The 56,402-nt window shown below is 69.6% G+C and carries 48 protein-coding genes and 5 pseudogenes; 32 read left to right on the top strand and 21 right to left on the bottom strand.

Features of this window, described 5'->3' with window-relative positions; all coding sequences use genetic code 11:
* Positions 1-302 precede the first annotated feature (302 nt).
* Positions 303-512 (bottom strand): annotated as a pseudogene (locus tag ACWEKM_RS00265) (helix-turn-helix domain-containing protein); the annotation flags it as partial.
* A gap of 673 nt (positions 513-1,185) precedes the next feature.
* Here ACWEKM_RS00265 and ACWEKM_RS00260 point away from each other — a divergent pair.
* Positions 1,186-2,127, top strand: coding sequence for a phosphotransferase (locus ACWEKM_RS00260; protein WP_451618872.1), 942 nt, complete (start codon positions 1,186-1,188; stop codon positions 2,125-2,127).
* Between the two features lie 219 nt (positions 2,128-2,346).
* Positions 2,347-2,538 (top strand): hypothetical protein, encoded by a 192-nt coding sequence (locus tag ACWEKM_RS00255; protein ID WP_451618871.1) that lies wholly within the window; start codon positions 2,347-2,349, stop codon positions 2,536-2,538.
* A gap of 66 nt (positions 2,539-2,604) precedes the next feature.
* Here ACWEKM_RS00255 and ACWEKM_RS00250 read toward each other — a convergent pair whose 3' ends face one another.
* Together ACWEKM_RS00250 and ACWEKM_RS00245 are read right to left on the bottom strand one after the other, a co-directional pair.
* On the bottom strand, positions 2,605-3,075 hold the full coding sequence (locus tag ACWEKM_RS00250) for an RICIN domain-containing protein (RefSeq protein ID WP_451618870.1): 471 nt from the start codon (positions 3,073-3,075) through the stop codon (positions 2,605-2,607).
* A 303-nt stretch (positions 3,076-3,378) separates the two neighbouring features.
* Positions 3,379-3,981 (bottom strand): TetR family transcriptional regulator, encoded by a 603-nt coding sequence (locus tag ACWEKM_RS00245; protein ID WP_451618869.1) that lies wholly within the window; start codon positions 3,979-3,981, stop codon positions 3,379-3,381.
* A gap of 99 nt (positions 3,982-4,080) precedes the next feature.
* Here ACWEKM_RS00245 and ACWEKM_RS00240 point away from each other — a divergent pair, with 99 nt between their 5' ends.
* The 5 genes from ACWEKM_RS00240 (at position 4,081) to ACWEKM_RS00220 (ending at position 11,980) form a co-directional block, all read left to right on the top strand.
* Positions 4,081-5,067 (top strand): aldo/keto reductase, encoded by a 987-nt coding sequence (locus ACWEKM_RS00240; protein ID WP_451618868.1) that lies wholly within the window; start codon positions 4,081-4,083, stop codon positions 5,065-5,067.
* A 331-nt stretch (positions 5,068-5,398) separates the two neighbouring features.
* Positions 5,399-6,112 (top strand): DUF4232 domain-containing protein, encoded by a 714-nt coding sequence (locus ACWEKM_RS00235; RefSeq protein WP_451618867.1) that lies wholly within the window; start codon positions 5,399-5,401, stop codon positions 6,110-6,112.
* A gap of 756 nt (positions 6,113-6,868) precedes the next feature.
* Positions 6,869-8,398: a carotenoid oxygenase family protein gene (locus tag ACWEKM_RS00230; protein ID WP_451619011.1), complete on the top strand. Its 1,530-nt coding sequence runs from the start codon at positions 6,869-6,871 to the stop codon at positions 8,396-8,398.
* 748 nt (positions 8,399-9,146) lie between these two features.
* Complete coding sequence (locus tag ACWEKM_RS00225; RefSeq protein ID WP_451618866.1) at positions 9,147-10,379, top strand: flavin monoamine oxidase family protein; 1,233 nt, start codon at positions 9,147-9,149, stop codon at positions 10,377-10,379.
* Positions 10,380-10,477: 98 nt separating this feature from the next.
* Positions 10,478-11,980, top strand: coding sequence for a peptide MFS transporter (locus ACWEKM_RS00220; RefSeq protein WP_451618865.1), 1,503 nt, complete (start codon positions 10,478-10,480; stop codon positions 11,978-11,980).
* A gap of 56 nt (positions 11,981-12,036) precedes the next feature.
* Here the strand turns inward: ACWEKM_RS00220 and ACWEKM_RS00215 are convergent, their stop codons facing one another.
* Positions 12,037-13,464 carry a PucR family transcriptional regulator gene (locus tag ACWEKM_RS00215; protein ID WP_451618864.1) on the bottom strand — a complete coding sequence of 476 codons (1,428 nt, stop codon included), beginning with the start codon at positions 13,462-13,464 and terminating at the stop codon, positions 12,037-12,039.
* 153 nt (positions 13,465-13,617) lie between these two features.
* Here ACWEKM_RS00215 and ACWEKM_RS00210 point away from each other — a divergent pair, with 153 nt between their 5' ends.
* The gene (locus ACWEKM_RS00210; protein WP_451618863.1) at positions 13,618-14,976 is read left to right on the top strand and encodes an NAD(P)/FAD-dependent oxidoreductase; all 1,359 of its coding nucleotides are present in this window, start codon (positions 13,618-13,620) and stop codon (positions 14,974-14,976) included.
* Between the two features lie 23 nt (positions 14,977-14,999).
* Complete coding sequence (locus tag ACWEKM_RS00205) at positions 15,000-15,350, top strand: cupin domain-containing protein (RefSeq protein WP_451618862.1); 351 nt, start codon at positions 15,000-15,002, stop codon at positions 15,348-15,350.
* 115 nt (positions 15,351-15,465) lie between these two features.
* Here ACWEKM_RS00205 and ACWEKM_RS00200 read toward each other — a convergent pair whose 3' ends face one another.
* From ACWEKM_RS00200 to ACWEKM_RS00190, 3 genes are all read right to left on the bottom strand, one after another.
* Complete coding sequence (locus ACWEKM_RS00200; protein ID WP_451618861.1) at positions 15,466-15,822, bottom strand: hypothetical protein; 357 nt, start codon at positions 15,820-15,822, stop codon at positions 15,466-15,468.
* A gap of 39 nt (positions 15,823-15,861) precedes the next feature.
* Complete coding sequence (locus ACWEKM_RS00195) at positions 15,862-16,266, bottom strand: hypothetical protein (protein ID WP_451618860.1); 405 nt, start codon at positions 16,264-16,266, stop codon at positions 15,862-15,864.
* Between the two features lie 155 nt (positions 16,267-16,421).
* The gene (locus ACWEKM_RS00190) at positions 16,422-17,000 is read right to left on the bottom strand and encodes a TetR/AcrR family transcriptional regulator (protein WP_451618859.1); all 579 of its coding nucleotides are present in this window, start codon (positions 16,998-17,000) and stop codon (positions 16,422-16,424) included.
* A 91-nt stretch (positions 17,001-17,091) separates the two neighbouring features.
* On the opposite strand from ACWEKM_RS00190, the gene ACWEKM_RS00185 reads away from it, so the two are divergent.
* Entirely contained in the window at positions 17,092-17,538 is a 447-nt protein-coding gene (locus ACWEKM_RS00185) for an anthrone oxygenase family protein (protein WP_451618858.1), read from the top strand.
* Positions 17,539-17,744: 206 nt separating this feature from the next.
* Here the strand turns inward: ACWEKM_RS00185 and ACWEKM_RS00180 are convergent.
* The 4 genes and pseudogenes from ACWEKM_RS00180 to ACWEKM_RS00165 form a co-directional block, all read right to left on the bottom strand.
* Positions 17,745-17,918 (bottom strand): annotated as a pseudogene (locus tag ACWEKM_RS00180) (IS110 family transposase); the annotation flags it as partial.
* 222 nt (positions 17,919-18,140) lie between these two features.
* Positions 18,141-18,998, bottom strand: a complete 858-nt coding sequence (locus tag ACWEKM_RS00175) for a calcium-binding protein (RefSeq protein WP_451618857.1) — start codon at positions 18,996-18,998, stop codon at positions 18,141-18,143.
* Positions 18,999-19,317: 319 nt separating this feature from the next.
* Positions 19,318-19,882, bottom strand: a pseudogene (locus ACWEKM_RS00170) (IS110 family transposase); the annotation flags it as partial.
* Between the two features lie 264 nt (positions 19,883-20,146).
* Complete coding sequence (locus ACWEKM_RS00165) at positions 20,147-20,785, bottom strand: MerR family transcriptional regulator (RefSeq protein ID WP_451618856.1); 639 nt, start codon at positions 20,783-20,785, stop codon at positions 20,147-20,149.
* Between the two features lie 139 nt (positions 20,786-20,924).
* Here ACWEKM_RS00165 and ACWEKM_RS00160 point away from each other — a divergent pair, with 139 nt between their 5' ends.
* A complete protein-coding gene (locus ACWEKM_RS00160; RefSeq protein ID WP_451618855.1) occupies positions 20,925-21,329 on the top strand; it encodes a DUF3291 domain-containing protein in 405 nt (134 codons plus the stop codon).
* 445 nt (positions 21,330-21,774) lie between these two features.
* Here the strand turns inward: ACWEKM_RS00160 and ACWEKM_RS00155 are convergent, their stop codons facing one another.
* A complete protein-coding gene (locus ACWEKM_RS00155; protein ID WP_451618854.1) occupies positions 21,775-22,467 on the bottom strand; it encodes a TetR/AcrR family transcriptional regulator in 693 nt (230 codons plus the stop codon).
* A 53-nt stretch (positions 22,468-22,520) separates the two neighbouring features.
* Here ACWEKM_RS00155 and ACWEKM_RS00150 point away from each other — a divergent pair, with 53 nt between their 5' ends.
* The 3 genes from ACWEKM_RS00150 to ACWEKM_RS00140 all read left to right on the top strand — a co-directional run bounded on the left by ACWEKM_RS00150 (position 22,521) and on the right by ACWEKM_RS00140 (position 27,477).
* The gene (locus ACWEKM_RS00150) at positions 22,521-23,639 is read left to right on the top strand and encodes an FAD-dependent oxidoreductase (protein WP_451618853.1); all 1,119 of its coding nucleotides are present in this window, start codon (positions 22,521-22,523) and stop codon (positions 23,637-23,639) included.
* Between the two features lie 106 nt (positions 23,640-23,745).
* Positions 23,746-24,147 (top strand): hypothetical protein, encoded by a 402-nt coding sequence (locus ACWEKM_RS00145; RefSeq protein WP_451618852.1) that lies wholly within the window; start codon positions 23,746-23,748, stop codon positions 24,145-24,147.
* Positions 24,148-24,210: 63 nt separating this feature from the next.
* Positions 24,211-27,477, top strand: coding sequence for an SGNH/GDSL hydrolase family protein (locus ACWEKM_RS00140; RefSeq protein ID WP_451618851.1), 3,267 nt, complete (start codon positions 24,211-24,213; stop codon positions 27,475-27,477).
* Positions 27,478-27,531: 54 nt separating this feature from the next.
* Here the strand turns inward: ACWEKM_RS00140 and ACWEKM_RS00135 are convergent, their stop codons facing one another.
* On the bottom strand, positions 27,532-28,431 hold the full coding sequence (locus tag ACWEKM_RS00135) for a hypothetical protein (protein ID WP_451618850.1): 900 nt from the start codon (positions 28,429-28,431) through the stop codon (positions 27,532-27,534).
* Between the two features lie 320 nt (positions 28,432-28,751).
* Between ACWEKM_RS00135 and ACWEKM_RS00130 the strand changes: the two are divergent.
* Positions 28,752-29,318, top strand: a pseudogene (locus ACWEKM_RS00130) (aminoglycoside phosphotransferase family protein); the annotation flags it as partial.
* Positions 29,319-29,771: 453 nt separating this feature from the next.
* On the opposite strand, the gene ACWEKM_RS00125 reads toward ACWEKM_RS00130, so the two are convergent.
* A complete protein-coding gene (locus ACWEKM_RS00125) occupies positions 29,772-31,151 on the bottom strand; it encodes an MFS transporter (RefSeq protein WP_451618849.1) in 1,380 nt (459 codons plus the stop codon).
* A gap of 1,216 nt (positions 31,152-32,367) precedes the next feature.
* Here ACWEKM_RS00125 and ACWEKM_RS00120 point away from each other — a divergent pair.
* Positions 32,368-33,141, top strand: coding sequence for a cyclase family protein (locus ACWEKM_RS00120; RefSeq protein ID WP_451618848.1), 774 nt, complete (start codon positions 32,368-32,370; stop codon positions 33,139-33,141).
* A gap of 16 nt (positions 33,142-33,157) precedes the next feature.
* Positions 33,158-33,994: an alpha/beta fold hydrolase gene (locus ACWEKM_RS00115; RefSeq protein ID WP_451618847.1), complete on the top strand. Its 837-nt coding sequence runs from the start codon at positions 33,158-33,160 to the stop codon at positions 33,992-33,994.
* A gap of 402 nt (positions 33,995-34,396) precedes the next feature.
* On the opposite strand, the gene ACWEKM_RS00110 is transcribed toward ACWEKM_RS00115, so the two are convergent.
* Positions 34,397-34,963 (bottom strand): ATP-binding protein, encoded by a 567-nt coding sequence (locus ACWEKM_RS00110; protein ID WP_451618846.1) that lies wholly within the window; start codon positions 34,961-34,963, stop codon positions 34,397-34,399.
* Between the two features lie 322 nt (positions 34,964-35,285).
* On the opposite strand from ACWEKM_RS00110, the gene ACWEKM_RS00105 reads away from it, so the two are divergent.
* The 6 genes from ACWEKM_RS00105 (at position 35,286) to ACWEKM_RS00080 (ending at position 44,202) form a co-directional block, all read left to right on the top strand.
* Positions 35,286-36,218 carry a LysR family transcriptional regulator gene (locus ACWEKM_RS00105; protein WP_451618845.1) on the top strand — a complete coding sequence of 311 codons (933 nt, stop codon included), beginning with the start codon at positions 35,286-35,288 and terminating at the stop codon, positions 36,216-36,218.
* Between the two features lie 157 nt (positions 36,219-36,375).
* A complete protein-coding gene (locus ACWEKM_RS00100; protein ID WP_451618844.1) occupies positions 36,376-37,878 on the top strand; it encodes a UbiD family decarboxylase in 1,503 nt (500 codons plus the stop codon).
* Positions 37,879-37,882: 4 nt separating this feature from the next.
* Complete coding sequence (locus ACWEKM_RS00095; protein ID WP_451618843.1) at positions 37,883-39,661, top strand: phytoene desaturase family protein; 1,779 nt, start codon at positions 37,883-37,885, stop codon at positions 39,659-39,661.
* Positions 39,661-40,440 (top strand): UbiX family flavin prenyltransferase, encoded by a 780-nt coding sequence (locus ACWEKM_RS00090; RefSeq protein WP_451618842.1) that lies wholly within the window; start codon positions 39,661-39,663, stop codon positions 40,438-40,440. The genes ACWEKM_RS00095 and ACWEKM_RS00090 overlap by 1 nt, the downstream gene beginning before the upstream one ends.
* Positions 40,433-42,595 carry a thiamine pyrophosphate-dependent enzyme gene (locus ACWEKM_RS00085; protein ID WP_451618841.1) on the top strand — a complete coding sequence of 721 codons (2,163 nt, stop codon included), beginning with the start codon at positions 40,433-40,435 and terminating at the stop codon, positions 42,593-42,595. Before ACWEKM_RS00090 ends, ACWEKM_RS00085 begins: the two co-directional genes overlap by 8 nt.
* The gene (locus ACWEKM_RS00080) at positions 42,595-44,202 is read left to right on the top strand and encodes an indolepyruvate oxidoreductase subunit beta family protein (RefSeq protein ID WP_451618840.1); all 1,608 of its coding nucleotides are present in this window, start codon (positions 42,595-42,597) and stop codon (positions 44,200-44,202) included. The genes ACWEKM_RS00085 and ACWEKM_RS00080 overlap by 1 nt, the downstream gene beginning before the upstream one ends.
* Before the next feature lie 499 nt (positions 44,203-44,701).
* On the opposite strand, the gene ACWEKM_RS00075 is transcribed toward ACWEKM_RS00080, so the two are convergent.
* Positions 44,702-45,136 (bottom strand): RidA family protein, encoded by a 435-nt coding sequence (locus ACWEKM_RS00075; RefSeq protein ID WP_451619010.1) that lies wholly within the window; start codon positions 45,134-45,136, stop codon positions 44,702-44,704.
* Positions 45,137-45,265: 129 nt separating this feature from the next.
* On the opposite strand from ACWEKM_RS00075, the gene ACWEKM_RS00070 reads away from it, so the two are divergent.
* The 6 genes from ACWEKM_RS00070 (at position 45,266) to ACWEKM_RS00045 (ending at position 51,690) form a co-directional block, all read left to right on the top strand.
* Complete coding sequence (locus ACWEKM_RS00070) at positions 45,266-46,081, top strand: fumarylacetoacetate hydrolase family protein (RefSeq protein WP_451618839.1); 816 nt, start codon at positions 45,266-45,268, stop codon at positions 46,079-46,081.
* A 34-nt stretch (positions 46,082-46,115) separates the two neighbouring features.
* A complete protein-coding gene (locus ACWEKM_RS00065) occupies positions 46,116-46,619 on the top strand; it encodes a cupin domain-containing protein (RefSeq protein WP_451618838.1) in 504 nt (167 codons plus the stop codon).
* The gene (locus tag ACWEKM_RS00060; RefSeq protein WP_451618837.1) at positions 46,619-47,554 is read left to right on the top strand and encodes an acyl-CoA thioesterase; all 936 of its coding nucleotides are present in this window, start codon (positions 46,619-46,621) and stop codon (positions 47,552-47,554) included. Before ACWEKM_RS00065 ends, ACWEKM_RS00060 begins: the two co-directional genes overlap by 1 nt.
* Positions 47,555-47,816: 262 nt before the next feature.
* A complete protein-coding gene (locus tag ACWEKM_RS00055; protein WP_451618836.1) occupies positions 47,817-50,207 on the top strand; it encodes a bifunctional salicylyl-CoA 5-hydroxylase/oxidoreductase in 2,391 nt (796 codons plus the stop codon).
* A gap of 113 nt (positions 50,208-50,320) precedes the next feature.
* Positions 50,321-50,803 carry an acyl-CoA thioesterase gene (locus ACWEKM_RS00050; protein ID WP_451618835.1) on the top strand — a complete coding sequence of 161 codons (483 nt, stop codon included), beginning with the start codon at positions 50,321-50,323 and terminating at the stop codon, positions 50,801-50,803.
* Entirely contained in the window at positions 50,800-51,690 is an 891-nt protein-coding gene (locus ACWEKM_RS00045; protein WP_451618834.1) for a PaaX family transcriptional regulator, read from the top strand. Before ACWEKM_RS00050 ends, ACWEKM_RS00045 begins: the two co-directional genes overlap by 4 nt.
* A 229-nt stretch (positions 51,691-51,919) precedes the next feature.
* Here ACWEKM_RS00045 and ACWEKM_RS00040 read toward each other — a convergent pair.
* The 5 genes and pseudogenes from ACWEKM_RS00040 to ACWEKM_RS00020 all read right to left on the bottom strand — a co-directional run.
* Positions 51,920-52,027: pseudogene (locus ACWEKM_RS00040) on the bottom strand (two-component system response regulator); the annotation flags it as partial.
* 218 nt (positions 52,028-52,245) lie between these two features.
* Complete coding sequence (locus ACWEKM_RS00035) at positions 52,246-52,518, bottom strand: hypothetical protein (protein ID WP_451618833.1); 273 nt, start codon at positions 52,516-52,518, stop codon at positions 52,246-52,248.
* Positions 52,482-52,976 (bottom strand): hypothetical protein, encoded by a 495-nt coding sequence (locus tag ACWEKM_RS00030; RefSeq protein ID WP_451618832.1) that lies wholly within the window; start codon positions 52,974-52,976, stop codon positions 52,482-52,484. The genes ACWEKM_RS00035 and ACWEKM_RS00030 overlap by 37 nt, the downstream gene beginning before the upstream one ends.
* Positions 52,973-53,971 (bottom strand): metallophosphoesterase family protein, encoded by a 999-nt coding sequence (locus ACWEKM_RS00025; RefSeq protein ID WP_451618831.1) that lies wholly within the window; start codon positions 53,969-53,971, stop codon positions 52,973-52,975. The genes ACWEKM_RS00030 and ACWEKM_RS00025 overlap by 4 nt, the downstream gene beginning before the upstream one ends.
* Positions 53,968-54,213 carry a plastocyanin/azurin family copper-binding protein gene (locus tag ACWEKM_RS00020; RefSeq protein ID WP_451618830.1) on the bottom strand — a complete coding sequence of 82 codons (246 nt, stop codon included), beginning with the start codon at positions 54,211-54,213 and terminating at the stop codon, positions 53,968-53,970. Before ACWEKM_RS00020 ends, ACWEKM_RS00025 begins: the two co-directional genes overlap by 4 nt.
* Here ACWEKM_RS00020 and ACWEKM_RS00015 point away from each other — a divergent pair.
* The 3 genes from ACWEKM_RS00015 (at position 54,203) to ACWEKM_RS00005 (ending at position 56,294) form a co-directional block, all read left to right on the top strand.
* A complete protein-coding gene (locus ACWEKM_RS00015; RefSeq protein ID WP_451618829.1) occupies positions 54,203-54,355 on the top strand; it encodes a hypothetical protein in 153 nt (50 codons plus the stop codon). The two genes, ACWEKM_RS00020 and ACWEKM_RS00015, sit on opposite strands and share 11 nt — an antisense overlap.
* A gap of 522 nt (positions 54,356-54,877) precedes the next feature.
* A complete protein-coding gene (locus ACWEKM_RS00010; RefSeq protein WP_451618828.1) occupies positions 54,878-55,480 on the top strand; it encodes a sigma-70 family RNA polymerase sigma factor in 603 nt (200 codons plus the stop codon).
* A gap of 25 nt (positions 55,481-55,505) precedes the next feature.
* Positions 55,506-56,294 carry an anti-sigma factor family protein gene (locus tag ACWEKM_RS00005; RefSeq protein WP_451618827.1) on the top strand — a complete coding sequence of 263 codons (789 nt, stop codon included), beginning with the start codon at positions 55,506-55,508 and terminating at the stop codon, positions 56,292-56,294.
* Positions 56,295-56,402: the final 108 nt, after the last annotated feature.

The raw sequence follows: 56,402 nt of genomic DNA, 5'->3' as shown, positions 1-56,402 counted from the left end.
AGGGACGGCAGAGGCGATGGGTGACATCGCGGAGGCGGCGGGGAAGGTGCAGGCGGCTTTTCGCCGCAGCCAGGCACCCCGTTCAGTGCGGTGACGGTGTCGGGTCCAGGGCGTAGGTTGGCCGGCGGGGCCGCATGAGTTGTCTGGGTTGTGATGACCAGTCAGGCCCGTGCGGCCATGCCTGGACGAGGACCCCGGGCCGCCCACGCGTCCGGTACCTGTTGACGCCGTATGTCACCCTCCTGACAGGGCGTGCGGTCCGTGCCTGACCGGGTGCTGTACTTCCCACTTGGACGGCGCTATCAGCGCTCCGGCCGCTCCGGCCTGTGTGCGGCGCGGTAGTGGCCGGGGGGCCGGCCGACGACGCGCCTGAAGGCACGGGCGAAGGCGAACTCCGAGTCGTAGCCGACCTCGCGCGCGATACGGCGCAGTGGTGCCGACCCTTCGCGCAGCAGGCGAGCGGCGACCGTCATCCGCCACGCGGTGACGTAGGCCAGGTGTCGCGGCTGTCCCGGCCGGTGACGGTCGCGTGGCTCCTGTCTCGGTGGCGGACGTGGCCGCGGTCGCGGCGGTGGCACTGACCGAGGACAGCCACGCCGGCAAGGTGTAGGCAGCGCAGCCGACCGACGACGTGCTCCACGTCACCGGACGGGCGCCGGTCACCTTTGCCGAATACGCGAGTGGCGCAGCGGAAGCCTGGCGCTGAAGGACGAGCCACAACCGGACGCCGTGGCCTCGACAGGGCACGAACAGTCGGCTGGACGGCTGACCGGTCGCTGTCGCTGTCGTCGGCGTCGAGAGTGCGGGTGTGGGACCTCGCCACAGGCGGTCAGATAGCTCCCTTTCCACCGTTCCCCTTGCCTGTCTGCGGTAGCGGTGGCACCGAACGGAGGGCTGTTGGCGTGGCTTCAAGGGGGGAACTCGCCTTTCTGCCCCCCGCTGACCCCACACTCCGCTCTGAACCTTCCGAAGAGGTGCCGTCGTACGCGCACCGACGCCCGCAAGGTCCCCTTCCTGCCACGTGCTCTCTACGACATCCAGTCCGAGTCGCGGATCGAGTAGCGGACCCAGGGCCGACATCCTCGCAGCGGCAGCCGGTCGCAGCGCGGGTGGCGTTCCCGGTGGAAGTGGCCGACGGTGAAATAGCATGCCGGTGGCCTACCGCGCTGCCTAGGATCGGGCATTGTGCTTTCTCCTCCCTCTTTCATCAGCGATGACGCGGTCGTACGAGCGGTCGCCGCCCACTGGCTGCCTCGGGCTGCCGAAGTCGATTACCTGCCCTGGGGGTTCGGCGCGTACCACTGGCGAGTGTGCGGCGCCGACACGACTCTGTTTGTGACGTTGGACCAATTGGCGCCCTGGCACACCGCGACTTCGCTGGAGGCTGCCTATGCGGGGGCCGCCGCGTTGGCGGCCGGCGGCTTGGATGTGGTGTGTGCGCCGGTGCCTGCCCGGTCCGGGGGCTTTACCGTCGATGTCGGGCCCGGCGTGCTCAGCGTGACGCCGTGGCTGGACGGGCGGTCTCCGACCGCGGCGGAGGCCCGAGAGCCCCAGCACGTCCATGAGGTCGTCGCCGCGCTGGCCGCTCTGCATCGGGCAGCGCGGCCGGACAGCTTGCAGCACTGGACTCCACGGGTGGGCCCGGAGTTCGCCGATGAGGTACGCGTTCGCACTGCCCGGCCCTGGGCATCCGGACCCCTGGCAGAGAAGGCGCGGGCCGCACTCGCCGCCCGCTGCGACGCGATCAGGCGCTGGACCGTTCGTTACCTGGAGCTGGCGGACATCGCATGGACCCGCCGGGACACCTGGGTGCCGACTCACGGTGAGCCGCACTTCGCCAACCAGGTCATAGGTGTCTGTGGACTGAAGCTGGTCGACTGGGAGTCGCTTGCTCTCGCGCCGCGCGAGCGGGACTACGCCGATCTGCTCGGCACGGCCACCGGCGCCGATCTGAACCCCGACCCGGCGATGGTCGAGCTGTTCGTGCTCGACTGGCGGCTTTCCGAGATCGCTGCTTACGCGCGCTGGTTCGCCGCGCCGCACACGGGCACCGACGACGATCACACCGCATTGGCAGGGTTGTACGAGGAGTTGTCGGACATCACCGGACGCCCCTCGGCCGAGTAGCCGGGCGGCCTCTGCCGGGGTGCGGGCCGATCGTGGCACTCCGTTCACGGCGACAACACCCGCGCACCGGGAGGGGAAACGGCACGGTGAGCCCCTGACGGCCTTGACGACCAAGGGGGTTGTCGCCGAGTTCGGGCCGTCGAACGTGGGCAAGCCCTCGACCCAGCGATTGAGGTTGACCACCACCCCGTCGGGGCCTTGCAGTTGTATGTGCCCCCGGTGTCCTGGTCAGCGTTCCTCCTCGCGCACGAGCGCCCGGAGAGCCGCCAGCAGCGCGGTCAAGGCGCCGGTGAGGTGCACGTCGGCCGCGACCAGGCCGTCGGCTTCCTCGACTGCGACGTAGCGCCGGATGTCGTCCTGACCGGTGAGGAGGAACCCGCACAGTGCCGGGCTCGGCGGTGTCTCGACTGACGGCCGGGCCGGGCACGGGACGCTTCACCACCGCCCCGGCCCGGGTGTTCCGGGTTGCCTCAAGTTCTAATGCCAGCCGTCCCATGCCTGGTAGCTGCCCGGCACAGTGTGGAGAGAGCCGTCAGAGTACGCTTTGAGCGCCTGTCCGAGGGCCGAAGTGAACTGCCCTGTCGTGGCCTCGAAATTCCAGCGCTGGCCGAGCGTCCACGTGCAGGTGCTCGTCCAGACCGCATTGAAGTTGGTTGCCTTGTCGGTGGCCAGGCAGAGTCCGGTGGCCCTGTTCTTGAGCTGGGGGTAGTCCGCGCCACTGCTGTCGCCGACCCAGTCCCACTGCTGGTTCTGGCTGCCGGTGCAGGCGGAGGCCCAGGCGACCCCGCTTGTCCCTCCGGTCAGACATGTTCCTGTCTCGATGCTTTTGAACTGCCAGTATGTGGCCGCGGCCTGAGCCGGGGGCGCCGCCAAGACCGAAACAGCGGCGGCTGCAATCCCGAGAGACATCGCGGAGATGCCACGCTTACGCAACAAGGAGGATCTCATGCACCAGAGGGTATTTCCGGCATCATGTCATGTCCATCATTAGTCTCAGATATGGCCAAAAAGGGCGGATCATGTGGCGCACCACGAGGGCGGCCTCCCGGTCACCGCTGCAGTGCGCCCGTTCACCGGGTGCCTGTCCCTGTGCTGCATGCCATGTCCCCAGGTTGCTGCCGGGTTCGGCGGACGGTGTATCCGGCAGCAGGCTGGATCTCCCCTGCCGGATGGCTGGAGCCGCCTCCAGGTGGCCGGATCACTCATCCGGGCAACCGTGATGGCCCGTTGGGCACTCCTGAAGGCCGTGTCTCAGTAATGTGTTCCCGCACCGGCAGGGAAGAGCCGCTGGACGGCCGCGACGACGGCGGTGCGGCGGGCCGCCAGGGAGGGGTCGCGGACGTGGTCGGCGACCGCCTGGACGAGATCAAGCTGTCCGGCCCAGGACATGGCGATCTGATTGACGAAGACGAGGATGTCGATGGGGTCCCAGGCCGGATCCAGATGCCCGGCCTCCTGGGCCTCGCGCAGCTGCCCGACCTTACGGCGTACGGATTCCAGGGTCGGGTCACCGGCGTCGGCGTCGCTCCGGGCGAGTTCCAGCCGGCCCCAGCTGATGAGGCGGAAGTGTTCGGGGTGGGCAGCGAAGTAGTCGTGCACCCGTCCGGCATATTCGGGCAGGTCGGTGGGGTCCATACGGGTCGCCTCGGCCACCGCGGCCAGTTCCTGCTCGGCGACGAACCGGTACAGGGCCTCCTTGCTGCGGAAGTACGCGTAGAGACGTTCCTTGCTGGTCTTCGCGGCCTTGGCGATGCGCTCGATGCGTGCGCCGGCAATCCCGTACCGGGAGAACTCGTCCTTGGCCGCGGTGACGATGCGATCGCGGGTGGAGTCCGCGCTGGTCGAGGAGATCACACCTCCAGGCTATCTGACCAAACGGTTCGGTTTGGAAGAGCGGAAAGCCCGGCGTACGCTCAGAACCGAACCGTTTGGTTTGACCGTGAGGAGTGCGTCATGCAACAGCGGACACTGGGGAGCCAGGGCCTGACCGTCTCGGCGATCGGCTATGGCTCGATGGGCCTGACGATGGCCTATGGCCCCGGCGACGAGCAGAAGGGCGTCGCCGCCATCCGGCGCGCCCACGACCTGGGCGTCACCTTCTTCGACACCGCCGAGCTCTATGGCTACGGCACCGGTTCCAATGAGATCCTGCTCGGCAAGGCGGTCAGGGACTTCCGCGACGAGGTGGTCCTGGCCACCAAGTTCGGCTTCGACCTGGCCTCCCGAACACAGCAGGGTTACGGCCTCAACAGCCGCCCGGACAACATCCGGAAGGTCACCGACAACAGCCTGCGCTACCTGGGCGTCGACCACATCGACGTCCTTTACCAGCACCGCGTCGACCCGGACGTGCCCATCGAGGACGTTGCGGGCACCGTCAAGGAGCTGATCGACGGAGGCAAGGTCAGGTACTTCGGCCTGAGCGAGGCCGGCCCCCAGACCATCCGCAAGGCCCACGCCGTCCAGCCGGTCTCCGTCCTCCAGACCGAGTACAGCCTCTTCGAGCGGGACATCGAGCAGCTCTTCCCGACCCTGGATGAACTCGGCGTCGGCTTCGTCGCCTACTCGCCACTCGGCCGCGGCTTCATCACCGGCACCGCCAAGCCCGCCGGCCAGTACGACGCCACCGACATGCGCAACCGCGACCCCCGCTGGCAGCCCGGCAACTTCGAGAAGAATGTCGAGGTAGTCAACCGGCTCAGCGAACTGGCTGCCACCAAGGGCATCACCGTCTCCCAGCTCGCCCTGGCCTGGCTGCTCACCCAGGGCGAGCACATCGTGCCCATCCCCGGCACCCGCAGCCCGAAGCGCATCGAGGAGAACGTCGGCGCCGCCGCCGTCACTCTGACCGACGCAGATCTCGCCGCGATCGACGCGATCCTCCCCGACGGCGGCTTCGGAGCCCGCTACGCCGAAAGCCACCTGCCCACCTGGATCTGAGCCCCAATCCGGAGTCACGCCCGCACGGGCACCGCCGGGGCCTTGCCCGAGGGCCCCGGCGCCGCGACCGCGAGCCGACCGTCCCCGCAGGGCCGCCCTGATCTCCGGGTCGGCGGACGTCGGCCGGGCGGCCCCGGAACGGTGGCGGGAACCGTCGTCCCGGCCAGTCGGCGGAGTGCGGTGTGCCCGACTGGGGTGTAACAGGACTGTATTAGGCGGCGGTTGGGCGGAACGCTCGCCGGGCCGGGCGAATCTTGGTGCTCAGAAACACTCGCTCGTACCGACTCGTGCCGAGCAGTCGGCACCCCCAACCGATGCTGAGGAAGAAATGATGCGCGTTCACAAGCTCACCCTCGCCGCCCTGGCCGTTGCCGCGGGTCTCTCGCTCACGGCCTGCCAGAACGACGATGACGGCACGGGACAGAGCGATCCGTCGCCCGTGTCCACTGCGTCCTCCTCGGGCGGTGGTTCGGGCTCGGGTGGTTCGGTTCAGGGGGGTGGTTCGGGCTCGGGCGGTTCGGACCAGGGCGGTGGTTCGGGCTCGGGCGGTTCGGACCAGGGCGGCGGGAAGGACTCCGGCGGGCAGGGCACGGCCGCCGGGACCGGCTCCGACGAGAACGGCAAGGCCGGCAAGTGCCGCACCGACGAGCTGGAGATCACGGCGGCGGACCGCACCATCGACGGCGACGGCGATGGCACCGTCGCGGTGACGCTGAAGAACGCTGGTGGCCGGGACTGCACGGTCTCCGGGTTCGCGGGTGTAGACCTGAAGACCAGCGAGGGGGCGCTGTCCGCGAAGCGCAGTGGAGAGCCGGCCGACCCGGACATCCTCAAGGACGGGGAGTCGGTGTACTTCGGCATCAACTACCCGATCAACAAGTCGGGCGGCTCCGGGGTCCGCGTCACGGGGCTGGTGGTGACCCCGCCGGGCGAGACGAAGTCGGTCACCCTCGACTGGCCGGGCGCCGACACGCTGCCCGTCACGGACGGTACTGGCTCCCCGGTGAAGGTCGGCCCGATCGGGGGCATCGGCCAAGGTGGCTGACCCGCACGTCCCAGGGCGCCACGCCCGCCGACAGACGACCAGGCCAGCGCGGGACGCGGCCTACGACACATCATCAACGCCCAACCCGACGTGCGCGCCGTCGACGAGGCCGCCGACGGAATAGAAGCGGTTCGCCTGGCCCGGTCACTGCGCCCCCACGTGGCCCTCGTCGACATCCTCGCGTACGGGGGATCGGTGGGCCTCGTGGCGACGGATGCGGGGACACCCTTGAGTTCCACCCGCAGCACGTCGGGCTCAAGGTCGTGGAGCGCGATCCGCTGCGCGATCTGGCAGCCGGGGGTGGCGGCCACGCACAGTCGGCGGCGCGGCAGGCACACCACGCCTCGCCGCGTGGTCCGCCGCCCGCGCGGACGTGGGCCAGGTGCAGGTCGATGTGTTCGACCGCGGCCTTGCGGCCCGCGGCGGCGCCGCCGGGAAAGCGCTGATCGGGGCAGGCCGGGCGGGGGCAGGAGAGCCGAACTGCGCCTGTGCTTACGGTAGTCAGCGAGGACGACACCACGCCAAGCGGCAGCTCGCTGCTGGATGAGACGTCCGGGGGCGCGGGGCGGATGCTGGGCGTGAAAGAGCTCCTCCGACGGCTTGACACGACAGTGCCGCCTCGGGGGTGGTGCCAGCATCACCACCCGATTCGGGGCCTGGGCCGACTGCTTCACGGGCGACCGAGGAGGAGGGTTGCTCCCGTCACCAAGGGTCCGGCCGACGGAGCCGGCGTCGATCACGGAGCGGGGAAGCATGATGGCCAGTCACACGCGGCGGCGACTTCTCAAGGGCGCGGCGGTTACGGCAGCGGGCAGCGTGGTCGGGACCGGTCTCGGGCCTGGCTTCTTCACGGCTGGCGCGCAGGCGAGTGGTGTGGCCGGGCAGAGCGGCGTGACCGGGGCGACCCCGTTCCTGGACGGGGCGTTCGCGCCGGTCACCGAGGAGTTGACCGCCTTTGATCTCAAGGTCACCGGCCGCATTCCGCGTGACCTGGACGGCCGCTACCTGCGCAACGGCCCGAACGCTCTGGGCCTTGAGGACATCCGCGCCCACCACTGGATGCTCGGCGACGGAATGGTGCACGGGGTCCGGCTGCGCGGCGGGCGCGCGGAGTGGTACCGCAACCGCTGGGTGCGGTCCTCGCAGGTGACGGCGAAGCTGGGGGAGACTTACCCGGGCCAGGCACCGCCGGACGACTTCGCGTGCAACACGCACGTGATCCCGTACAAGGGCCGCATCCTGGCGATGCAGGAAAGCGGTCCGCTGCCGTACGAGCTGGACGGCGAGCTCAACACCGTGCGCCCGTACGACTTCCGCTCCACTCTCCAGGGCGCGTTCACCGCGCACACCAAGTACGACGCGGCGGCCGACGAACTGCACGCGATCGCGTACTACCCCGCCTGGAACCATGTGCGGCACATCATGATCGACCGGACCGGCCGGGTGGCGCGGACCACGCGGATTCCCGTTTCGGACGCGCCGATGATGCACGACTTCGCGCTCACCGAGAAGTACGTGGTGATCGTGGACGTGCCGATCACCTTCGACGGTGCCGCCGCGGAGGCGGGCGCGATCGTGCCGTATGTGTGGAACGACGAACATCCCATGCGCATCGGGCTGTTGCCGCGCACTGGCGGCACCACGCGCTGGTTCGAGATCGCCCCGGTGTACTACTCGCACACGCTCAACGCCTACGACCAGGGTGACACGGTCGTGGTGGACTACACCGGGTTCCCCGCGCCGTTCTATGCCGCCGGCCGCGGTATGGGCGGGCCCTCCGCGACCGGTTCTCCGACGCTCGACCGCTGGACGATCGATCTGCGCGCGGGCCGGGTCCGAAGCAGTCGGCTCGACGACCGTCCGCAGGAATTCCCTCGCATCAATGAATCCCTGGTCTCGCGCCGGCACCGCTATGCCTACACCGCGAGCGCGGCCGAGATGTGGCGCGCTTACGAGACCGTCGACGGCGTGCCGCCGGACGAGAAGTTCACCAACTGCCTGATGAAGCACGACATGTTGCGAGGCAACAGGCGGCTCCACCGATTCCCCGAGGGCGCGGCGACCAGCGAGCCGGTGTTCGTCCCGCGGCGCGCGGCGCGGGACGAGGACGACGGTTACGTTCTGTCGTACGTGAACGACCCCGACCGCGGCGCGACCGACCTGGTGATCCTCTCGGCCCAGGACTTCGGCGGCCACCCGCTGGCCCTGATTCACCTGCCCGGCCGCGTACCGCTGGGATTCCACGGCAGCTGGATCGCGGACGCTTGGACTCCGGCAGCCCTTTGACGCTTTCCCTGTTCAGGGGCGTTCTCGGCGAGTGAAGTGGGCCCCATGCCCGAGATCGACGGCGGTGAAGGCCCGTTGCAGGGACCGGAGCACACCGAGGCGAGCCGCCGTAACTTCATGCGTAGGGTGTTCTTCGCGTCCGGGGCGAGCGCCCTGGTGACGATGGGCAGCGCCGGGACCTGGACGGCGCTCGCCGACGACAGCACGGGTACCGCCGACGCGGCGACCAGCCCCTCTCCCAGCGCCGCGCCGAGCGGGGGCCCGGGCGGCGGCACCGGTGGTCCGGGCACCAGAAGTGCGAGCCGTCGGCATCGAGGCCGACGGCAGCGTAGTGCCCAGTGCCTGCACCGAACTCAGCCCCCAGCAGCAGATCGTCCAGCTCGCCGCCCGTGGCCTGACGAGTCGTGAGATCGGTGCGGCGGGCCGCGACCGGGCTGTGCAGGGCTGCCGCGGCGGCGTCACCGCCGCCGTCGGCCGGTTCTTCATCGGCGCCGCGTCCGCAGCCCAGGTCCCCTCATACGAAGTGATGACAGCAGTGCGAACGATTGGATGTTCGTCAGATTGCTCGTGGTGTGGGTCACCGGGGAACGTAATCGTCTGTTAAGGACGCCGACATCCCGTTCCCGAACGGCCGGACTGCGGCCCCCTGCGTCGGTGGCACGGCGCGCAGGCATTCACGAAGACACCCGTCGACAGGCCCCCGTGCGCGGGGACAGGCACGTCGACCGAACGCTTGGAGGCATGAGAAATGACATCCGGACGTCATGTCATCGTGGTCGGAGCCGGGTTCGCCGGCCTATCGGCGGCGACAGAGCTGGAAGCGAGCGGAACCCGGGTCACGGTTCTCGAGACGACGGACCGTGTCGGCGGACGTGTGTGGTCCGTTCGGTTGCCGAACGGGGTCGTCGTCGAGAGGGGAGCCGAGTTCGTTGCCGAGGCGCACGACGCCGTGGCCCGGACAGCGATGAGCCTGGGGCTCCAACTCGTGCCTCAAGGGTGCGACTTCGATCGCAGGCCGTCACCGGTGCACGACGTGCCCGCTGACGACCGGCTCTGTCAGGCGGTCGGCGTCGTACGTGACTCGATCCTGCGACGCTTGCGGATGGGTGGCTCCGACCACTCGGTTGCGGAAGCATTTGCCGAGGCAGGGGAGACACCCGGCAGCTTGGCCGTCCGGCGGCGGCTCGCGACGTCGACGACAGTGCCCCTCGACCAGGTCAGCGCGCGGTGGTACGCCGAAGCCGGGTCGGCGAAGCGTTACGGCACCGCACTGCGCGTGCAGGGCGGAAACGAACGTATCGCTCGCGGCCTGGCCGCAAAGCTCCACCAGCCGGTGGTCACCGAGGTCAAGGTAACCGGCATCGAGCGCGCCGCGAACGGCGGCTTGGAAGTCGTGTGCGACGGACGCCCATCTCTGCACGCCGACGGGGTCGTCCTGGCGGTGCCCGTCCCCGCGCTCCGGGACCTGCACCTGCCACCCGCGATGTCTGCCCGCTTGGCGGGACCTCTGAGCCGCATCGGTTTTGGGCAGGCGGCCAAGATCAGCGTGCCGCTCGTAGAGCCCGGCGAGGCGTCCGGGATGGAAGGGCCGAGCGGCGACTGGTGGAGCTGGACGCGCCAGGGAGATGATCTCGCGCCCGAACCGGCTCTGACCGCATTCGCGGGCGGCGCCGCGGCGCTCCGGGCTCTCGATGTCGGCAGTGGCCCCACGACGTGGATCGACGCGATCTCCGCAACGCGCGACGAGAGGATGCTGCCCGACGGCGCGATCTGCACACAGTGGGGCGCGGCGTCGTCGACGCGTGGCGCGTACTCGGCGCGCCTCGTCGGCTGGGCGGCGGCGGACCTCGATGTCATTCAGGACGGCTACGACGGCGTCGTCCTGGCCGGGGAGCACACCGAGCAGGTCGGAGCGAGCATGAACGCCGCGCTGCGTTCCGGACGACGGGCGGCGTCGCTACTGACCCGAGAACTCTCCTGACCGAATCTCCGTTTCGAACCAGAATCTCCGTTTCGAACCAGATCGTCGTGCACTCGGGGCGCGCTGTCCTCGAGCAGGAAGAAAGGTAGGGCTGGACGATGAATTCATCGCGAACTGCCGCCGAGTCGCGGGACGTCGAGGCGCGGGATGCCGAGGTGGTTGGTGGCAAGCGCCCGTTGGTCAGGACACAGTCTCCCGGGCTGTGGAGTCTGGCCGCCACCGAGCTGTGGGAGCGGTTCAGCTTCTACGGCCTCCAGGGCATCTTGACGTTCTACCTGCTCTACTCCGTGGTCGATGGTGGTCTGGGTTTCTCCCCGGGGGTGGCGGCGAGCGTCGTGGGGGTCTACGGCGGATCGGTCTACCTGGCGCAGATCCTGGGGGCCTGGCTCGGTGACCGGGTCCTGAGTCCCCGCAACATGGTGCTCTGCGGGGCCGTCGTCATCACGGCCGGGCATGTGGTGTTGGCGGTCCTGCAAGGGGCGTTCGGCCTGGTGGCCGGACTGAGCCTGATCGTGCTGGGCACCGGCGCGCTCAAGACCAACATCACGACGATCGTCGGAATGCTGGCGAGCACGGACACGACTCGACGCGACGTGGGCTTCTCCTACTTCTACATGGCGATCTGCATCGGAGCTGTCCTCGGTCCCCTGCTGACCGGGTTTACACAGACCATCGCCGGCTTCCATCTGGCCTTCGGCCTCGCAGCGATCGGCATGGTCCTGGCCCTGGCGCAGTACGTGGCGGCGATGCGCAAACTGCCCGCGGAAGCCGCCCTCGTGCGCAACCCGATCAATCGCGCTGCCCTCGGAGTGCCGTTGCTGCTCGTCGCCGGCGTGATCACGCTGCTCGTGGTGACGATAGGGACCGGTCTGGTGGAGGCCGACGATCTTTCTCTCGCTACGACGATCGTCGTGGTCGCCGTCGCGGTCGTCTACTTTGTGGTCTTCCTGACGTCGGCGAAGGTCACGCCGGCCGAGCGGGTGCGGGTCCGGGGCTACCTGCCGATCTTCGTCGCCAGTGCGCTCTACTTCGGGTTCCTGTTCCAGAAGTTTTCGACGATTCCCATTGTGATCACGGAACGGGTCGATCTGAACGTGCTGGGCTGGTCGGTTCCGCCCACGTGGATCACGACGGCCAGTCCGCTGGCGGCCGTACTCGTCACCCCCGTCCTGGCGCGTCTGTGGTTGCGGCTCGGTGACCGCCAGCCCGGACCGGCGAGGAAGGTCGCGCTGGGTCTCGCTCAGGTCGGGGTCGCCTACAGCCTGCTGCTCGTGATCACGAGCACGACAGGCAAGACCGTATCGCCGGTGTTCATGGTGGTCGTGATGGTGATCGCCGGATCCTCGGAGATGCTGGTCGGTCCGATCGGTCTTGCCTTGGTGACCAGGGCCGCACCGAGCCGATTCCCCACGCAGTTTGTCGCGCTGAACTTCCTCACCCTCGCGTCGGGTTCGGCGCTCGGTGGTCTGCTGGGCACGTACTTCGTCGACGTGCCGGAGACCGTGTACTTCTCCTCGGTGAGCGCCGCGGCCCTGCTTCTCGGCCTGGTCACCTGGCTGCTCGCCCGCCGCGTCGAGCCGCTGGTCGAGACCCGGGATTGACGACACCTACCCCGGCGGGGCCGACGCACACCGCATCGGCCCCGCTGCGTGCTGGTCTAGAAGCCTGACAGCGTGCGCGAGGACTCGACGGCGGACCACAGGGCGGCGACCCCCGCCGACGAGGTGGCTTTGAGCCCGGTCAGCCGTTCGATCCGGGTCAGCCGGTACACCAGCGTCTGCCGGTGCACCCCGAGCTCCGTGGCCGTGCGCTTCCACGACCGGTCGTTGTCGAGGAACGTCTCCAAGGTGGTCTGCAGCTCGGATCCGTGGGCGTCATCGTGGGCAATGACCGGACCGAGGGTGCGTTCAACCAGCTGACGCATCTCGGCAACGGACCGGGGGAGGACGCCGCTGGAGTGTGTGAGGTCGTCGTAGCGGACCAGAGGCACGCCCATGGCCGTTGCGTGCGACACCGCAACGCGCGCCTGCAAGTAGGCGTCGTCGAGACGTCCACCCGGGTGGAACGCGGCACTGACGCCGAGGCGAGGTGCTGTCGCTGCGAGTTGGTGGGCGTAGTGCTCGATCTCCGGCCATCCCGAAGGGGCGAGAACGACCAGCTCGCCGTCGATCTCGGTGAGCAACGGCGACACGTCGTCGCCGGTATCGGTGACGACGAGCGGCTGCTGCCCGATGTGGCGATCGGACCTGATGACGACCACGGCCAGCGGCTGCCCGCCCATCCCGCGCGCCACCAGCTCCCGCAGCAGCTGCGCGGTCGACACGCTGCCGTCGAGGCTGCCGGCCAGGACTGCCGCACCACGGCGGCTGACTTCGTCCCACCGCTGGTGCTCGTGCTCGAGCTCGATGCCGACCAGACTGGCGAGATGATGCACGAGTGATCCGTCAAGAGCGTGCTGGCGCCGTGGGCGCACGTGCAGCTCTGCGGGGACTCGACCCGGCACGGCAACCGAGATCGGCTCCCGGTCGACGTCGGGTGAGCCGGCCTGGGCGATGGTCTGTCCGGTGACGCTGTCGCGGACCTCGACCGACCACCCCAGTGACTGGCAGACCACGTCCAGCCTCCGTGCCAGCCCGGTGCGCGTCCGCAGCGCTTCGCTGTAGACGTCGAACAGTCTGCGGGCCGTATTGATGTGCTGCTTCTCGGACTGGACGGTGCTCTCGATGACGATGCGCGACAGGTCCCCGAACTGGATCTGGAAGTCGGCCACGATGAGCGGGACGCTCCGCTCGTCGGCGGCCTCGATCAGGGACTTGGTCAGCCTCGGCGCCCCGGGCCGCAGGGCGACGACGAGCGCGCTGATGCCGACATCGATCAACTTGCAGAACCACTCGCGCTGTTGATCGGCGGTGTCCGGGAGGCCGTCACCGGTGGTCAGCACGAGATCGCCGGGGCGGACCCAGGTCCACGGGTCGGGCAGATCGCAGACATGCGCCCATGTCACCAGCCGATCGCTGCCGCGCTGTCCGGCTACCAGCTCAAGGTCGGCGGACCTCGTCTCGAGAAGGCCGTTGACTGTGATCACGAAGCTCCCACGTCGACAAACGTACTACAACAACGGCTCGCGTCATACATTGGCTCACTCGCTGGCCGACCTCGCGCAATCCACACTGAGTCACGGCAACGGCTGAGCTGGAGGGGCGTGATGCAGGGAATGGGCAGGCGCACACACGGGCATGTGAAACCGACACCCGTCTGGGACAGCGGGCTGCCGAGCCGCCGCCCCGCTCTGCCGGGTGACCGTGACGCGGACGTGGTGATCATCGGAGCCGGTTACTCCGGACTGTGGACGGCCTACTACCTGCTCACAGCGGATCCGTCGCTGCGAGTCGTCGTGCTCGAGAAGGAGTTCGTCGGTTTCGGGGCTTCCGGGCGCAACGGCGGCTGGGCCTCGGCGATATTCCCGGTTTCGCTGGACCGCATCGCGCAGACGTCGTCACACGCCGACGCGGTACGCCTGCAGCGCGAGATGAACGCGACCGTGCGTGAGATCGGGCGGGTCGTGCGCGCCGAGGGGCTGGATTGCGACTTCGCCCACGAAGGTTTCCTCTCGCTCGCTCGCAGCCAGGCCCAACTCGCCAGGGTCGGGGCGCAGCAGAAGGCGGCCGCCCGGTTCGGGCTGCCCGACCAGTGGCATGTCGTCGGCGCCGACGAGACGGCCAAACTCGTCGGAGCACAGTGCGTACTCGGCGGGACCTTCACCGAGCACTGCGCCGTCGTGCATCCCGGAAAGCTGGTCCGCGGGCTCGCTGAGGTCGTGGAGCGACTGGGCGGGACCATTCATGAGGGCTCGCCGGTCGAGTACATCGGCCGCGGCTTTGTGGACACGCCGCACGGGCGGGTGCGCGCAGGCGTCACTGTCCGGGCGACAGAGGGATACACGCCGACGCTGCGCGGTCACCGGCGCACTCTGGTGCCGCTGTACTCGCTCGTGCTGGCGACCGAGCCATTGCCCCGCGAACGCCTTGTCGACCTGGGGCTCGAACACCGGATCGCGTTCAACGACATGCGCAATCTCCGCATCTACGCGCAGGTCACGGCCGACGGGCGCCTGGTCTTCGGCGGGCGTGGCGCGCCGTATCACTTCGGCTCGACGGTGTCCGCCAGCTTCGACCAGGACGAACGCATCCACCAGCGCATCCGCGACACGCTGCTCGGGTTCTTCCCCGACCTGTCGGATGTCCCGGTGACACATACGTGGGGTGGACCGCTCGGGGTCGCCCGGGACTGGCATCCGTCGGTCGGCCTCGACCGGCGCAGCGGCGTGGCCTGGACAGGTTCCTACGTCGGCGACGGTGTCACAACCAGCAACTTGGCAAGCCGGATCCTGCGCAACCTCATCCTGCGACGGGACGAGCCGATCAACGAGCTGCCCATCGTCGATCACATGTCGCCACGCTGGGAAGTGGAGCCGTTCCGCTGGCTGGGTGTGAACGCGGGACTTCTGGCCGCCGGGCTCGCTGATGTCGAGGAGCGGCTGACCCGCCGACCCTCCCGTATCTCCCAGATTCTCGAGCGCCTGACCGGCGCCCACTAACCATCCATGACTGGAGTCTCGGCATGTCATCACTGATCCACACACCGGCGGCACAGGTCGCGGGCCCGCTACCGGCCGCGGGTATACGCACCGGCGCAGACCGCGGTACCCCGGAGCTGAGTGTGCTGCGGGCCGCGGCCGATCTCAACAATGGGAACATCGGTGTCTGGGAATGCCGTCCCGGCGGCTGGCCGGTGCGGAACCGGCCCGACACCGAGGTCTGCTACGTCCTGTCAGGGGTGGCGACCCTCACCGACGACGAGACCGGAACGAAGGTGACTCTCTCTGCCGGCGACCTCCTTGTGCTTCCCCCTGGCTGGTCCGGACGGTGGGACGTCACCGAAACCCTCCGTAAGGTCTACGTAGTCTTCTAGTGCCTGTGAATCTGTTTGTGGAATCCAGAGGCGTCGGGCCGTACCGAGCAGGGCGCCCGGTACGGCCGCTTCAACGGCATCCGTACCTCCCCCCACTACTGCCGGAAGCCTGTCGTCAGCAGTTGATGTACTTCATCGACAGGTCCGAAATGTACGTTCCTGCGGGTGCCGAGAGGTTGACGGGCGAGGTGTCACCCTTCGGCCCTGCCCATTCGCTGTCCACATGCCTTCCGTTGCTGAGGTGCCCGCGGACGAACGGACACCTGCCGTCAGCCTTGGTGTCCTTGACCGTTCCCGTCACGCGTGTGTAGTTGTCACACCATTTGCCGCTGGCCACGCCCTCCCCTGACGATCGGGACCAGTTTTCGGTGCAGCTACTGGGCAGTTGGGGTGCGGCGGACGAGGCGGGAGCGATGGAGAGGGCACCGAGGAGGCCAAGTGACGCAGCTCCCAAAGCGATTGCTTTGCGCATGTTGAACACCTTTCGTCGATGGTCCGGCGCTCTGGTATATCAGTGACTTTCCCAAGCTCTCCAACGGCACGACTCGATTGGCGGAATAGCGGTTACGCCCCTGTCCAAAGACGACGACGCTCCCTCATACAACAGCCGTGGGGGAGCGTCCTCGTTGACACGCCGGTCAGCCGGGGCGGGCAGGAGCGCGGTGAGCGGAGAGCGCCGGCCCTTCTTCATCGTGCGCAGCTGCTCCCAGTCGACCTCCGGGTGGGCGGGGATGACCGCGTCGACGGACGCCGTGGTGCGGAGCGCGACGTCGACGACCCCGACCCGGCTCGTGTCGAAGCGGACCTCGATCGACTGCGGGGAGCGGACCCAGCCGAGCCGCACCATGTGGTCGCAGTCGGCTTCACCGACTCTCGGGGTGTCTGGATCGCCGGTGTACGCGTCGTCGGTGGACATGGGCAGGTGTACGGGTGGAGAAGGGTGGCGCGGGGCTTCGGCGATCCGCGGCTCGGCCGGGTGGGTGCGAGAGACCGGAAGCGATGCCATGGGACGGCAGCCGGGCGGGAAGACCCCGGCTGCCTGCCTGCCTGCCTGCCCGCCCGGACGGTATGTCAGGCCATGGCGAGCCGGTCCACCAGCAGCTCCACCCTCCGCTCGGCGTCCCCCGGCGGCAGCCGTCCCGCCCGGGTCAGGGTCGCCAGCCCGTGCAGGGCCGCCCAGAACACCTCGGTGAACAGCCCGGGGTGGACGCCGTCCCCGGCGGCCTCGCCGAGGTTCTCCAGCAGGGCGACGAAGGCGTCCTTCAGCGGCTCAGGGGTGTCCTCGTTCGCGAACGCCAGGCCGCCGTCGAGCTGGAACACGGCGTCGTAGACCGCCGGGTTGCGCTCGGCGAAGTCGAGGTAGGTGCGGGCGAGGGCGGTGACCCGGGCGCGCGGGCCGTCCGCGGCGGAGGCCGCGGTCCGCAGTGCCGCGGCCATCTCGGCGGCACCATCGAGGGCGACGGCGCCGATGATCTCGCGCTTGCCGCGGAAATGGCTGTAGAGGACGGGCTGGCTGTACTCGATGCGCTCGGCGAGCCGACGGGTGGTGACCGCGTCCCAGCCCTCCTGCTCGGCGAGTTCGCGGGCCGTCGCCACGATGAGGCGCTCGCGGCCCGCCCGTTCGCGCTCCTTGCGTTCCTGTACCGACATGAGCCGATCCTAGCACCGCTAGACAATCGAGCGGCAGCAGAGCTAGCGTTGCCTCATAACCTAGCGGCGCTAGATCCCAGGAGGGGTCATCATGCTCAACGCACTCGAGGTCTTCACCACCGTGGCCGTCGGCGTGATGGTGGGGGTGGAGTTCTCCGTCGCCTTCTTCGTCAACCCGATTCTCAACGGCCTCCCCGGCGACAACGGCCTGCGCGGCCGCACCCACGGGGCCCGGCTGCTCGGCGCTGTGATGCCGTTCTGGTACATCGGCTCGCTCGCCCTGACCGCGGTCTGGGCCATCGCCGGGTGGCACCAGCACGGCGCCGGCCTCGTCGTTATCGCCGCCGCGCTGCTGATCCTCAGCGTGGTCATGTCGGTCCTGCTCCTCGTCCCGATCAACAACCGGGTCAAGACATGGACCGCCGACGGCCTGCCCGCCGACTGGAAGCAGCAGATGAACCGCTGGGACCGCTTCCACTACGTCCGCGTCGCCGTCATCATCGCCGCCTTCGCCCTGATGGTCGTCGCCCTCGCCTGAGCCCGCGGACCGAGACCGCGCAGGCGGCGCCGTCGTGCGGTCGCTGCTCGACACCCACCGATCCAGGGAAGCGCCCTACTTGGAGTCGGCAGCACTACTCTCCGAAGCTGGAGGAGATCCGGAGCCGGCGCCGGTGACCGGTCAGCCATACGCGGTCCGGCTGTCGCGCCCGTACGCGGTCCGGCTGTCGCCGGCGGCCGCGAAGGAGCGTCCTTGGCGTCGGTCTTGCCGTCGCCCCGGTAGCCTTCGGACGCCCGGTCGACGGCTCTGCCGGGGATGTAGAGCAGGTGCTGCCCGTGGTCGACCAGCACCGCGATGACCAGGGCGGCGCCACCGTCGGCCAGATCGATGCCCCACGCTGTCACCTCGCCCAGGGCGAGCGCGTCCGGCGCCGCGTGACTGTCCCCTCTCGCCGCAGACGGAAGCTGTTGCCGAGAAGCGGAGCGAACGGGCGCACAGGTCGACACCCGGAAGGCCGTGACGGCGTGCACAAGGCGCGAATCGGCCCGACGATGGCGGACAGCCCGACGATGGTGAACCACAGGAGCGATTCACCATCGCAATCCATGTCTGAACGCCCTCCCAGGGTGGTGCTTGTCGGATCAGGGGCGTACATCGACGTAGTCGCCGGCGGCCTTGGCCGGGCCGGTGGTGGTGGTGCCGGTGAAGTTCCAACGCCAGTAGCCGTCCCTGACGGCCTTGACCGTGGTGCGTACGGTGCCGGTGTTGCGGGTCTTCACCGTGGCCACCGTGGTGTAGGTGTTGCTGCCCTTTGGACGGAACTGCAGTTTGACGGCTTGGCCCGCGTATCCCGCATACCGGTAGGTGTCCCAGTTGGCCCGCACGAGCTTGCCGGTGACGGTGATACGAGAGCCCTTGGCCACCGGTTCCGGCGAGGCGTTGACCGTGAGCCGCGCGGCACGCTTGAGGCCGAATGACCCCACGCCGGGGGCAAAGACCGAATTGCCGTCGTTGGCGTCGACCAAGGCGTCGACCGACCATGTCCCCGCGTTGGCGTTGGCCAGGTCCACCGGATCGTCGCTGCCCGGTGCCGGGCGGGCGTTGGCGGTGAACACCGTCGTGCATGCCGTCGCGGTCTCGCAGAACGCGTCGGTGGTGTAGAAACCGCCGTGCGGCCCCTTCAGATCCACATCGGCGAAAGACAGGCCGGAGTCGTCCGATCCGGTGACCGTGACCGGGAACACCACGTTGTGCGTGATACCCACGATGACGTCATGTCCGGAGTTGACGGTGGCACCGCTGACCACCGGGTTGCTGGGCGCGGCACCGGCCGAGGTGCCGACCCCCGCCAGTAGCACGGCGACGGCCCCCACCACGACACTGCGGGATGTCGCACGCCCGACGGGCTTGCGCCGTAGGGCACGTGCGGTGGCGATGCGCGGGGCGATGTCGCGCCCGCCGCCTTGTCTGACGCCAGGTGGTGCGGTGAAGCGGCTCATGAATCCTCCCAGGGATGGCATACCTTTCCGTCAACCAGCCCACGGGTGAGGGCAGTTGACGGCGATTGCGGCAGACGGATGTGTGTCATCCCCCTACGACTGCCCAACCGGCCCGATGGTTGTCCCCGGGGGGTGCGGAGGATGACGTCGCCGGTGGGCAGTTCCCCTGTTCGTGCGGCGCATAGGTCGTCGGCCTCGCTGACTGCCTCCAGTGCCCGCCGTCGTTCCCTCACAGACCTCGCCGAAAGCAGCAAGCTGCGCCCGCCCCAGCCGCCCCGCCCCACTGGTGGACGAGGGTGGCGGTGGCCTGTGAGTGTTTGACGCCGATGCGGCGCAGAGCGGCCGGGGTCCGGCAGCCGGTCAGCAACACCAGCGGCTCGCGGTTGCCCATGTCGAGCGCACGCTCCAAAGTCGGGAAGATGCCGAGGAGTCGGTCACGCAACCGGTTGACCGTGCGGGTCCGGTCAGCGACCGGATCGGCCCGGCGGGCGGTGAGGATCTTCAGCCCTGCGACAGCTTCCGCATCGGGCCGCACCGGCTCCAGGCCGCGACGCAACATGGGCCTGGTCGGCGATGATCACCGCGCCGCGGGCATCGGTCTTTCCCTGGCCGCGGTAGCCGACTGTTGCCCGGTTGACCGCCGGTCCGGGCAGATAGGAGACGGGCCGGTCATGGTCGGCCAAGAGCCCCAACAGCAAGTCGGCACCACCATGTGTGATGTCCAAGGCCCAGGTCGCCTCATGGCCGAGGCCCAGGACGGCCGCTGTCAGGGCAAGCAGCTCCGACTCGTCGTTGGCCACCCGGTGGGACGGCAGATGCCTGCCCTCCGCGTCGACCACCACGCAGCGGTGGCGGGTCTTGCCGATGTCGACCCCGGCCCATATACGGCCCCTATACGGCCCATTGCTCCTCCGGCGCTCGTACTCGTCATGTCCGCAGACGACCTCGTCGGCAGGTCCTTTCACAGCGATCTGTTCGCAAATCCCGATCAGCGGCCGAGTCGTCGCAGCGCGCGAGGCGGCCAGTCATACGAAGCCACGGTCGGGCAGACCACCGAAAGCCACACCTCGCACCCCTCGGATGCCCCAACCCTGCGAATGGCTGGACCAAACCGATGACCAAGGCAAGGACCACTGATCACATGGGACTTACTCGTCCAGCTGGTCGGACGGGCCTCTGTGGCGGTGGGCCGACTCGTTCTCCTGGGCCATCCGGCGCAGCGCGAGCAGCGCCGGTTCCAGGAGAACGGTGAGCAGGAGCGCCCGTTCCGCCTGCTCCAACGGGTCCTCGATGTCCTCCAGTTGGTCGAGATCGAGCGCCGCCGTCTGTTCGGCGAGGCGGGCGTAGGGCAGGAGGCGCTGCCAGTCGACGGGGGCACCGAGGGTGCGCAGCGAGGCAAGGGTCTCGGCGAGGGCGGTGCGGGCGGGCGCCGCCTCGTGGACCTGCCAGCCGAGCTTCCCGACCAGCGCGTCGACCTCGGCGGCCTCGGGCTCCTCGGCGGCGGGCTCCCCCGAGACGCGGATGGCGCCCAGAGTGAGGCCGAGCAGGACGTGCAGGTCGTCCGTGCGGTCGGTGAGGACGTCGAGCAGTTCCCGCGTGGTGCTGACCGACAAGCCCCGTACGCCGATGAGCGCCCTGATCAGCCGCAGCCTGCTCAAGTGCTGTTCGTCGTACTCGGCCTGGGTCGCGGAGGTCTGGCGGCCCGGCGGGAGCAGGCCCTCGCGGAGGTAGTACTTGATCGTTGTGACGGAGACGCCGCTGCGGCGGCTCAACTCGGACATGCGCATCAATTCGGCCCCGCTCTTGCTTCCAACGATTGGATACCTCTACTATCCAATATGGATAGTAGAGGTATCCAATAATGCCCGCCTGATCGGGCCGCCCTGTGCCATCCGCTCCCGCCCACTCGAAGAAAGCCGCCCCGCCATGCCCACCCTGCGCTGGACCTCCGTCAACCCGCCCGCCCCAGACGCCGAAGCCTTCGTCATGGCGTCCCGTCTTGAGGCGCGCAGCCTCTCCGACGTGCCCCGGTTCCTCGCCAAGTCGCTCGCGGCGTGGAAACAGGTCAAGTGCGCGCCGGGCGCGTACTCCGCCTCGCTGATCGCCGAGCCGTTCAAGGGAGTCTTCTGGACCTTCTCGGCCTGGCGGGACGAGGACGCGCTGTACAAGTACGCCCGCACGGAGCCGCACAAGTCGGTGATGACAGGGCTGCGCCCCTTGATGAAGCACTCGGTCTTCACCTTCTGGCAGACCCCGGCGGCCGGGCTCACCCTCGACTGGACGGACGCGAAGCGCCGGCTGGCCGAGGCCGCGCAGGACACCCACGCCTAGCGGTGGTTTGTTGAACCAGGGAGCAGGGGTTGAGTGGCCGGCCTCTGAGGACCGTGTCGATGAGGGCTTGGCCTCGCGTGGTGGGCCGGGGCGGGGTGGCCGGATACCGGGTGGGCTTCTGCGGCAGGGTGTCCGGGTTCCCGGCCGGTGGTGGCCACCACCGGCCGGGTCGCGCCGTCCGGTTCCCACCCGCACATTTCTGCCCATCAGCCGCCGCGTAAGGATGCGCCTGATCATCATCGGGATCGATCCCCACGGGTCCGCGCACACCGCAGTCGCTGTCGATGCAGCAGACCAGTTGGCCGCCGCGGGCACAGCTGGGCCGACTACCCCGCCGCTTGCGAGGCCACCGAATAGCCCGAGCACTGCAAAATGCGGCGGCGCAAGCACGTACGGCCCGTGGACACCGGCCGCGACCTCGTTCACATTCGGCAGGAGCTGAGCGTCACGCCGGCGGCTGGGTGAGTTTGGCGGCCACGGCGTCGAGGACCCAGTCCAGGCCGGTCGCGAAGGATGTCTCGGCGTCCACGTCCGTGCCGTCGTACACGGCCTTGGCCAGCGCCGGGAAGCGGCCCGTGGCCAACATTCTCATCACATGCGGGCCGGAGGCGCGCTGCCAGTCGAGCTTGGACAGGCCCGTGGCGCGCTCGGCCCGCAGGTTCGCGATCTCGCGCCTGATCGCGCCGGTGAAGTAGGCGCTGACGGTCTCCACGGCGCGCATGACGGTGTCGAGGTCGGCGAGGCCGTCGAGGGCGGCCAGCGTGGCCTCGGTCACGGCGAGGCCGTTCGGGCCCAGGGTCGGGCGGCCGCCGAGAAGGTCGGCCAGCCATTCGTGACGGAGAGCGGCCTGCCTGGTGCGGTGGGCGAGGATGCGCAGCACCTCCCGCCAGTCACCGGGCTGCTCCTCGGGGAGAATCTCTGCATGGACCTCGTCCACGATGAGGTCGAACAGCTCCTCCTTGGTGGAGATGTATCCGTACAGCCGCATCGGGCCGACGTCCAGCCGACCGGCGACCTTGCGCAACGACACCGCCTCCAGCCCGCCCTCGTCGGCCAGCGCGATGGCGGCGGCGACGATCCGCTCCCGGTCGAGCGGCACGGGGCGAGTCGGCGGCTCCGGCCGGTCCCACACAGTCATGGTCACACCGTTCTGTTGCGATACATCGTCATGGGGAAATACAGTGTATCGACATGAGACACCGTATCGCCGTGGTCGGGAGCGGCCCTGCCGGCCTCACCTTCGCCCGCGTCCTGCACCGCCACGGCTACCCCGTCGCCGTCCTCGAACGCGATCCCGCCCCCGACGCCCGCCCCCCGGGCGGCACGCTGGACCTGCATGAAGGGCTGGGCCAGCTCGCGCTCGACAAGGCGGGGCTGCTGGCGGAGTTCCAGGCGCTGTCCCGTCCCGAGGCGCAGGCCATGCGCATCCTGGACACGGCCGGGACCGTCCTGCGTGACTGGCGACCCCGCCCGGATGACCGAGCCAATCCCGAGATCGACCGCGGGCAACTCCGTGACCTGCTGCTCGGCCCTCTCGACGTCCGGTGGGGGCGGAGCGTGACGCAGGTGGTGCCGGGGACGCGGGATGGTGTACTGGTCCATTTCGCGGACGGGCGACAGGAAACGTTCGACCTCGTAGTCGGCGCGGACGGCGCCTGGTCCCGGACCCGTCCGGCAGTCTCGTCGGTGACGCCGCACTACACCGGCGTCACCATGGTCGAGACCTCCCTGGACGACGTCGACACCCGCCATCCTGACCTCGCCCGGTTGATCGGCGACGGTTCCGTCGCTGTGTACGGCGTGAACCGAGCTCTCGTCGCCCAGCGCAACAGTGGCGGCCACGTCAAGGTGTATGCCCAGTTTCGCGCGCCGCTGGACTGGCACACGGACCTGGACCTGGCCGACGTCGAGACCGTGCGGTCGAGTCTGCTGGCTCTGTTCGACGGCTGGGCCGCTCCCATCCTCGACCTCCTCCGCGAGGGCACCGCTTTCGCCCACCGCCCCCTCTACGTCCTGCCCGTGTCCCACACCTGGACCCACGTCTTCGGGGTGACGCTACTGGGCGACGCCGCCCATCTGATGCCCCCCTTGGGGGCGGGCGCGAACCTCGCGATGCTGGAAGGCGCCGAACTCGCCGAGTCCATCGCCACCGGCCTGGGAGATCTGGACGAGGCCGTCCGCGCCTTCGAGGAACAGATGTGGGTACGGGCCGACAGGTGGGCGAAGATCACGACGGCCGGTCTGGAACGCCTTGTGAGCCCGGACCCCGCCGAAGCCCTCGCTGTCTTCGACCAGGTCCAGCCATCCTGACCGCCGAGCGCGAGAACACCAGCACCAACAGTACGGTGAGGCAGCGCTTGATGCCGGAGTCGGGGCGGAGCTTGTCCGGGGTGCCCGGGAATTCATGGAGCGCACCATGCCCGACTTCTCCCACTGCTCCCGTATCCGCGAGCACTTCGACGCCGCCGTCCAGTACTTCAGCAGCGACGACCAACTGCTGACCCTGCGCCTGGTGATGCTCACCACCGACGAGATCGCTGGACGGGCGCTCGTCCACGGACCTGAACTTGCCCGCGTCGCAACGGACGTGGGCATCGGAGTGAGCGTGGACGTCGGCTTCGGCACATCCTCCTCCGAGGCGGTCCTGCGCTGGTCCTGGCAACTGCTGGGACCAGGCGGGATGTTGAGCGACCGTGCCTTGGTCGATGTGATCGGGAAGCGCTCCTTCGTCGTCTCCGAACCCGTCGGCCTCTTGCTGGAAGACAGAGGTGCTGTCGGGGCGTCAGATCACCCAACTCTGCTGAATATCCAGGGTTAATGAAACGTTCACGCTGTACTCGGCCGGGCTGGAGAGGATCACCTCCCCGATTCGGAGGTGCGCGTGAACACGCGAAGATCGACCGGCCGTGTGGCCTTGGTCCTGTCCCTCGTGGTGGCTGTGTTCGTCGGCCTGATATCCCCGGCGGCAGCGGCAGACGACCGAGGGCTCAGCGAGGACTTGGTCCTCACGCTCAACGCCTCGGACCTCGGTGTGGAGCCTGCCGACCTGCGGGACATCGTTCCCGAGATGCAGGCAGATATCAGTGAGCACCGCGGGCTGGGCAACGCGCTCAAGCAGGCGCTCGCGGACAGCCATGTGAACACCACCGTCAATACCTCGGAGTGGCCGAACTTCCAGGGCACGGTGGACGTGACCTCCGACGGTGCCGGCCTGGCCATCACCATCCCGACGGGGGAGATCACCACCGCCGGCTTCTGGACGGGGGTCGCCGCCTCGCTGATCGGCTACGCCGCGGGGTACGGGCTCAGGGTGCTCTGCATCGCGGGCTTGACGGCCACCGGGGTGGGCGCCGCCACCATTCCGCTGGTCTGCACCCCTCTCCAAGGCGCCGTTACCGGCATCGTGACGGCGATCGTGAACCACGGGTTCGCCGGAGACCTGGGCTCCCCCGAGTCGATCAGGGACATCATCATCGGTGGGCTGATCGGAATGTCCATCGGCGCCCTGTGGGAGAAGTATTTCTCCCCGTGGGCGAAGACCCATATCGCCAGGGCCTTCAAGGACGTCGGTACCTGGATCAGGTCCAAGGTGCCCTGGGTCGACTCCTGGCTCGGAAGGGCGGCCGCCGACGGAGCGGATCATCTCGGCCAAGAGCTTGAGGAACTGGAGAACCTTCTCAACGAAGCGATGAGGGACTGGGGTGGGCTGCGTACCCCGGTGCGGCTGATGCCCCTCGGGGACTCGATCACCTACGGCATAGGTGATCCGGACGGGAACGGCTATCGCGACCACCTGGCCACCTCACTCAACCGGCGCTCGGTCACTGTGGACTTCGTCGGCTCGCAGACAAGCGGCACCATGGCCGACCGGGAGAACAACGGCTACCCGGGATGGACCATCGACGAGATCGCCGGACCTGCGGGCAGAGACGTTCCGGCGATGCGTCCGGACGTGGTCACGCTCATGGCGGGCACCAACGACATGATCCACAACGTCGACCCGGGCAACGCGATCAACCGGCTGCAGCGCTTGATCGATGGCGTGCTGGCGGCGAACCCGGACGGGTTCGTGGTCGTCGCGACGCTGACCCCGTGCACCGATGCGGCGGTTCAGGCTCGTATGGACTCCTACAACGCACAGGTCCGGGAGCAAGTCGGAGCGCGGGTGGCACGCGGCGACCGCATCGTTCTGGTGGAGATGTCCGGGGTGTCGACGCAGGGGTGGCCGGACTTCGTGCACCCCAACGATGCGGCGTATCAGCAGATGGCAGCGGTCTTCTCCAACGGCGTCGCGGACGGCATCAAGCGAGGGCTGCTGCCCGGCGTCACGGTGACCGGCAGCGCCGAGGAGACCGGAAACACGGTCTCGCCGGGCTCGGGCGGTACCGCAGGCACGGTCTCGGGCGGGCTCGCCACGATCAACACGGCGGACTACACGCTCAACGATGTCGCCAGGTGGCTCGGCACGGGGGTCCACGCGCTGGGCGGCCTCGCCCCGGCGGCGAACATTCGGCTGATGGACTTCGACGGGGACGGCGATGACGACTACGGGATCCTCGGCCCCGCCGGTGAGTTGAACGTGTGGCGCAACGACGGTGGCGACACCAACGGAGGGAAGGGCTGGGTCAACCTGGGCAAGGTCGCGCTGGGCAACCTCACGGATCCGGCGAACGTCCGCTTCCTTGACTTCGACGGGGACGGCGATGACGACTACGGGATCCTCGGCCCCGCCGGTGAGTTGAACGTCTGGCGCAACGACGGCGGCGACGTCGCCGGCGGGCACGGGTGGACCAACCTTGGCAAGGTCGCAAAGGGCGGCCTCTCCACACGCGACAACATTCGGTTCATGGACGCTGACGGCGATGGCGACGACGACTACGTCATCCTCGGCCCGAACGGAGAGATGGACCTGTGGCGCAACGACGGCGGCGACGTCGACGGCGGGAACGGGTGGAGAGACATGGGCCGTGACGCGAAGGGTGCCGGCCCTCGGGGGGCCATCAGGTTCATGGATCTCGACGGCGACGGTGACGACGACTACATCGTCCTCGGGACCCAGGGCGCTCTGCTCGCATGGCGCAACAACGGCGGCGACCGTGCCGGGGGCGGTGGCTGGGCGAGCCTCGGCCTCATCGCTGCCGGGACGGGCGACGGTTCCCAGGTCCAGTTCATGGACGCCGACCTTGACGGTGACGACGACTACGTGACCCTCGATGCGGACGGTCAGATGCGGCTGTGGGCCAACCGCGTCATCGACAGCGGGCCCGGGGTGGAGAGCGGAGGAACGGGTCAGAACCAAGGACTGGGCGGCACCGGGCTGGCGCTCATCGACACGAGCCAGTACACGTTGAACGACATATGCCGATGGTTCGGCACCGGCGTCCACGCTCAGGGTGCGGCGTCCGCCGCGTCGGTCCGGCTGATGGACTACGACGGTGACGGCGCCGAGGACTATGCGATCCTCGGGTCCGCCGGCCAGCTGGACATCTGGCGCAACGATGGCGGAGACAGCAACGGAGGCAACGGCTGGAAGAGCCTCGGACGGGTCGCGCCCGGCACCGGTGACGGTTCCAAGGTCCGGTTCATGGACTTCGACGGGGACGGTGACGACGACTACATCGTCCTCGGCTCCGCCGGCCAGATGGACGTCTGGCTCAACAACCGCGATACCACCTGGACCGCGCTCGGCAGGGTCGCGGCCGGCACGGGTGACGGTTCCAAGGTCACCTTCCTGGACTTCGACAAGGACGGAAAGGACGACTACGGGGTCCTCGGCCCGGCCGGCGAGCTGGACGTCTGGCTCAACGACGGCGGCGACATCTCCGGTGGGAACGGCTGGAAGGGTCTCGGACGGGTCGCGGCCGGCGCCGGCGACGGTTCCCAGGTCCGGTTCATGGACATCGACGGGGACGGGGACGACGACTACATCATTCTCGGTACCCAGGGAGCGATGCTGGCCTGGCGCAACGACGGCGGCGACACCAACGGCGGTAACGGGTGGAAGAGCCTGGGCCTCGTCGCGGCCGGCACGGGCGACGGCAACAAGGTCCGGTTCATGGACGCCGACAAGGACGGTGACGACGACTACGTGACCCTCGAGCCGACAAACGGTCAGATGCGGCTCTGGGTCAACCGCATCGACCACTGAACCGCGGGCGCGACGGCCCGGCCGACACCAACCGCCGGGAACTACAGCGGTCGATCACAGGGAACGGTCCGGGGCGACACCCATCGCCCCGGGCCGCTTGTCCGGCAATCGCACGACGGCGGTACCGGCCTGTGACTCGCCGAACGCCCAGCCCGCAACAAGTGAGCAGTCGGCCGCTTCCAGGACATCGGTCGGCCACGGCCAGCGGCCGGTGCCGCAGTAGCAGCCGCCCTCGCTGCGCGCGGCGGCCTCCGTGAGGCAGAGCATGCGGAGATGGTCGCGGAGCGCGGGGTGTGTGACCGCGCTCAGCCTTTCTTCCCAGGGCTCGGCGGCAAAGCAGGCGTACCTGATGTCGTGAATCGACACCAGGTGTTCGGGGCCGCGCTCGGTGAACGTGGCGGCCTGCATCGCATTGGTGAGAGTGCCATCGGTGGCGACGCGCAGCAGCACGGTCAGCCAGCTGTTCAGTTTCTTGGACTCCTTGTTGGTCAGGTCGACCCCATGGCGGCCCAGGAGCGGTCCCAACTCCACACCGTGCACCAGCACTTCACCGGCCTCATCGACCGAGGAGACGGTCCGCAGGTCGGCGGCGAAGGTGTCGTCGAACGGCCGGGGGCCTTTGTGCCCGCCGTCGCCCCACGGTCCCGTTCCGGCCAGGAGGTCGGCGTCGAAGCGGAACAGCGACTCGCTCAGGTCGAACCGCCATGCCCAAGGGGAGAAGGGGTACTCCCCGTCCGGATCTGGCAGCTGCCTCGGCTCGCGAGCCGTCAGTGCGTCAGGGGTGGCCCAGGGATTCGGGAACAGGAACTCGTCGAAAGAGTCCGAGGCGTAGTACACCCCGTATCGGACAGCGGGGTCGAGGGCCGGCTGTCCGCCGAGCAGTATCTCGAAGGCACGGGTCAGCGCGGCATCCCACCCGCCGGGGTCAGTCGCCGGGGCCGTCTTGGACGTCACGATGAGCGCTCCTTGATGTCGTGTCGCGTGGATCGACGCAAGCTATCAGCCGCGTTCGGCACTCCCCGGCGCCGATGTCGAAGTCCGCCGCAAAGACGGACATGTTGCTTCCACACTCGTTGACCGGGGCTGGATGGAGCCGACGCGGTAGCGTCGGACCTGGCCGGGCGCCTGCGTTCGGACCGTGTCATACTCCGCGACCCGGTCCGACCCGTTCCGCCTCGAAGGGCGGGCGGCCCCGCCGGCACAGCCGGCACCGCCGTCCACTGTCTTCCGGTACGTTGCAGGGGGAAATTCGACTTCCGTTGAAGGAACCCGAGATGAGCACGCCGAAAGCGGTCGAGGTCCCAGAATCCCTGGCGGCGTCATATGCCAGGACCTTCGGCGAGGAAGGCAGGGCCTGGATCGCCGCGCTGCCCGCGCTGGCTGCGGACATACTGGACCACTGGGAGCTGAAGCGGGACGGCGAGCCCGGAGCGGGGGAAGCCTCGCTTGTGCTGCCGGTGCTGCACAAGGACGGCACGCGCGCCGCCCTCAAGTTCCAGATGCCCAGGGAGGAAACAACCGCCGCACTCATCGGGTTGCGCACGTGGAACGGCGAGGGGATGGTGCGGCTGCTCGACCACGATTCCGAGAGCAGCGCCATGCTCCTGGAGCGGCTGGACGGTTCCCGGACGCTGACCTCAATCGAGGACGATGACGTCGCGATGGGCATCCTCGCCGAGCTTCAGGCCCGGTTGGTCTCGGTTCCCGCGCCGCCGGAACTGCGCAGCCTCGGTGACATCGCCACCGAGATGCTGGAGCAGGTTCCGCCGGCGGTCACGGCTCTGGCCGACCCGGCCGACCAGCAACTCCTGCGCGGCTGGGCGTCGGCGGTGACGGAGCTGGATCGACGACGGCGAGACCACGCTCGCTCCGTCCTCCATCGCCACTGCGAAGTCGCTGCTGAACCGTTGATGCCCCCCCTTTCTCTCTGACCGCTCCACGGTCCGTCCACCGCCCCGGTGGACGGGCCGTGGATCGTGACCGCCCGGACGTGCCACAGCACGACCCCAACTCGCCGTCACGGACCTGCAGTCGGGGAATTGCCGCAGTTCAGAGCCGGTGAACGAGCTCCTGCGGTTGGTAAGGCCGACGAAATCCACGACATCAACATGGCAACGTCCACCGGCAAGGACATGTCCGACCACCTGAACTTCCACCGAGCACATCCCCGCCACGTTCGTCCATGCGGGCATCAACGTCGAACGGGAGGGCTTGTTGAGCGGGGTGAGAGGCCGCCAGATCGCCGCCCGCTGCGTGGCGCGCGTCACCGTCCACAACCTCCCTGGACAGAACACCTAGTGCCCGCCCGTTGTCGGCGCCGCATAGCGACCGTGCGGGCGTGCTTGTCCGTCCTCGGCGCGGCCCGCGGCGAGGCCCTGCCTGCGCACCAGGGTGATCAGGACGGCTGCGAGGAGCGCGGGCAGCGCGAAGGAGAGGAAGTCGGCGTGGAGTCCCCAGCCGGTGGTCAGGATCGCGCCACCGTAGACGGGTCCGACGATTCCGCCGACCCGGCCGATGCCCAGGGCCCAGCCGAGGCCGGTCGCGGACAGCTGTTTCGGGTAGAAACTGCCGATATAAGCCGTGAGCAAGGTCTGGGTGCCGATGGTGCATGCTCCCGCGATCGTGACCAGGCCGAGGAGTGCGGGGGTGGGAAGGCGGATCATCAGGAGCGCGATCGCGGCGGCGGCCGTGGTGAACATGCCGGTGATGACAGTGCGGGAGCCGATGCGGTCGGCGAGCACGCCGAGCAGGGGGGTGCAGAGGATCGGACCCGCGTTGAGCGCGAGGAGGAAGGCAAGTGAGGACCCCAGCGGGTAGCCCGCCTCGCGCATGATCTGGGCGAGCCAGGTGTTCAACCCGTAGACCAGCAGCAGCCCGAGGGCGGTGACCAACCAGAACAGGACCGTGCTCATCGCGTAGCCGCGCTCGAACAGGGCCCGTACGCCTGCACGCTCCCGCTCGTCCTGGACCGGCTCCGGCAGCGGCATCCCGTACCGGGCGGCCAGCGCCTCGGCCTCGGCGCGGCGTCCCCGCCCCAGGAGGAAGGTGACCGACTCCGGCAGTGCGGCCCAGACGACGACCAGCAGGACCGCGCCGAGCAAGGCACCGATCCAGAACATGACCCGCCATCCGGCCGTCTGCAGGAACCAGATCGCGTTCAGCGACGCCAGGACCCCGCCGATGGAGTAGCCGGAGAACATCACCGCGTTGGCCGTGCTGCGCCGTTCGGGCCGGGCGTACTCAAGTGTCAGCGCGATCGCGGTGGGCATGACGCCGCCGAGGCCGACCCCGGCGACCAACCGTGTGAGGGCGAAGAGTTCCACCGACGGTGCCAGCGCGGACAGCGCGGTCGCCACGGAGAACCACGCGATGCACCCGAGCATCAGACGGCGTCGGCCGACCCGCTCGGTGAACACCCCGGCGAGCAGGGCGCCGATCATCATGCCGACCAGTGCCGCCGACCCGATCTGTCCGGCCTGGCCCGTGGTCAGGGCCCACGAGCCGCTGAGCAGCGCCGGCACCGTGGTGCCGTACACGATCAGGTCGTAACCGTCGACGATGATGGCGAACCAACAGCAGGCGATCACCCAGCCGCGGGAGCGGATCCGCGCGGGCGGGCCCGCGGGCACAGGAGTCGTCGTCTGTGGCGCTGATGTGCCGGGAGTTTCATCCATGAACCGCTCCTCGGGGGCGTGCGGGAAGGGGTGTCTCTTCGGGCTGAGGCAGAGGCCGGACGGCGGAAGCACGGGACGTTGCGGCTCGCCGCCCCCGGCCGAGGGCGCCGTCTCGTAGGCGCTCGACCTGGCGGGCTCGGCGTCGGCGACGGCGTCGGCGACGGCGTCGGCGACGGCCGCTGGGGCCGGAAGGTGCCCCCGGGGCGGTGGTGTCGGTGCTCCGGGGGCACGGGGAGCAGGGTGGGTCTCAGGGGTGTCCGGCGGTTCCGGATGCGGTTGTCCGAGGGCCGGGGGACTGGTGCGAGTGGCGCGTTGTCATCGCGGCGCGAAGTCCACGCGGGCGGATGGTGTTTGGCCGTACGTGTGGCGCTCTGCGTCCGGAGTCATCCGGACACCGAATATCAGCCAAGTATTCTCCCTTCGTGACGACAGTCAAGAGGTTCGTAATAGATGGAGTGCGAAGGGCCCGGCGGCGGGCCGTGTGTTCGGGGCGGGCGCGGTGCGAGGTGTCACCGGATCCCTCCCGTTGCGGACGTCGGCTCCTCGCCCCCGTACGGCCCCGCGGGTGGCGGAGCGAAGGCCGCCGGAGCGCAGGGAACGGGAGTGGGAGTGTCATGAACCGCTTGGCTGGCGGGAGTTGGGCGCCCGCGCGCCCATCCGGCCCTTCTGCGCCCGGGGGAGGTGTCCGCGGTGCCCGGTGCCGTTGATCCGACAGCCCGGGGCCGGAACGGGCAGGCCATACGTGATGGGCGACGGCAACCGGCCCAGGCGCCGGCGTGACCGATGTGGCCGACGTGACCGGCATCGGGTGCGCGCGCCCGCCGCGGATGCCGTCGGCTCGCGAGACCGCGGCGCCGGTTTCGAGCACCGGCCGCCGTCCGGACGCGGCGGCGGGCTCGGGCCGGCCGTCTCGGGCCGAGCCCCGACGGGACCTCGTCCGGTGCTGCCCCAGGGGTCCGACACTTTGCCGGTGGCCTTCTTCGGCAAGCCCCTTGCGCACCGGTGAATATTGCGCGAATGTGACGATCGATAGGGATGCAAAACATCAAGGATGCGTGCCCTCGCCGGGTTCGGGCGGCCGGTCGGATGCGGCGGTGCCCACCGCCGAGGCATCCCCTGGCCCGGCGGACCGTGCCGCCCGCAGTCGTAGGTCCCGCCTGCTCCGGCAGTGCGACCGTCCTACATCGCAGCACCACCGACAGAAGGGGATACGGACATGGCGGATCTGAACGCACTGGCGGCTGACCTCGCATGCGGCGCGGTGGAGGTCATCGACCTGACCTCGCCACTCGAATCCAGTACTCCGATCCTTGAGCTCCCGCCCGAGTTCGGTCAGACGTGGCACTTCGAGCTGGAGGAGATCAGCAAGTACGACGATCGCGGGCCCGCGTGGTACTGGAACAACATCCGGACCGGCGAACACACCGGCACCCACTTCGACGCCCCCGTGCACTGGATCACCGGCCGGGACCTCGATGACGTCTCCCGGGTTCCGGTGCGCAACCTGATCGGGCCGGCCATGGTGATCGACAGGACCGCGGAGGCGGACAAGAACCCGGACTACCTCCTCGACGTCGAGGACATTCTGCAGTGGGAGCGGGAGAACGGCGCCCTCCAGGACGGAGGGTGGCTCGTCTACCGGACGGGCTGGTCCAGCAGGGGGGATGATCCGGTCGCGTTCGCGAACGCGGACGAGGGCGGTCCGCACACCCCGGGTCTGACCCCCGCGGCGGCCAGGTACCTGGCCGAGAGCACGAACATCCTCGGCCTCGGGGTCGAGACGGTCGGCACCGACGCGGGCGCCGCGTTCGGTCTGGAGCCGCCGTTCCCCTGCCACACCATGGTTCTCGGCGCCAACAAGTACGGACTCACACAACTGCGCAATGTGGACAGACTGCCCCGGACCGGCGCCCTCCTCATCGCCGCGCCGTTGCCGATCGTGAACGGCTCGGGAAGCCCGTGCCGCGTCCTGGCGCTCGTCGCCCGCTAGCCGGCCGGAGGCTCACATGCCAGTTGTCCGGGCCAATGCGTGCGACTTCCACTACGAGACCGTCGGCTCCGGGGAAGCGATCGTCTTCCTGCACGGCGAGACGCACAGCACCCGTCTGTTCGACGACCAGCTTCGGTACTTCGGCCGGTCCCACCGCTGCATCGCCTACGACCGGCGCGGGCACGCACGCAGCGAGGTTCCCCTGTACGGCTACTCGGTCTCGAACCAGACCGTCGACATGAAAGAGATCTTCGACGCGCTCGGCATCGACCGGGCCACGATCGTCGCGGTCGCCATGAGCACCCCCATCGCGGTGTCCTTCGCCCTGCAGAACCCGCAGCGCGTCAACGCCCTGGTGCTCTCCTCCTGGTACGAGCTGGACGGGTTCCCCCGGCTGGAGGAACGACGGACCAGCCACCAGGCATCGTTCGCCGATCTGCATCTCACCTTCCGCGACGTGCTGCTCAGGTCCGGCAGGCGAGGGCTGGAGGAGTACATCGCGCGGAACCACGCGACGGTGCTGCCGATCCTCCCGCCGGACAAGCCGGAGGTGCGTCGGCGACTGGTCGAGATCTTCGCCGGCCATTCCGCCGAGCACTACGTCCAGGCCGGCGAGTACTACACCTCGATCCCCTTCCTGCGGGACGGTCTGCGCCGGCTGTCCTGCCCGGTCCTCGGCATCTGCGGCACGGACGACCCGTCCCCCGACCGGCCCGAGCTGCTCGGCGACCTGCCGAACTTCCGGCAGGAGTGGATCCCGGGGGCGCGACGGTTCTCCATGATGGAGTACCCGCGCCGGTTCAACGAAGCGGTGGCGCGCTTCCTCGCGGGGAACGTCCTTGCCTCGCGGTAACGGTGGGGGAGGCCGCCGCCGGGGTGCCGTCCAGGGGGAGGGCGCCCGGGACGGACGGAGCGGGGTGGCCGGGGGAGATGCATGGGAAGGCCGCCAGCGCGGGTGCGGTACGGGCCTGTCGTGTCCGTCCGTCCACGCTCGATGTCCGTTGTCGGCAGGTTTGCCGGCTGTGAAGGCCGTGACCTGCGACGACCGGATCGGGTGACGCAGCCGGTCCTGCCGGGGCACGGCGGCGGAGGCGCCGGGAGCCGTCACCCTCGGGGGTGCCGACCTGCGACGGCCGAGTTCGGCACCGCACCCAGTCGATCGTCCTCGGAGATCACGGCGACCGGGTTGGATGGCAGCGGTCACTCGACGACCGTCGGCGGCGAGGGACGTTCGCCGGGGATGCTCTCGCCGCGGCTACGCCGCGGTGGCGCGGACCAGTTGCGCGCACGCGCAGCCGGATGCTCCGTCGGCGTCGTCGCCATGGCCCGTGGCCGCCGGGTCGGCCGCGAGCGTGGCCCAGACGAGCTTTCCGCCGCAGGGCCGGGCCATGGTGCCCCAGCAACTCGCCATGCACTGCGTGATCAGGAGGCCGCGCCCGCCTTCCCGCGAGGCGTCGGAGTCGGGGACACCCGCCTCGAAAGGGGGCAGCGTGGCGGCTTGGTCCGTGACGGCGATCAGGACCACATGATCCGGCGCGTCCCCGCACACGGCCAGATGCAGCGTGACCGTGGGGGTGCAGCCGTGCAGCAGCGCATTCGTCATCAGTTCCGAGGTGATGACGGCGGCGTCCTCCACCAGGTGGTGCAGGCTCCAGTGGCGCAGGTGCATCCCCACCGCCCGACGCGCGGTGGAGACCCGCGCCCGTTCGGCGGCCAGGGCCATTTCCAGGCAGTGCGGAGCACGGGTGAGCAGCGGACCGTGGTACCGCGTCGCGTGCGTAGATGTCGTGAGGCGCGGTGCGGATGCTTCGGGGGCGGGCATGCCCTGGCTTTCCCTTCAAATTCAGCGGGACCCCCATGGCGTTTTTCCGCCGACTCTTGGAATGCGCGTCCAGGAGACGCTGCGACCTATAAGAAAACGGTCTGCCTGACAAGTGATTCTCGTCAAATAGTTCTTTTTTATCTGCGGTATAGAGGAAGCCGATGACGGCGGCCCCGGTCGTGGACCCGCGCTGCACGGGCAGGCCCCGGGCGCCGGTCCGAAGGCGGACTCCACACACGACGGGCCGACCGGGCCCCGTCTTGGCCTGTCCTCGTCGGACTTTGCCATTGATTCCCCCTGGGTGCTGGCATAGCCTGCAGCAATGCAGCTGGGCCAGCTGGAGGGTTTGATCGCCGCCGCCGAGGAGCGCAGCATCTCGCGGGCCGCGGCTCGCCTGTTCCTGTCACAACCCACGCTGACCTCCCGCATCCAGGCCCTGGAGAACGAGCTGGGTGTCGCGCTACTGGCCCGGCACAGCCGGGGCGTGGAGCTCACCGAGGCCGGTGAGGCGTTCCTCCCTCATGCCCGCCGCGCCCTGCAGAACCTCGACCAGGGCCGGGAAGCGGTACGGCGGATGTTCGAAGGCGCCATGGACACGCTGATCATCGCCTCCGCGCCCACCCTGTCGACCTGCCTCCTGCCGACGCTGCTCAAGCGCTTCCGCGAGGACTGTCCAGGGACCCGGGTCGTGCTGCGCACCGGGCATGCCGAGGAAATCACCGACATGCTGCTGCACAACGAGGCGGACCTGGGCCTGGCCTGCGAGCTGCACCATCCCGAGCTCGCCTCCGCCGAACTCCTCCATGACGAACTCGTCCTCGTCGCCCCTCCGGGTCTCGCCCCGCCACCGCAGCAGACGGATCCGCTGCGCCTCGCCGACCTCGCGAGGATGCACACCGTCGTCGTCTTCGCCACCCCCAGCGGCGACAGCCCGCTCGAACAGCTTCGGCATCTGATCCTGCCCAGCGACAACGTGCTGGAGCTCGACGCCATCGACACGGCACAGAAGATGGTGGAGAACGCCCTCGGCCTCGCGCTGCTGCCCCGCCGGGCCGTGGCCGACGCCCTGGCCGACGGGCGGCTCGTCACCATCCAGGCCCAGGACCTCGCCGCCCAGGCACGCCACATCATGCTGTTGCGCAAGCGGTCCGGCGGCACTCCGGCCGGCCCGGCCGGTCACTTCCTCGCCCTGGCCCGCCAGTACGTCATGGCCGACGGCCTTCCGGTGCGCGCGGACGGGGTTCCCGCCCGCTGATTCAGTTCGGTGCCAAGTCGAGCGGACGCCTTTCACGGTATTTCCCCGGAGGAAACCCGGCCCGCCGTCGCCAGCGCACCGGCATATAGCCAGAGCCGATAGCCGCGATCGGAAAGAACGTCTTCTTCTCCGGCTGATCTGCTCGTAGCGTTTTCTCATGACGACAACAAGTGCGCAAAAGGGCCATGGGGTCGATTCGACGGCGGACGGGCCCACGGGGCACCCCGGGTTCGATCTCCGCCTGTGGCTGGCAGAACTCCGCCGCCTCGGTGAGCTGGAAGAGGTTTCCGGAGCCGACCTGGAGTACGAGATCGGCGCTATCACCGACCTCAATGCCAAGAACCGCGGACGCGCGCTCCTGTTCGACCGGATCCCCGGCTATGAACACGGCGGCACCGTGCTGTCCTGCTCCCTCAGCCGCCCCGCACGTGTCGCTTCCGCGCTCGGACTGCCCGAGGGACTCGACGTTCACCAGCTGGTCGAGCGGCTGCGGGGGCTGCCCAGCCGCTGGCAGGCCGCGGCACCGGGGTTCCAGCCGCGGGTCGTGGAGACCGGCCCGGTCCGCAACCAGGTCCTCAGCGGAAGCCAGATCGATCTCCGCGCCTACCCCGCCCCGCTGTGGCACGAGAACGACGGCGCCCACTACCTGGGCACCGGCGGCACCGTGATCACCCGCGACCCCGAGACCCAGGACGTCAACTACGGCACCTACCGCGTCTCGGTCCGGGACGAGCGATCCCTCGGCGTGTTCATCGAGCCCATCAACCACGGTGGGATCCATCTGGGCAAGTACCACGAGCGGGGGGAACGTGCCCCCATCGCCGCCAGCTTCGGCCACGGTCCGCTGGTCTACCTCGCCTCGTCGATGCCCCTCCCCTACGGCGTCGACGAGCTCTCGGTCGCCGGAGCGATCGCCGGCACGCCCGTCGATGTGATCGAGGGCGAGGTCACCGGACTGCCCATCCCGGCGGCATCGGAACTGGCGATCGAGGGCTGGGTGGAGCCCGGCGACGAGGACTGGGAAGGCCCGTTCGGGGAATTCACCGGCTACTTCGCGGGCGGCCGCGAGCGTCGGCCCGTCATCCGCGTCGAACGCGTCTACTCCCGGGGCAACCCGATCATCTACGGCTCCCTGCCCGGCAAGCCCCCCTTCGACCACTCCTTCTGGCGCGCGGCCCTCGAATCCTCGCTCCTGCTCGACGAGTTGCGCGCCCTGGTCCCGGACGTCAGCGCGGCCTGGAAGTACGAGACCGGGTCGGCGAACTTCTTCAACGTCGTGTCGATCAAGCAGCGTTACGCCGGGCACGCGCAGCAGGTGGGCGCCGCAGCCGCACTCATCGCCGGCGGTGTCTCCATGGGCCGCTACGTGGTCGTCGTCGACGACGACATCGACGTCACCAACATCGACGAGGTGATCTGGGCGATCTCCACGCGGACCGACCCCGCGCACAGCATCCAGGTCATCCGCGACACACCCACCAACCCGCTGGACCCGATGCTGGCCGACCCGAGCGGCCCCTGGGTCTCCTCGCGCGCGATCATCAACGCCTGCCGCCCCTACCACCGACTGAGCGACTTCGCTCCTGTCGTCGAGGTCAGCGACGACCTCGCCCGCCGGGTCCGCGACCGCTGGGGCGCCCAGCTCGGCTGGACCAAGTAAGCCCATGGCCGACTACGACGCCGTCTTCGTCGGCAGCGGGATCAACACCCTCACCGCTGCCGCGTTGCTGGCCCAGGAGGGCTGGCGATGTGCCGTCTTCGAACGGCAGGACCATCTCGGTGGCGCGATCCACACCACGGAACTGGCCCCGGGCTACACCCACGACCTCTACGCGATCAGTCATGCGATGTTCGTCGGCTCGGCCGCCTACGCCCGCCTGGCCGACGACCTGAGCGCGCGCGGCCTGCGCTATCTGCGCGGCGGGGTCCCGGCCGGCGGCCTGACGGCCGAAGGCGAGTCGGCGCTGCTGACGACCGACCCGGACCGCAACATCGCCGCGTTCGAGGCGGCGGCGGACGGTGACGGCGAGGCATGGCGCCGGATGCGCGCCGAGCACCAGGAGGTCGCCCCGCTGGTCGGCGGGCTCATGTCCGGTGACCTGCTCTCCCGGCACGGGGTCGCGCTCGCGCTGCGGGCCTACCGCCAGCTGGGCCACACCGGCCTGCTGAGGTTCAGCGGCGAACTCCTGGAAACCTGCCGGGACTGGAGTGCCCGATTCCGCGCGCCGACCACCCAGGCGCTGCTGGCGCCGTGGACGCTGCACGCGGGCACCGGTCCGGAGCAGGCATCGTCCGGCTTCATGACCCGCACCATGACCATGTCGCTGGAGACCCGTGGCACTCCGGTGCCCGAGGGAGGCGGACGGCGGCTGGTCGAGGCGCTCGTCGGAATCATCCAGGACGCCGGCGGCGTGTGCGCCACCGGCCGGGGGGTCGGCGCGGTCCTCACCGAACGCGGCCGGGCAGCCGGTGTGCGTCTGGACGACGGAACAGTGGTCACCTGCGGGCGGGCCGTCGTCGCCGGGGTGACCCCGACCCAGCTCTACGGCAGCCTGCTCGCAGCGGTTCCCGAGGCCCGGAACGCCGCGGGAGCGGCCCGTCGGTTCCGGTACGGCCGCGCTCGCATGCAGCTCCACTTCGCGCTGCGCGAGCGCCCGCAGTGGCCGGATCCCGGGCTGCTCAAGGCCGCCACCGTCCACCTCACCTGCGGGGTCGACGCGATCTCCCGGGCGGTGAACGAGGCCGAGCGGGGCCTGTTGCCGACCGTCCCGACACTGACCGTCGGGCAGCCGGTCGCGGTCGACCCGTCCAGGGCTCCCGAGGGAGGCTGGATCCTCTCGGTCCAGCTGCACGAGATGCCGGCCCGGGTGCGGGGGGACGCGGCGGGTGACATCGACGTGGGTGACGGGGCGTGGACCGAGGCCCTGCGCGAGCGGGTCGCGGACCGGGCCCAGGCGATCCTGGCCCGCCACCTGCCGAACCTGGAGAGCGCGATCGTCCGACGGGTGGCCGCGTCCCCCGCGGACCTCGCTCGCGCCAACGAGAACTTCGTCGGCGGAGACGGCTCGGCCGGGGCGTTCTCCCTCGACCAGAGCCTGCTGTGGCGGCCGCGACCGGACCTGACCGGGCACACCACCCCGGTGCGGGACCTCTACCTGGTCGGCGCGAGCACCCATCCCGGCCCGGGACTCGGCGCCGGTTCCGGGATCATCGTCGCCGCGAGGCTGAGCACGGCGTGGACCGGATGGCGGGGGCGGGCGGTGCGCTCGTCCGCGGCGCTCCAGCACGAACTGCGCACCCGGCGTCGCTCCCGTGATCCGGTGGCGTCCGCGACCCGTCCTGCCGGGTCACCGGCCGCCACCCCATTCCAGGTGCCCCCGGCCCCGGTTCCGCCGTCCCGGACGCCCGGCAAGCACCACTACCAGCCGGGAGGAGACCGCTGATGAAGAAAATCGTCATCGGCATGTCGGGCAGCACCGGCGTCATCCTCGGAGTGCGCGCCCTGCAACTGCTGCGCACGGTGCCGGACGTGGAGACACACCTGGTGCTCTCCCGCAGTGCCGCGCTCAACCTGCAGTTGGAGACCGACTACACCGCGCAGGACGTCCGTGCGCTCGCCCATGTCGCCCACAACTTCTCCGACATCGGCGCCTCCATCGCCAGCGGTTCGTTCCGGGCCGACGCGATGCTTGTGGTGCCGTGTTCGATGAAGACGCTGTCCGGAATCGTGCACTCCTACGCCGACAACCTGCTGATCCGCGCGGCCGACGTCATGCTCAAGGAACGCCGGACCCTGGTGCTCGCCGTCCGGGAGACTCCGTTCCACCTCGGGCACCTGCGCCTGCTGACCCAGGCGGCCGAGCTCGGAGCCGTCGTCTTTCCCCCGGTCCCGGCCTTCTACCACCGCCCCACCACCCTGGACGAGGTGATCGACCAGTCGGTCGGCCGCATGCTCGACCAGGTCGGCGTCGTCCTGCCGACGGTGCCTCGCTGGCAGGGCACCGCCGCGGCGGCGGCCGCCCGCCATGGCGCCGGCTCCGCCGACGATGACGCGACGTCCCGGGCCCCGTATGAGCGGACGCGCCCGGAGACGGTACCGCCCGGCACGGACACCGCGCAGACGACAGCGCACACGACAGCGCCCACCGCCGCGCCCACGGACGCGCCCGCACGGGCACACACGGTGAGCCCACGGAGCAGCGAGGAGAGGAACATTGGCTGAACGGTCCTTCGCCAAAGAGGTCGGCAAGCTCCGGGAGGGGGCCGGCAGTACCCTGCACGTCGAGGGCATCCTGGCGGTCACCAAAGCGCTGCTCCAGTCCGGCGTCGCCTACGTCGGCGGCTACCAGGGAGCGCCGATCTCCCACCTGATGGACGTGCTGGGCGACTCGAAGGAGGTCCTCGACGAACTCGGGGTCTACTTCGAGAACAGCGCCTCGGAGGCCACGGCGGCCGCCATGCTGGCCGCGTCGGTGCACTACCCCCTGCGCGGAGCGGTGACCTGGAAGTCGACCGTGGGCACGAACGTCGCCTCGGACGCGCTGGCGAACCTGGCCAGCGGCGGGGTCACCGGCGGCGCACTGATCATCCTCGGCGAGGACTACGGCGAGGGTTCCAGCATCATGCAGGAGCGGTCGCACGCGTTCGCGATGAAGTCACAGATGTGGCTGCTCGATCCGCGGCCGAACATCTCGGCGATCGTCGACGCCGTCGAGGCCGGCTTCGAGCTCTCGGAGGCGAGCAACACCCCGGTCTTCCTGGAGCTGCGGCTGCGCTCCTGCCATCTGCACGGCGCGTTCGAGGCCAAGGACAACAAGCGGCCCCCGCTGACGGTGACCGAGGCGATGCAGCGGCCGGTCCGGGACACCAGCCGGATCGTGCTGCCGCCGGCCAGCTTCGCGCACGAGAAGGAGAAGCTGGAGGACCGCTGGCCCGCCGCGGTCAGGTTCATCACCGAACGCGGACTCAACGAAGTGTTCGGCAACGACCTGGCCGACGTCGGAATCATCGTCCAGGGCGGGCTGTACAACACGCTGAACCGCTCGATGGAACTGCTCGGCTGCTCCGACGCGTTCGGTCACACCCAGGTCCCGCTCTACGTGATGAACGTGACCTATCCGGTCGTCGACCAGGAGATCATCGACTTCTGCGCCGGCAAGAGAGCCGTGCTGATGATCGAGGAGGGCCAGCCCGACTACATCGAACAGAACCTCAACGCCATCCTGCGCCGGGCGGAGGTGCCCACCAAGCTGCACGGCAAGGACATGCTCGCCGCCGGCGGCGAGTACACCTCCCTGGTCGTCACCCGCGGTGTCCACGCATTCCTCCGCACCTACCTGCCGCAGGCCATCACCCACGAGCCCGCGCTGCTGCGTCCGGCCGACGCCGCCGCCGGCCCGTTCGGCACCCCGGTCGACCCGCAGACGGTCCGGCCCCGCCCGCCCGGCCTGTGCACCGGCTGTCCGGAGCGGCCGATCTTCAGCGGACTCAAACTCGCCGAGAGGGAGACCGGCAAGCACCACATCAGCGCGGACATCGGCTGCCACCTGTTCGCGGTCAACGCGCCGTTCGACCTGGGCGCCACCACCATGGGCTACGGTCTGGGGTCGGCCGGGGCGGCGGCGCTGAACTCCAAGGACACCGACCGCCGCACGATCGCGGTGATGGGCGACGGCGGCTTCTGGCACAACGGGCTCACCAGCGGTGTCAGCAACGCGGTGTTCAACAGGAACGACCAGTTGCTGGTCGTCGTGGACAACGACTACGCCGCGGCCACCGGCGGCCAGGACGTCCCCTCCTCACACGCCGACGTCCCGACCAGATCCACCAGGCATCCGATCGAGAAGGCCGTCCGGGGCGTCGGCGTCAGCTGGGCCAAGACGATCGACAACACCTACGACGTCGGCACGGTCCGCGACACCTTCGTCGAGGCGCTCACCACGGACGAGCCGGGTCCGAAGGTCCTCGTGATGCAGAGCGAGTGCCAGCTCAACCGGCAACGACGGGTCAAACCCCAGCGGGCCAAGGCGATCAAGGAAGGCAAACGGGTGGTCCGGGAACGCTTCGGGGTGGACCCGGAGACCTGCACCGGCGACCACGCCTGCATCAGGATCTCCGGCTGCCCCTCGCTGACCATCACCGCCAACCCCGACCCGATGCGGACGGACCCCATCGCCACCGTGCTGGACAGCTGCGTCGGCTGCGGGGTGTGCGGGGAGAACGCGCACGCCGCCGTGCTGTGCCCCTCGTTCTACCGCACCGACGTCGTCTACAACCCCACCCGCGTGGACCGTGCGCTGGCACGGCTGCGCACCTGGTGGATCTCCGTACTCGGGCGCGGCGTCGAGCGCCGCGCGGCCACTTTGGAGGCGGCCTGATGTCAAGCTGGTACACCGGCCGACGCCCCATCACACTGGCGATCCTCGCCATGGGCGGCGAGGGCGGCGGCGTCCTCGCCGACTGGATCGTGGCGGTGGCGGAGCATGCCGACTACTTCGCCCAGACCACCTCGGTGGCCGGTGTCGCCCAGCGCACCGGGGCGACCGTGTACTACGTCGAGATCTACCCGCCGCTTCCGGCCGACGCCGCCGCGGACCGGTCCGGACGCGACGAGCCGGTGCTCAGTGTCTTCCCGACACCCGGCGAGGTGGACATCGTCATCGCCTCCGAACTCATGGAGGCCGGCCGCGCGGTCCAGCGCGGGTTCTCCACCCCGGACCGGACCACCCTGATCACGTCGACGAACCGGGTGTACTCGATCGACGAACGGATCGCCATGGGCGATGGCAGGGTCGACAGCACCGCGCTGCTGACCGCCGTGCAACAAGGCTCGAAGCAGCTGGTCTCGGCCGACTTCATGGCGATCGCCGAGCAGGCGCGCAGCGTCATCAGCGCCTCCCTGTTCGGCGCGCTCGCCGGCTCCGGGGCTCTGCCGTTCACACGCGCGCAGTTCGAACAGCCGATCCGGGACTTCGGCAAGGCCGTGGACCAGTCGCTGCGGGCCTTCGCCGGAGGCTTCGCCGCCGCCCGACCGAGCACACCCGGCACGTCCCAGCCGGTGGACATCACCATCGGGCCCCGGCCGGTGTCCCCCGAGGAACGCAAGGAGAAGGAGGAAGCCCGCCGGAACCGGATCGCCGCCACCGAGCCGGGATCCCTGGTCGGCCCCGCCCTGCGACCTCTGGCCGAGGAGGTGACCGGCCTGCCGTCGGCGGCCCGGTCGATGGTCCTGCACGGCTTGGTCAGGACGGCGATGTACCAGAACCCGGCCTATGCGCGGCTGTACCTGGACCGGGTCCGGGCCTTCGCCGCCGTCGACCCGGACCCCGAGGGCGGCGCACGGCTGACCCTTGAGGCGGCCCGGCACCTGGCGCTGTGGATGTGCTACCAGGACACCATCCAGGTGGCCCTGCAGAAGATCCGGCGGCATCGCATGACCCGGATCCGGGACGAGGCCCGCGCCGAACCCGATCAGCTCATGCAGGTGCGCGAATACCTCCACCCGCAGATCGACGAGATCACCGACACGCTGCCGGCCTGGCTCGGCGCGATGCTGCGCCACTCGAAGGCGTTCCAGCGCCTCGTCCGCGCCGCGACGCACAAGGGAATGACCGTCAACACCAGTTCGATCACCGGTTACACCCAGCTCGCCGTCCTGGCCCGAATGCGGCCCCTGCGGCCCCGCTCCCTGCGGTATGTCCGTGAGCAGGCGGCCATCGAGCAGTGGATGCGGACGGCCCTGGACGTGGCCGGCAGCGAGCCGGACCTCGCCTGCGAGATCGTCGAGTGCCAGGGACTGCTCAAGGGGTATGGCGCGACCTACGAACACGGAACCGGCAGCTTCGACCAGATCATGACCGCCGCCCGCGCGCTGGCCGGCCGGAGCGACGCGGCCGCCCGGCTCTCCGGGCTCCGCACGGCCGCGCTGGCCGACGAGGACGGGGCGACCCTGAGCAGCGAACTCGCCGCCGTCGTCAGCGTCTGACACCGTTCCCCGCCACCGGCGCAGGTGCTGTCACACCCCTGCGCCGGTGGCGGTCTTTCGGTGGCGGTGTTCTGCGCCGGTGGGGCAGGTGCCGGCGCACCCCGTGCCGGTGGCGGTCATTCGGTCCGCGGTGTTCCGGGCCGATTGCGGACCGCGGGCCGTGGCGGCCTGTGGCGGGGTCGTGTCCATCGTCGTGGTGCGGGGGATCAGGTGCTCCGCGTTCCGGTTCGGGGTGCACGCCGAGCTCCGCGCAGGCGGCCACCCGTGCAGGTCCACGCCGAAGCGGGCCGAACGCCCGACGCGGCTGAGCCGCCGTCTGCGGACTGCGGATTCCGGGGCCTTGGGAGTCGCGGGTTCCGGCTGATCGATCCGATGTCCCACCCGGCGGTCACCTGGCGCTCTCCTGGCGGGACGCCGTCGCGCCGGTATCCAGGAGGCGGGCACGGGCCGTACCCGGGCCGCGAAAAATGGGTGGAAAGCGGCCCGGGTCCGGCCGCGTTCAGGAAGCGGTGGGCCGGATCAGGCGGTCGTCGGGAATGACCGCGACGCCGACGATCTCGATCAGGGCCTCGGGCTGCCAGAGCGCCGTGGTGCCGATGCCGGCCATGGCGGGGTAGACCGGCCCCGCGAGCTCGCGCCAGACCTGCCCGATCTCCCTGCCGTGCGCCTGGTAGTCGGGGATGTCGGTCAGGTAGAGGGTGACGCTGACCAGGTCCTGCGGGATCCCGCCCGCCTCCGCCAGCGTCGCGAGCACATTGCCGAACGCCTGGCGGAACTGCTCGACGATGCCGCCTGGAACGATCTTCATCTCCTGGTCGAGGGCCGTCTGGCCGCCCAGGTGAAGGGTGTTGCCGCTGAGCGTCCCGTGGGAGTAGCCGCTGGGCTTGGCCAGGGACGCGGGGTTGACCGGCACAGGGGGAGAGAAGGTCGCCATGGAGAACTCCTGCGGTGCGGGCTGCTGTCTGGCCGCCACCGTAACATCCATCTATTGACATCATCATGACGGTCGTAGAAATAATGAAATGTAGATGGTGGATGTCAGTAACTCAGGAGAGGAACGTCCATGCGCCTCGGGACCGTCCGACATGCGGCCGGAACGACCGCCGCGGTGTTCCAGGGGGACGTCTGGCGGGCGCTGCCGGCCCCCGACCTGTCGGCGTTTTTGGCGACGGCCTCGCCGGACCGGGCGGCCGATCCGGACGGTGAGGTGCTCCACGACGCCGTCCCCGTGCTGCCCCTGCCCGCCCCCGGCAAGGTGATCTGCTGCGGCCTGAACTACGCCGACCACATCCGTGAGACCGGTCGCGAACTCCCGAAGTTCCCCACGCTCTTCGCCAAGTACGCCGACACACTCACCGGCCCGCACGACGACGTGGTCCTGCCGAGCGGTCTCCAGCTCGACTGGGAGGCGGAACTCGCCGTCGTGGTGGGCGCGACGCTGCGTGGCGCCGACCGGGCCACCGCGCTCGCCGGGATCGCCGGCTACACGGTGGCGAACGACATCTCGGTGCGCGACTGGCAGTACCGGACGTTGCAGTGGTTCCAGGGCAAGGCATGGGACGCTTCCTGTCCCGTCGGCCCCGTGGTCGTCACTCCGGACGAGTTCGACCCGGCCGCCGGTGCGGCCGTGATCTGCCGGGTCAACGGCGAGGAGATGCAGCGCGACAACACGAAGACCCTGGTCTTCGACGCGGCCGAGCTGCTCGCGTACGTCTCGGCCTTCACCGTGCTGCGGCCCGGCGACCTGGTGCTGACCGGCACGCCCGGCGGCGTCGGAGTGGCCCGGGAGCCCAAGCGCTTCCTCTCCGACGGCGACCTCGTCGAGACCGAGATCCCCGGCATCGGCACTCTGCGCAACACCGTCCGCTTCGCCGGTTGACGCCGACCGGCCCCACCCACGACGAGGAGCTCCCATGGATCCCACTCCCGGCAACGCGGCCGACTACAGTTCGTACCTCCTTGAGGGCGACAACTCGATGTACGCCACGGAGAGCGGCCTGGTCGTCCCGGTCGTCACCCGGGCCGGTGACGAACCGGGCGACACCGGGCAGTCCGCCGGCGCCACCCGAATCTCCGGCGTCAGCATCCAGCACACCCCGGCCACCCGGCTCTGGTACGGCAAGGTCAGCAACGACGCCGGCTACCGCTCCGTGCCCCACCACCACGGCCAGGCCGAGACCGGCGGCTACGTCCTCTCCGGCCGCGCCCGGATCTACTTCGGCGAAAAGTTCGAGGACTACATCGACATGTCCGAGGGCGACTGGGTCTTCGTCCCACCGTTCATGCCCCACGTCGAGTGCAACCTCGACCGCAACCACCCGCTGACCTGGATGACCACCCGCACCCCTGAGAACATCGTGGTCAATCTCCCCGAGGTCCCGGACGCGGAGCTGCGCCACTGGCTGGACCGGCCCTGATGACCGCCGCCACGTCAGAGTTCTTCAGCGCCGCGGTCGACCTCACCCCGGCCGATCCCGAGCACTTCGACCTCGCGTTCACGGCGGTCACCCAGCCCTGCCCGTGGCCCAAGGCATACGGCGGCGACCTGGTCGCCCAGGCGGCCACCGCCGCCATGCGGTCCGTCGACGACGGCAAGGCGCTGCACTCCACGCACTCCTACTTCATGCGCCCCGCCGAGATCGGAGAAAAGGTGCGCTACGAGGTGGAGCTGCTGCGCGACGGCCGCAGCTACGCGACCCGCCAGGTCCGCGGCTACCAGAACGGCAAGCCGCTCTACGTCTGCCTGGCCAACTTCGCGGCCGGCGAGCCCGGCGCCGGCTACGCCGCCGGACCGCCCGACTGGCTCACCACCGCCGGCCTGCCGGGCCCGGAGGAACTGCCCAGCTCCGCCGAGTACCTCGCGGACCTGAGCGGCGAGACCATGACCGAGAGCTCCAAGGTCTACTGGTCCTTCGGGCGCAGCTTCGACATGCGGCACGTGCCGGGCCCGGTCTACCTCACCGTCGACGGGGAACCGGTGGCCCACCAGGCGGTCTGGGTCAAGCCGTTCGACGCTCTGCGTCCCGTCGACGGTCTCACCGACGCGCAACGGGACACCGCGGCCCTGGCCTACGTCTGCGACTACACGATCCTGGAGCCCGTGCTCCGGGTCCTCGGCCTGCCGTGGGCGCGCGAGGGGCTGGTCACGGCCAGCCTCGACCACGCGATGTGGTTCCACCGCCCGCAGCAGCCGGGCGCGGCGGACGGCTGGCTGCTCTACGCCCAGCAGGCCGTGGCGGCCGACGCCGGCCGCGGCCTCGCCGCCGGACGCTTCTTCACCCCGGACGGCACCCATCTGGCCACCGTGGTCCAGGAAGGAATGATCCGCACCTCCCAGGAAGGACACCGATGACCTGTCAGGCGGCCCCGGCCACCACGCTCGACGCTTCCTTCGCCGGGCATCCGCGTGCTGTGCGCGTCGTAGACGCGTCGCCGCGCAGTCGCGGTGGCACGCACCACCCCCTCACGATCCACCTCCGCACGCACCGCCTCCCCATGCACCGCCCCCTCACGTTCCGCCCTCTCCCGCACCACCCCGTCCCGCTCCCCCCTTCCAAGTCCCACGCCTTCAAGCTCCAGCCCGTCAAACTCCGTACGACCGTGGAGGATTCGGCATGAGGATCGCCATCGCCGGCGGCGGCCCCGGGGGCCTGTACTTCGCCGCCCTGATGAAGCAGCTCGACCCGGCCCACGAGGTCACCGTCTGGGAGCGCAACGCGCCGGACGACACTTTCGGCTTCGGCGTCGTCTTCTCCGACGAGACCCTCAGCGGCATCGACAACGCCGACGACGTCGTCCACGCCTCGATGGAGAGCCGGTTCGCCCGCTGGACCGACATCGACATCGAGTTCAACGGCCATGCGTTCACCGTCGGCGGGCAGGGCTTCGCGGCGATGAGCCGTAAGGAACTGCTGCAGATCCTGCAGCAGCGGGCCGCCGAACTCGACGTCACCGTCCATTACCGGACCGAGGCGCCGGACGTGCCCCGACTGCGGGAGTCGTACGACCTGGTTCTGGCCGCGGACGGGCTCAACTCCGCCGTCCGCGCCAAGTACGCCGACGTGTTCCGGCCGACGCTCGACCGGCGGCGCAACAAGTACATCTGGCTCGGCACGGACCTGGTCTTCGAGGCGTTCCAGTTCTTCGTCAAGCAGACGGAGTGGGGCACCATGCAGATCCACGGCTACCCCTACTCGGACTCCGGTTCCACGTTCATCGTCGAGATGCACGAGGACGTCTGGCGCCGCGCCGGCTTCGACCGGACCGAGGCGCATGTGTTCGCTCCGGGCGTGTCGGACGAGTACGCGGTCGGCAGGATCGCCGAGATCTTCGCCGAGGAGCTGAAGGGCCACCAGGTCCTCACCAACAACTCCAAGTGGCTCAACTTCACGACCGTGCGGAACGAGCGCTGGTTCGACGGCAACGTCGTCCTGCTCGGGGACGCCGCGCACACCGCCCACTTCTCGATCGGCTCCGGCACCAAGCTCGCCATGGAGGACGCCCTCGCACTGGCGGCCTGCCTGCACGAGCGGCCGACCGTGGCCGAGGCGCTGGAGGCATACCAGAGCGAGCGCAAACCCGTCGTCGAGTCGACCCAACGGGCCGCGCAGGCGTCACTTGAGTGGTTCGAGAACATCGGCATGTACGCCGGCCAGGACCCGGCCCAGTTCGTCTTCAACCTGCTCACCCGGTCCCGCCGGATCACCTTCGAGAACCTCAAGGAACGCGACGCCGAGTTCGCCACCCTGATGGAGAACGAGTTCGCCAGGAACCAGCAGGCCCCCGGCATCGCCCCGGCGATGTTCCAGCCGGTCCGCATCGGCGAGCTGGAACTGAGCAACCGCGTCATCGTCTCCCCGATGGACATGTACTCCTCGGTGGACGGCGTCCCCGGCGACTTCCATCTGGTGCACCTGGGGTCCAAGGCACTCGGCGGAGCCGGCCTGGTGATGAGCGAGATGGTCTGCGTCTCGCCCGAGGGCCGGATCACCCCGGGCTGCCCGGGGCTGTGGAACGAGGAACAGCGCCAGGCATGGGAGCGCGTCACCGACTTCGTGCACCGCAGCAGCTTTGCGAAGATCGGCCTGCAACTCGGCCACTCGGGGCGCAAGGGCTCCACCCGGCTCATGTGGGACGGCATGGACGAGCCGCTCGGCGCGGACGACTGGGAGGTGATCGGTCCCTCCGCGCTGCCCTACGGTCCCGGCTGCCACATCCCGCGCGAGGCCACACGCGAGGACCTGGACCAGGTCGTCGCCGACTTCGTCGCCGCCGCCGAACGCGGGGTGCGGGCGGGCTTCGACCTCGTCGAGGTGCACGCCGCGCACGGCTACCTGCTGTCGTCCTTCCTCTCGCCCGTCGCCAACCGGCGCACCGACGAGTACGGCGGCAGCCCGGAGAACCGGCTGCGGTTCCCGCTGGAGGTGTTCGACGCGGTACGCCGCGCCGTCCCGGCCAAGATCCCGGTGACCGTCCGTATCTCGGCGACCGACTGGGTCCCCGATGGCAACACCGACGACGACGCCGTGGACGTCGCCCGCGCGTTCATCGAGCACGGCGCCGCCGCCATCGACGTCTCCTCCGGGCAGGTCACCAAGGACGAGAAGCCGGCCTTCGGACGCTCCTACCAGACCCCCTTCGCCGACAAGATCCGCCACAAGGCGGCGGGCCCGGCCGGGGTGAAGGTGATCGCGGTGGGCGCCATCTCCTCGTACGACGACGTGAACTCGATCCTGCTCGCCGGACGCGCCGACCTGTGCGCCCTGGGCCGCACCCATCTGTACAACCCGCAGTGGACGCTGCAGGCCGCGGCCGAGCAGGAGTACCGGGGCGCGGGAGCGCAGTGGCCGGTGCAGTGGGCGGCCGGCCGACGCAAACCGCCGGCCGCGCGCACCGACAAGATCCCGCCACGGCTGTCCCTGCTGCGCGAGGGCACCGGCGCGCCCGTGCACCTGCGGTGGAAACCGCGGACCGCGGATGCGGCGACGGAGCGGGTATCCGCATGACCGGCTCGCCAAGGGACGGGTATCCGGTCGGTGTGCACCGGCCGGGCTCGGCGCCTGTGGTGGAGACCTCGCCGGGGGACGGGTATCGGGTCGGTGCACACGGTCCGGGCTCGGTGTCTGCGGTGGGTGCGTCGCCGGGCGGCCCGTACCCGGTCGGTGTGCACCGGTCGCGCATCGAGTGGATCGACACGGACGCGGCAGGGATCTACCACAACAGCACCGTCGTGCGATTCGTGGAGGCCGCGGAGGCTACGCTCATGCACGAGCTGGGCCTCCACGACTACTTCCCGGCCGCACCCCGCGTCCGCTACGAGGTGGACTTCGAGGCGCCCCTCTTCTTCGGCCAGGCTGTGCGCACCCTCGTGGAGCTGGTCCGTATCGGCACCGCCTCGATGACCTTCGCCTTCGAGGTCTGGGGCGAGGAGTTCCGCGGGCGGCCGGGCCGACGGGCTGCCCGCGGCAGTTTCGTCACCGCCCACATCGACCGCGGGCACGCCGACGGCGCGGCCGGCAGCCCATGGCCCGAGGAATGGGTCGCCGTGCTGGAAGGGGCCGTACGACCTGCGGCGGAGCGTGCGCCATACTCAGGCAGATGAGCGAGACCAGCGAGACCAAGGACACCAGCCCCGCCGTTGCCACCCGCCGGTCCCGGACGGTGCTGGTGAGCTTCCTCGGCGCCGTGGTCCGCAAGATGGGAAACTGGATGCCCATCGCGGGCACGGTCGAGTTGCTGACCCAGGCCGGCCTGGACGCCTCCAGCGTCCGGACCGCGGTCTTCCGTCTCAAGAAGCGCGGATGGCTGGAGCCGGAGACCCGTTCCGGCATGCGGGGCTACGTCCTGACTCCGGCCGCGTTGGAGGCACTCGCCGCCGGCGACGAGGTGATCTGGCACGCCCGGCAACCGGCCGATCTGGGCGACGGCTGGTGCCTCGTCAACTTCTCCGTGCCCGAATCCGCCCGCGCCAAGCGCCACCAGCTGACCGCGCACCTGACCTCGCTCGGCTTCGGCAACATAGGCTCGGCGGTGTGGGTAGCCCCCGCCCGGATGCTGCCGTCCGCCCAGCGCGCCATCGCCGAACTGGACCTTACGCAGCAGTGCGCCGTCTTCGTCGGGGGCTACGTTGCGGGGCAGGACCTCGCGGCGATGGTCCGCAGCGGCTGGGACCTCGACGGCATCGACCGGCGCTACCGCGCCTTCCTCGCGGACTACGCGGCCGAGGCGGACCGCCTGGCCACGGCTGCCTTCGTGGACGGGCAGCACGCCTTTGTCACCTATCTGTCGGTCGTCGACCACTGGCGCAAGCTGCCGTTCCGTGACCCCGGCCTGCCGCCCCAGGTGCTCACCGAGGGCTGGAGCGGTCCGGCCGCCGTGCACCTGTTCGAGCGTATGGTCACCGCCCTGGAGGGCCGTGCCCTGGCACACGCCGCCGCCTACTGGTCCGCCCAGCCCCGACCGGCCGAGGCAGCGGACACCACCGGCTGAACCCCGGCCCGGCACACCACCGGTTCCCACCGGCTGAACCCATACCAGCGGCGGCCACAGGCCCGAATGGCCGCTGGGCGAGCCCGGCCCCGCCCCGTGAACGCCGAACCGCCTCCATCGTCCGTCGCCGCCTATGGGACCGCCGCTCGACGGAACGTGCCCGGCGGACGTGTCCGGCGTTCGTCCGCTCGGCGTCGCGCTGGGCACTCCCGGAGCCTGAACACCCGGCTCAACTCCGCACCCACCGATACACCAACTCCGGCCGCCCCACCTGCCCGTACAACGGACTCCGCCCCACCTCAACCAGATGCTCCAGTGCGAGACGCTCCGTGTACCGCATACACACGTGTTGCGACCCAATACACACGTGTTGCGACCCACGGTCGGAATGATGAATGAGGTCGGCGTCCTTCTTGATCTTCTGCCGCATGGCGCCATCTCCAGCGCGTCCAGTCCTCCAGCTCGGAGCTGAAGCAAGGCGGTCGTCGCGCTCGTCGTGTCGGCGTCGGCCTGCCGGGCCCAGGAACACACCGCCGGGCGGCAGCACGGTTCTGGTCAGTTCGGCCGGTGGTGGAGCAGAGTGGCCCGAAGGTCGTTCTCTGTGATCCGACCGGCGGGGCGGTGGAGTGTCCAGTGGTGGGCCTCGCCGTCCATGGACAGCACGGCGACGACGGTTTCCAGCGAGGGCCGGCCGGGTTCGGTGTGGGCGAATTGGCGGATGATGACGGCGGTGTCGTCGTCCAGTCCGAGCAGGGCGCGCACGGTGTCGCTCAGTTCGCGTAGATGCGGGCTCAGCCCGGGGGTTGCTGGGCGCGGTCGCGGTGGCACGGGGAATACTCCTTTGGTGTGCGGGTGGTGGGCCGGTCTTGGACGGGTGCCTTGACAGGAGGCCCGGCAGCGCGGTGTTGTCCGGTCACGGCTGCCTGCCAGGCGGCGAGGAGCAGCAGCGTGCCGGTTTCGGCCAGGAGGCTGAGCAGAGCCTGTGGGACGGGCTGCAGGCCGTGTTCGGTGAATCCGAAGACGCCTACGGTGCGTGAGGCCGCGAAGCCGCCGAGGGCGCCCAGGGCCACACCGGCGGCAGCGATCCTGAGCAACGGCGGCATCCCGATCAGCAGCAGGGCGGCGACCGCGAAGGAGACGCTCGCCTGGAGCAGGAACAGGGGGCCGACGATGTGGATGAAGCGGTACTCGTCGACGTAGAGCCGGGCGTGGATGTATCCGCTCGCGGCGAGCGTGGCGGCGATCGCCCAGCGCAGGGCCGGGGCGAGGAGCCTTCTGGTGCTCATGCCAGCCTCTCATCCTTGATCGCCAGCTCCCGGTCGCCCTGCCGGTAGCCGACGGTGCGAATGCCGAGGGCGTCCTTGAGGTGTCGGGCGGGGACGACCTGGGGGGTGGGGGCGGGAGCCCGGCCCGGCTTCGGCAGCGGGTAGGCCGTGGTGGTGGCGGAGTGGAAGGTGATATTGCCCTCTGTCTTCGTGAACAGCTGGTGGACATGCCCGTTGAGACAGGTGACCGAGGAGAAGCGGCGCAGGAGCGCGATGACCCGCAACGCATCGTCCGTACTCCAGCCCCACTTCGGGTACATGGCGAACAGCGGGATGTGGCTGAAGACCACGACGGGGGTGTCCGACGACAGTCCCGCGAGGTCCCTGCGGACGAATTCGATCTGCTCGTTGCCGAGGTGACCGAGCTTCTCCAGGCTCAGGGTGTTGACCAGGGCGATGAAGTGCACGCCATGGGTGTCGAAGCTGTACCAGCCGTCGCCGAGCGTGCCCTTGCCGAAGGTCTGCCGGTAGGCGCGGCCGGCGTCGCCGATGGAGTCGTGCTCGCCCGGCACGGTGAAGACGTGATCCGTCTGCATACCGGTCATCATCTGCCTGACCTGGTCAAACTGTGCCGCCGTTGACAGATGGGTGAGGTCGCCGCTGTGCATGACGAAGTCGGGCCGGAATCCGAGCGAGTTGACCTGGTGGATCGCTTCGGTGAAGGAGCCGGCCACGTCCATGTTCGCCGGGCCCTGGAAGCCGATATGGCTGTCGGAGACCTGCACGAAGCGCAGTGCGCCGTGTGACGTCGTGCCGCCTGCCGCCGCGGCGGCAGCGGTGTTCCGGGAGTCGGCGATGTGGCTGATCACCTCTCCACCGGCCACGGTCAGCACCACAGCCCCGCCGAACCACCCCGCGTGCCGCAGGAGTTGGCGTCGAGTCATGCCGTTCGGCCCGGCGGGCTGTTCGGTATCGCCCACCGGCGCCGGGTCGACGCTGTCGTGGTATTCGGTCATCGGGTCACCTCCACGATGGCGGTCATGAACGGATGGACGGTGCAGAGGTAGGCGTAGGTGCCGGGCTTGGTGAACGTGTAGCTGTAGGTGGCATGGGTGGCCAAGGCGGCCGAGTGCAATGGACCGCCCGCTCCGGAGCTGGTGACGGTGTGGGCGTCGGTGTCTTGATTGGTCCAGGTCACCGTCGTGCCCACCTTGACCTTGAGCGTGGTCGGGGAGAATGCGAAGTTCTTGATCGCCACGGCGTCCCCGGTCACCGGAGCGGTCGACGCATCCCTGCTCGGGGGGCTCATGGGCATGCTCATGCTGGGCATGGGCGAGGCGCCGGGAGCGGAGCCCGCCGCGTTTCCCGGTCCGGAGGCACCGGGCATCCCGGCCGTCTGATGCTGACCCCGTCCAGGTGTGACGGCGCCGGCGCCGGCGGCCGAGGAATGCGACGACTGGCCACATGCGCTCAGGAGCCCCAACGCGCCGACAGTGGCGACGGTGGCGACGGCAAGTCCAGCAGCAACGCGTGCTCGCCGGCCTGGTGTACGAAGGTTCAGGTGCATGGTGTTCGTTCCTCGAAATTGCAGGCGGCATACGGCAGTTCCCCGGCAGCGGCCCAGGAGTGATGCGCCGTGGGCCGGTGATCCCTGTTTGGGGAAATGAGCGGGAAATGTCGTACGGATCAGCTTTTGCCTGAGTCCACGGATGGCGGGGGTCGCTTGGTTCAGTCGATATGCACTTTTCTCGACACTTCGTTGGGGTGTCGCGGATCGGCCGGCTCTCCGGCCCTCCGTATGCACGGCCCCCGTGGCGTCGTGACGCCTTGCAGGTGCGTGACGCCCTCATTGCCTGTGGGTGTCACTGCGACCACACAGAGCGTCACGAGACAAAGCAGTAAATGTGCGCGATGATCCCCTTATGCCCTGGAGCTCCCGAAAACGTGGTCAAAGGACCGATCCGGATCGCTCCGCGAACCGTGTCTCTGGGAAAGGGGCCCTTTCGACCGCGGACGAGGAACTGCTGCGCACTCTCTATGCCGAGCACGCCGGGCCCCTGTTCCACTACGCGCTTCGGCTGACTTCGGGAGACCGGCAATGGGCGGAGGATGTGGTGCAGGAGACACTGCTGCGGGCGTGGCAGCATCCCGCCGCGTTCGACCCCGCACGAGGCCCGGCCCGGGCATGGCTGTGTACGGTCGCCCGGCACCTGGTCATCGATGCCCACCGGGCCCGGCAGGCCAGGCCGGCCGAGGCCGGCGGCGAGGCGCTGGAGCGGGCCGCCGAGCAGACACCCGGCGAGGACGAGATCGAGCAGGCACTGCAGAGCTGGGCGGTGGCCGACGCGCTCCGGACGCTGTCCCCGGACCACCGCGCGGTCCTACTGGAGACCTACTACCACGGCCGGACCATGACAGAGGCCGCACGGGTGCTGGGCATCCCGCTGGGCACCGTGAAGTCACGGACGTACTACGCCCTGCACGCCCTGCGGCTGGCGCTCCAGGAGCGGGGGATCGAGCCATGACCGTGGCGTGCAGGAGGTGGCGACCATGAGTACGGAGCACGACGCTCTCCGGCTGGCGCTGGGAGCATACGTCCTGGACACACTGCCCTCGGCGGAAGCGGAGCGGGTGCGCGCCCATCTCGCGGAATGCGCCCAGTGTTGGGCCGAACACGCTCAGCTGACGGGACTGCCCGCGCTGCTGGCGACGGTGACCCCGATGGAAGCCGCAGGCCAGGCGGTGTCGGCGGCCGACGCGGAGCTGGCCGACCGGCTGGTGGCACGGGCAGCCGAAAGCGCGCAGGGCTCTCCGCACGCGCGGCCCGCCGCGGCTGGGGTGCCGCAGGCACGCGAGGTGGGGGTGCTGGAGAGACTGCTGCAGCAGGCCGCGGCCCGGCGCCGCAAGACGTGGCGGCTGCAACTGGCCGGCGCCGCCGCCTCCCTGATGCTCCTCGCGGGAGCGGTCGGCGGCACCTGGCTGGCGGCCATCGGGTCCGTGGGCAGTGAGGCGACGCCGCCCGGACCCACCACCCCGGCTCCGTTGCGCACCTTCTCCGGACACGATCCCACCACCGGCGTCTCCGCTTCGGTGAAGGTCTCGCCCTCTGCCTGGGGCAGCGTCCTACAGGTTTCCGCCAAGGGGGCACCCGCCGGGATCACCTGCCGACTGCAGGCAGTCGGGTCCGGCGGGGTCCGGGCGGACGGCGCCACCTGGCGGGCAGGCGAGTACCCCTCCGGCACCACGGTCCCAGGGGCGGTCCCCATGTCCCCGGGTGCCATCGAGCACTTCGAGATCGTCGCCGACAACGGTCAGAAGCTGGTCACGATCCGAGCGTGAGATCGCCGGGAGTCCGCCCGCCACGGGGGGGGGGGGGGGCCCCGCGGGCCCCGGGCCCCGGGGTTTACGGGGAATAGGCCCCCGCCCCCAAACCCGGTGGCGCACCAC

It is taken from the genome of Streptomyces sp. NPDC004752, assembly GCF_053601275.1.
Note: the sequence above shows the minus strand (reverse complement) of the source record. Positions and strands in the feature narration are given on the sequence as shown.

Bases quoted from the DNA above. Each gene is read 5' to 3' on its own strand.
- ACWEKM_RS00250 (WP_451618870.1), bottom strand. From the start codon at position 3,075: ATGAGATCCTCCTTGTTGCGTAAGCGTGGCATCTCCGCGATGTCTCTC.
- ACWEKM_RS00240 (WP_451618868.1), top strand. From the start codon at position 4,081: ATGCAACAGCGGACACTGGGGAGCCAGGGCCTGACCGTCTCGGCGATC.
- ACWEKM_RS00235 (WP_451618867.1), top strand. From the start codon at position 5,399: ATGCGCGTTCACAAGCTCACCCTCGCCGCCCTGGCCGTTGCCGCGGGT.
- ACWEKM_RS00230 (WP_451619011.1), top strand. From the start codon at position 6,869: ATGGCCAGTCACACGCGGCGGCGACTTCTCAAGGGCGCGGCGGTTACG.
- ACWEKM_RS00225 (WP_451618866.1), top strand. From the start codon at position 9,147: ATGACATCCGGACGTCATGTCATCGTGGTCGGAGCCGGGTTCGCCGGC.
- ACWEKM_RS00220 (WP_451618865.1), top strand. From the start codon at position 10,478: ATGAATTCATCGCGAACTGCCGCCGAGTCGCGGGACGTCGAGGCGCGG.
- ACWEKM_RS00205 (WP_451618862.1), top strand. From the start codon at position 15,000: ATGTCATCACTGATCCACACACCGGCGGCACAGGTCGCGGGCCCGCTA.
- ACWEKM_RS00200 (WP_451618861.1), bottom strand. From the start codon at position 15,822: ATGCGCAAAGCAATCGCTTTGGGAGCTGCGTCACTTGGCCTCCTCGGT.
- ACWEKM_RS00195 (WP_451618860.1), bottom strand. From the start codon at position 16,266: ATGTCCACCGACGACGCGTACACCGGCGATCCAGACACCCCGAGAGTC.
- ACWEKM_RS00190 (WP_451618859.1), bottom strand. From the start codon at position 17,000: ATGTCGGTACAGGAACGCAAGGAGCGCGAACGGGCGGGCCGCGAGCGC.
- ACWEKM_RS00185 (WP_451618858.1), top strand. From the start codon at position 17,092: ATGCTCAACGCACTCGAGGTCTTCACCACCGTGGCCGTCGGCGTGATG.
- ACWEKM_RS00175 (WP_451618857.1), bottom strand. From the start codon at position 18,998: ATGAGCCGCTTCACCGCACCACCTGGCGTCAGACAAGGCGGCGGGCGC.
- ACWEKM_RS00165 (WP_451618856.1), bottom strand. From the start codon at position 20,785: ATGCGCATGTCCGAGTTGAGCCGCCGCAGCGGCGTCTCCGTCACAACG.
- ACWEKM_RS00160 (WP_451618855.1), top strand. From the start codon at position 20,925: ATGCCCACCCTGCGCTGGACCTCCGTCAACCCGCCCGCCCCAGACGCC.
- ACWEKM_RS00155 (WP_451618854.1), bottom strand. From the start codon at position 22,467: ATGACTGTGTGGGACCGGCCGGAGCCGCCGACTCGCCCCGTGCCGCTC.
- ACWEKM_RS00150 (WP_451618853.1), top strand. From the start codon at position 22,521: ATGAGACACCGTATCGCCGTGGTCGGGAGCGGCCCTGCCGGCCTCACC.
- ACWEKM_RS00145 (WP_451618852.1), top strand. From the start codon at position 23,746: ATGCCCGACTTCTCCCACTGCTCCCGTATCCGCGAGCACTTCGACGCC.
- ACWEKM_RS00125 (WP_451618849.1), bottom strand. From the start codon at position 31,151: ATGGATGAAACTCCCGGCACATCAGCGCCACAGACGACGACTCCTGTG.
- ACWEKM_RS00120 (WP_451618848.1), top strand. From the start codon at position 32,368: ATGGCGGATCTGAACGCACTGGCGGCTGACCTCGCATGCGGCGCGGTG.
- ACWEKM_RS00115 (WP_451618847.1), top strand. From the start codon at position 33,158: ATGCCAGTTGTCCGGGCCAATGCGTGCGACTTCCACTACGAGACCGTC.
- ACWEKM_RS00110 (WP_451618846.1), bottom strand. From the start codon at position 34,963: ATGCCCGCCCCCGAAGCATCCGCACCGCGCCTCACGACATCTACGCAC.
- ACWEKM_RS00105 (WP_451618845.1), top strand. From the start codon at position 35,286: ATGCAGCTGGGCCAGCTGGAGGGTTTGATCGCCGCCGCCGAGGAGCGC.
- ACWEKM_RS00100 (WP_451618844.1), top strand. From the start codon at position 36,376: ATGACGACAACAAGTGCGCAAAAGGGCCATGGGGTCGATTCGACGGCG.
- ACWEKM_RS00095 (WP_451618843.1), top strand. From the start codon at position 37,883: ATGGCCGACTACGACGCCGTCTTCGTCGGCAGCGGGATCAACACCCTC.
- ACWEKM_RS00090 (WP_451618842.1), top strand. From the start codon at position 39,661: ATGAAGAAAATCGTCATCGGCATGTCGGGCAGCACCGGCGTCATCCTC.
- ACWEKM_RS00080 (WP_451618840.1), top strand. From the start codon at position 42,595: ATGTCAAGCTGGTACACCGGCCGACGCCCCATCACACTGGCGATCCTC.
- ACWEKM_RS00075 (WP_451619010.1), bottom strand. From the start codon at position 45,136: ATGGCGACCTTCTCTCCCCCTGTGCCGGTCAACCCCGCGTCCCTGGCC.
- ACWEKM_RS00070 (WP_451618839.1), top strand. From the start codon at position 45,266: ATGCGCCTCGGGACCGTCCGACATGCGGCCGGAACGACCGCCGCGGTG.
- ACWEKM_RS00065 (WP_451618838.1), top strand. From the start codon at position 46,116: ATGGATCCCACTCCCGGCAACGCGGCCGACTACAGTTCGTACCTCCTT.
- ACWEKM_RS00060 (WP_451618837.1), top strand. From the start codon at position 46,619: ATGACCGCCGCCACGTCAGAGTTCTTCAGCGCCGCGGTCGACCTCACC.
- ACWEKM_RS00055 (WP_451618836.1), top strand. From the start codon at position 47,817: ATGAGGATCGCCATCGCCGGCGGCGGCCCCGGGGGCCTGTACTTCGCC.
- ACWEKM_RS00045 (WP_451618834.1), top strand. From the start codon at position 50,800: ATGAGCGAGACCAGCGAGACCAAGGACACCAGCCCCGCCGTTGCCACC.
- ACWEKM_RS00030 (WP_451618832.1), bottom strand. From the start codon at position 52,976: ATGAGCACCAGAAGGCTCCTCGCCCCGGCCCTGCGCTGGGCGATCGCC.
- ACWEKM_RS00025 (WP_451618831.1), bottom strand. From the start codon at position 53,971: ATGACCGAATACCACGACAGCGTCGACCCGGCGCCGGTGGGCGATACC.
- ACWEKM_RS00010 (WP_451618828.1), top strand. From the start codon at position 54,878: ATGCCCTGGAGCTCCCGAAAACGTGGTCAAAGGACCGATCCGGATCGC.
- ACWEKM_RS00005 (WP_451618827.1), top strand. From the start codon at position 55,506: ATGAGTACGGAGCACGACGCTCTCCGGCTGGCGCTGGGAGCATACGTC.